This window comes from Solimonas marina (genome assembly GCF_012241385.1).
GTDB lineage: Bacteria > Pseudomonadota > Gammaproteobacteria > Nevskiales > Nevskiaceae > Solimonas > Solimonas marina.
Window position 1 is genome coordinate 171,286 of sequence record NZ_JAAVXB010000001.1, and the last position, 57,671, is coordinate 228,956.

The 57,671-nt window shown below is 64.7% G+C and carries 48 protein-coding genes (2 of these 48 only partly in view); 28 read left to right on the forward strand and 20 right to left on the reverse strand.

Annotated features, from left to right (window positions below; genetic code table 11):
* From G7Y82_RS00795 to G7Y82_RS00805, 3 genes are all read right to left on the reverse strand, one after another.
* Positions 1–545: the 5' portion of a formylglycine-generating enzyme family protein gene (locus G7Y82_RS00795; protein ID WP_168146095.1), read on the reverse strand. Its footprint begins 442 nt before the window's first position; only the first 545 of its 987 coding nucleotides appear in the window; the start codon lies at positions 543–545; its stop codon lies off the left edge, out of view.
* The gene (locus G7Y82_RS00800; RefSeq protein ID WP_168146096.1) at positions 542–2,353 is read right to left on the reverse strand and encodes an arylsulfatase; all 1,812 of its coding nucleotides are present in this window, start codon (positions 2,351–2,353) and stop codon (positions 542–544) included. The genes G7Y82_RS00795 and G7Y82_RS00800 overlap by 4 nt, the downstream gene beginning before the upstream one ends.
* Positions 2,354–2,651: 298 nt before the next feature.
* Complete coding sequence (locus tag G7Y82_RS00805) at positions 2,652–3,416, reverse strand: SDR family oxidoreductase (protein WP_168146097.1); 765 nt, start codon at positions 3,414–3,416, stop codon at positions 2,652–2,654.
* Positions 3,417–3,556: 140 nt separating this feature from the next.
* Between G7Y82_RS00805 and G7Y82_RS00810 the strand changes: the two genes are divergently transcribed.
* From G7Y82_RS00810 to G7Y82_RS00835, 6 genes are all read left to right on the forward strand, one after another.
* Entirely contained in the window at positions 3,557–4,408 is an 852-nt protein-coding gene (locus G7Y82_RS00810; protein ID WP_168146098.1) for an alpha/beta fold hydrolase, read from the forward strand.
* Between the two features lie 4 nt (positions 4,409–4,412).
* Positions 4,413–5,210, forward strand: a complete 798-nt coding sequence (locus G7Y82_RS00815) for a fumarylacetoacetate hydrolase family protein (protein ID WP_168146099.1) — start codon at positions 4,413–4,415, stop codon at positions 5,208–5,210.
* A 5-nt stretch (positions 5,211–5,215) separates the two neighbouring features.
* Complete coding sequence (locus G7Y82_RS00820; protein WP_168146100.1) at positions 5,216–6,121, forward strand: acetaldehyde dehydrogenase (acetylating); 906 nt, start codon at positions 5,216–5,218, stop codon at positions 6,119–6,121.
* 98 nt (positions 6,122–6,219) lie between these two features.
* Entirely contained in the window at positions 6,220–6,546 is a 327-nt protein-coding gene (locus tag G7Y82_RS00825; protein WP_168146101.1) for a hypothetical protein, read from the forward strand.
* Positions 6,547–6,667: 121 nt separating this feature from the next.
* Positions 6,668–7,711, forward strand: a complete 1,044-nt coding sequence (gene dmpG, locus G7Y82_RS00830) for a 4-hydroxy-2-oxovalerate aldolase (RefSeq protein ID WP_168146102.1) — start codon at positions 6,668–6,670, stop codon at positions 7,709–7,711.
* 11 nt (positions 7,712–7,722) lie between these two features.
* On the forward strand, positions 7,723–8,664 hold the full coding sequence (locus G7Y82_RS00835) for an oxidoreductase (RefSeq protein ID WP_168146103.1): 942 nt from the start codon (positions 7,723–7,725) through the stop codon (positions 8,662–8,664).
* On the opposite strand, the gene G7Y82_RS00840 is transcribed toward G7Y82_RS00835, so the two are convergent.
* From G7Y82_RS00840 to G7Y82_RS00850, 3 genes are read right to left on the reverse strand one after another with little or no spacing between them, the layout of a single operon-like run.
* The gene (locus tag G7Y82_RS00840; RefSeq protein ID WP_206370188.1) at positions 8,646–9,557 is read right to left on the reverse strand and encodes an alpha/beta fold hydrolase; all 912 of its coding nucleotides are present in this window, start codon (positions 9,555–9,557) and stop codon (positions 8,646–8,648) included. The two genes, G7Y82_RS00835 and G7Y82_RS00840, sit on opposite strands and share 19 nt — an antisense overlap.
* A gap of 11 nt (positions 9,558–9,568) precedes the next feature.
* On the reverse strand, positions 9,569–10,798 hold the full coding sequence (locus G7Y82_RS00845) for an MFS transporter (RefSeq protein ID WP_168146104.1): 1,230 nt from the start codon (positions 10,796–10,798) through the stop codon (positions 9,569–9,571).
* A complete protein-coding gene (locus G7Y82_RS00850) occupies positions 10,795–11,733 on the reverse strand; it encodes a 2-hydroxyacid dehydrogenase (RefSeq protein ID WP_168146105.1) in 939 nt (312 codons plus the stop codon). The genes G7Y82_RS00845 and G7Y82_RS00850 overlap by 4 nt, the downstream gene beginning before the upstream one ends.
* 224 nt (positions 11,734–11,957) lie before the next feature.
* On the opposite strand from G7Y82_RS00850, the gene G7Y82_RS00855 reads away from it, so the two are divergent.
* On the forward strand, positions 11,958–13,052 hold the full coding sequence (locus G7Y82_RS00855; protein WP_168146106.1) for a serine hydrolase domain-containing protein: 1,095 nt from the start codon (positions 11,958–11,960) through the stop codon (positions 13,050–13,052).
* Between the two features lie 24 nt (positions 13,053–13,076).
* Here G7Y82_RS00855 and G7Y82_RS00860 read toward each other — a convergent pair whose 3' ends face one another.
* Positions 13,077–14,693: an ABC-F family ATP-binding cassette domain-containing protein gene (locus tag G7Y82_RS00860; RefSeq protein WP_168146107.1), complete on the reverse strand. Its 1,617-nt coding sequence runs from the start codon at positions 14,691–14,693 to the stop codon at positions 13,077–13,079.
* A gap of 120 nt (positions 14,694–14,813) precedes the next feature.
* Positions 14,814–15,842 carry an aldo/keto reductase gene (locus tag G7Y82_RS00865; protein WP_168146108.1) on the reverse strand — a complete coding sequence of 343 codons (1,029 nt, stop codon included), beginning with the start codon at positions 15,840–15,842 and terminating at the stop codon, positions 14,814–14,816.
* A 167-nt stretch (positions 15,843–16,009) separates the two neighbouring features.
* Here G7Y82_RS00865 and G7Y82_RS00870 point away from each other — a divergent pair, with 167 nt between their 5' ends.
* Positions 16,010–16,900, forward strand: coding sequence for a pseudouridine synthase (locus G7Y82_RS00870; RefSeq protein WP_168146109.1), 891 nt, complete (start codon positions 16,010–16,012; stop codon positions 16,898–16,900).
* Positions 16,901–16,907: 7 nt separating this feature from the next.
* Here the strand turns inward: G7Y82_RS00870 and G7Y82_RS00875 are convergent, their stop codons facing one another.
* The 4 genes from G7Y82_RS00875 to G7Y82_RS00890 form a co-directional block, all read right to left on the reverse strand.
* Positions 16,908–17,399, reverse strand: coding sequence for a TspO/MBR family protein (locus tag G7Y82_RS00875; RefSeq protein WP_168146110.1), 492 nt, complete (start codon positions 17,397–17,399; stop codon positions 16,908–16,910).
* An 88-nt stretch (positions 17,400–17,487) separates the two neighbouring features.
* Positions 17,488–17,907 carry a DUF1801 domain-containing protein gene (locus tag G7Y82_RS00880; protein ID WP_168146111.1) on the reverse strand — a complete coding sequence of 140 codons (420 nt, stop codon included), beginning with the start codon at positions 17,905–17,907 and terminating at the stop codon, positions 17,488–17,490.
* Between the two features lie 135 nt (positions 17,908–18,042).
* Positions 18,043–18,447, reverse strand: coding sequence for a GFA family protein (locus tag G7Y82_RS00885; protein WP_168146112.1), 405 nt, complete (start codon positions 18,445–18,447; stop codon positions 18,043–18,045).
* Positions 18,448–18,784: 337 nt separating this feature from the next.
* Entirely contained in the window at positions 18,785–21,826 is a 3,042-nt protein-coding gene (locus tag G7Y82_RS00890) for a parallel beta-helix domain-containing protein (protein ID WP_240954000.1), read from the reverse strand.
* A gap of 260 nt (positions 21,827–22,086) precedes the next feature.
* Here G7Y82_RS00890 and G7Y82_RS00895 point away from each other — a divergent pair, with 260 nt between their 5' ends.
* The 3 genes from G7Y82_RS00895 to G7Y82_RS00905 all read left to right on the forward strand — a co-directional run bounded on the left by G7Y82_RS00895 (position 22,087) and on the right by G7Y82_RS00905 (position 24,645).
* A complete protein-coding gene (locus G7Y82_RS00895) occupies positions 22,087–23,106 on the forward strand; it encodes a Rieske 2Fe-2S domain-containing protein (protein ID WP_168146114.1) in 1,020 nt (339 codons plus the stop codon).
* Between the two features lie 65 nt (positions 23,107–23,171).
* Complete coding sequence (locus G7Y82_RS00900; RefSeq protein ID WP_168146115.1) at positions 23,172–23,495, forward strand: 2Fe-2S iron-sulfur cluster-binding protein; 324 nt, start codon at positions 23,172–23,174, stop codon at positions 23,493–23,495.
* Positions 23,496–23,886: 391 nt separating this feature from the next.
* Positions 23,887–24,645, forward strand: coding sequence for a 2OG-Fe dioxygenase family protein (locus tag G7Y82_RS00905; protein WP_168146116.1), 759 nt, complete (start codon positions 23,887–23,889; stop codon positions 24,643–24,645).
* On the opposite strand, the gene G7Y82_RS00910 is transcribed toward G7Y82_RS00905, so the two are convergent.
* Positions 24,626–25,306, reverse strand: a complete 681-nt coding sequence (locus tag G7Y82_RS00910; protein ID WP_168146117.1) for an MgtC/SapB family protein — start codon at positions 25,304–25,306, stop codon at positions 24,626–24,628. The two genes, G7Y82_RS00905 and G7Y82_RS00910, sit on opposite strands and share 20 nt — an antisense overlap.
* Positions 25,307–25,415: 109 nt before the next feature.
* Here G7Y82_RS00910 and G7Y82_RS00915 point away from each other — a divergent pair, with 109 nt between their 5' ends.
* Complete coding sequence (locus G7Y82_RS00915; protein ID WP_168146118.1) at positions 25,416–26,645, forward strand: NADH:flavin oxidoreductase; 1,230 nt, start codon at positions 25,416–25,418, stop codon at positions 26,643–26,645.
* A 432-nt stretch (positions 26,646–27,077) separates the two neighbouring features.
* On the opposite strand, the gene G7Y82_RS00920 is transcribed toward G7Y82_RS00915, so the two are convergent.
* Both G7Y82_RS00920 and G7Y82_RS00925 read right to left on the reverse strand, forming a co-directional pair.
* Complete coding sequence (locus G7Y82_RS00920; protein WP_366515586.1) at positions 27,078–27,656, reverse strand: TIGR00645 family protein; 579 nt, start codon at positions 27,654–27,656, stop codon at positions 27,078–27,080.
* A 200-nt stretch (positions 27,657–27,856) separates the two neighbouring features.
* The gene (locus G7Y82_RS00925) at positions 27,857–29,743 is read right to left on the reverse strand and encodes a sigma-54-dependent Fis family transcriptional regulator (protein ID WP_168146119.1); all 1,887 of its coding nucleotides are present in this window, start codon (positions 29,741–29,743) and stop codon (positions 27,857–27,859) included.
* Between the two features lie 254 nt (positions 29,744–29,997).
* Here G7Y82_RS00925 and G7Y82_RS00930 point away from each other — a divergent pair, with 254 nt between their 5' ends.
* The 8 genes from G7Y82_RS00930 (at position 29,998) to G7Y82_RS00965 (ending at position 41,653) form a co-directional block, all read left to right on the forward strand.
* The gene (locus G7Y82_RS00930) at positions 29,998–30,903 is read left to right on the forward strand and encodes a transporter (protein ID WP_168146120.1); all 906 of its coding nucleotides are present in this window, start codon (positions 29,998–30,000) and stop codon (positions 30,901–30,903) included.
* A gap of 38 nt (positions 30,904–30,941) precedes the next feature.
* Positions 30,942–33,035, forward strand: coding sequence for a PQQ-dependent dehydrogenase, methanol/ethanol family (locus G7Y82_RS00935; RefSeq protein ID WP_206370189.1), 2,094 nt, complete (start codon positions 30,942–30,944; stop codon positions 33,033–33,035).
* Positions 33,036–33,137: 102 nt separating this feature from the next.
* Positions 33,138–34,652: an aldehyde dehydrogenase family protein gene (locus tag G7Y82_RS00940; RefSeq protein WP_168146122.1), complete on the forward strand. Its 1,515-nt coding sequence runs from the start codon at positions 33,138–33,140 to the stop codon at positions 34,650–34,652.
* A complete protein-coding gene (locus G7Y82_RS00945) occupies positions 34,649–36,409 on the forward strand; it encodes an AMP-binding protein (RefSeq protein ID WP_168146123.1) in 1,761 nt (586 codons plus the stop codon). The genes G7Y82_RS00940 and G7Y82_RS00945 overlap by 4 nt, the downstream gene beginning before the upstream one ends.
* Positions 36,406–38,088: an AMP-binding protein gene (locus tag G7Y82_RS00950; RefSeq protein WP_168146124.1), complete on the forward strand. Its 1,683-nt coding sequence runs from the start codon at positions 36,406–36,408 to the stop codon at positions 38,086–38,088. Before G7Y82_RS00945 ends, G7Y82_RS00950 begins: the two co-directional genes overlap by 4 nt.
* Before the next feature lie 187 nt (positions 38,089–38,275).
* A complete protein-coding gene (locus G7Y82_RS00955; RefSeq protein ID WP_168146125.1) occupies positions 38,276–39,388 on the forward strand; it encodes a DUF1214 domain-containing protein in 1,113 nt (370 codons plus the stop codon).
* On the forward strand, positions 39,385–40,587 hold the full coding sequence (locus tag G7Y82_RS00960; RefSeq protein WP_168146126.1) for a sulfotransferase family protein: 1,203 nt from the start codon (positions 39,385–39,387) through the stop codon (positions 40,585–40,587). The genes G7Y82_RS00955 and G7Y82_RS00960 overlap by 4 nt, the downstream gene beginning before the upstream one ends.
* A gap of 280 nt (positions 40,588–40,867) precedes the next feature.
* Positions 40,868–41,653, forward strand: a complete 786-nt coding sequence (locus G7Y82_RS00965; protein ID WP_168146127.1) for an SDR family oxidoreductase — start codon at positions 40,868–40,870, stop codon at positions 41,651–41,653.
* 427 nt (positions 41,654–42,080) lie between these two features.
* On the opposite strand, the gene G7Y82_RS00970 is transcribed toward G7Y82_RS00965, so the two are convergent.
* Positions 42,081–42,311: a helix-turn-helix domain-containing protein gene (locus G7Y82_RS00970; protein ID WP_168146128.1), complete on the reverse strand. Its 231-nt coding sequence runs from the start codon at positions 42,309–42,311 to the stop codon at positions 42,081–42,083.
* A 152-nt stretch (positions 42,312–42,463) separates the two neighbouring features.
* Between G7Y82_RS00970 and G7Y82_RS00975 the strand changes: the two genes are divergently transcribed.
* The 5 genes from G7Y82_RS00975 to G7Y82_RS00995 all read left to right on the forward strand — a co-directional run bounded on the left by G7Y82_RS00975 (position 42,464) and on the right by G7Y82_RS00995 (position 49,691).
* Entirely contained in the window at positions 42,464–42,904 is a 441-nt protein-coding gene (locus G7Y82_RS00975) for a hypothetical protein (protein ID WP_168146129.1), read from the forward strand.
* Positions 42,905–43,270: 366 nt separating this feature from the next.
* Positions 43,271–45,328, forward strand: a complete 2,058-nt coding sequence (locus tag G7Y82_RS00980; RefSeq protein ID WP_168146130.1) for a M13 family metallopeptidase — start codon at positions 43,271–43,273, stop codon at positions 45,326–45,328.
* 130 nt (positions 45,329–45,458) lie between these two features.
* Positions 45,459–46,331, forward strand: coding sequence for a hypothetical protein (locus G7Y82_RS00985; RefSeq protein ID WP_168146131.1), 873 nt, complete (start codon positions 45,459–45,461; stop codon positions 46,329–46,331).
* A gap of 93 nt (positions 46,332–46,424) precedes the next feature.
* Positions 46,425–48,152 carry an ATP-dependent nuclease gene (locus tag G7Y82_RS00990; RefSeq protein ID WP_168146132.1) on the forward strand — a complete coding sequence of 576 codons (1,728 nt, stop codon included), beginning with the start codon at positions 46,425–46,427 and terminating at the stop codon, positions 48,150–48,152.
* Positions 48,153–48,167: 15 nt separating this feature from the next.
* Positions 48,168–49,691 carry a hypothetical protein gene (locus G7Y82_RS00995; protein ID WP_168146133.1) on the forward strand — a complete coding sequence of 508 codons (1,524 nt, stop codon included), beginning with the start codon at positions 48,168–48,170 and terminating at the stop codon, positions 49,689–49,691.
* Positions 49,692–49,862: 171 nt separating this feature from the next.
* On the opposite strand, the gene G7Y82_RS01000 is transcribed toward G7Y82_RS00995, so the two are convergent.
* Positions 49,863–50,645 (reverse strand): hypothetical protein, encoded by a 783-nt coding sequence (locus tag G7Y82_RS01000; RefSeq protein WP_168146134.1) that lies wholly within the window; start codon positions 50,643–50,645, stop codon positions 49,863–49,865.
* Positions 50,646–50,872: 227 nt separating this feature from the next.
* Between G7Y82_RS01000 and G7Y82_RS01005 the strand changes: the two genes are divergently transcribed.
* A complete protein-coding gene (locus G7Y82_RS01005; protein WP_168146135.1) occupies positions 50,873–51,298 on the forward strand; it encodes an MAPEG family protein in 426 nt (141 codons plus the stop codon).
* A gap of 267 nt (positions 51,299–51,565) precedes the next feature.
* Positions 51,566–52,537 (forward strand): alpha/beta hydrolase, encoded by a 972-nt coding sequence (locus tag G7Y82_RS01010; RefSeq protein ID WP_168146136.1) that lies wholly within the window; start codon positions 51,566–51,568, stop codon positions 52,535–52,537.
* Between the two features lie 384 nt (positions 52,538–52,921).
* Here the strand turns inward: G7Y82_RS01010 and G7Y82_RS01015 are convergent, their stop codons facing one another.
* The 3 genes from G7Y82_RS01015 to G7Y82_RS01025 all read right to left on the reverse strand — a co-directional run bounded on the left by G7Y82_RS01015 (position 52,922) and on the right by G7Y82_RS01025 (position 57,287).
* On the reverse strand, positions 52,922–55,393 hold the full coding sequence (locus G7Y82_RS01015) for a S9 family peptidase (protein WP_168146137.1): 2,472 nt from the start codon (positions 55,391–55,393) through the stop codon (positions 52,922–52,924).
* Positions 55,394–55,458: 65 nt separating this feature from the next.
* Positions 55,459–56,133: a hypothetical protein gene (locus G7Y82_RS01020; protein ID WP_168146138.1), complete on the reverse strand. Its 675-nt coding sequence runs from the start codon at positions 56,131–56,133 to the stop codon at positions 55,459–55,461.
* 239 nt (positions 56,134–56,372) lie between these two features.
* Positions 56,373–57,287 (reverse strand): SDR family oxidoreductase, encoded by a 915-nt coding sequence (locus tag G7Y82_RS01025; protein WP_168146139.1) that lies wholly within the window; start codon positions 57,285–57,287, stop codon positions 56,373–56,375.
* Between the two features lie 205 nt (positions 57,288–57,492).
* On the opposite strand from G7Y82_RS01025, the gene G7Y82_RS01030 reads away from it, so the two are divergent.
* On the forward strand, positions 57,493–57,671 hold the start of the coding sequence (locus G7Y82_RS01030) for a helix-turn-helix domain-containing protein (RefSeq protein ID WP_168146140.1). It continues 301 nt past the right edge of the window; 179 of the gene's 480 nt are visible here — the first part of the coding sequence; its start codon is at positions 57,493–57,495; its stop codon lies beyond the right edge, outside the window.

The following is a 57,671-nucleotide window of genomic DNA, read 5'->3' on the forward strand; positions in this document are numbered from 1 at the left end:
GGCAGTTCCCGGCCCAGCCACCGCGCATACGCCAGAGCATCGGCGTAGGTGACATCGACGACCGGCTCGTTAGCCGCGGCCGCGGCCGCGCCATCCGGCTTTCGCCAGTTCGCATCGTGCCGCAGGTGCCACCAGCGGCCAGCCGCCAGATCGGCAGTGTCGTTGGCGTCGGGAACGGAGAATACGACCGCGCCGTCGTGCCGCTCGGCGTCGCTGACATATCCCGTGGCGGCGACGAAGCGCGCGAACTGCGCGTTCGTCACCTCGGTGCGATCGATCCAGAACGGCGCCAGGTCTGTGCTCACCAGCGGCCGTTCCTCGGCGTAGCCGCGCAGGCTGCCGAGTTCGAAGCGGCCTCCGGCAATGTACTGCATGCCGGCATGCCGTCCGCTGCCGGGCGGCAGGCCGTCATAGGCGGCGCATCGCTGCGGCGTGCCGAGTACCGCCGTCGGTGAGGCAGGCGGCAGCGCCTCGTGCCTGGCGCACAGAACCGCGACAGCGGCGAACATCACGGCGGCGCTTGCCGCCAGCACCCGCCATTTCATTGGTCGATCGGCACGAGCTGTGGCGGAATGGTCGGGTTGATCGCGTCGACGCGCTCGACGTACTGCGCCCAGGCCTGCGTCAGCTTTTCTACCTGCTCGGGATTCTCTGCGGCAACGTCGGTGGTCTCGCCACGATCGCTATCGATGTTGTAGAGCTGCCATTGCCGCGGCAACAGCAGCGCGGCGCTCGGGAAGAAGGCATTGGCGATCCGCGTCATCTTCCACGGCCCCTGCCGCACGTAGCGTTGCGCCCCGACTTCATCGGCAAACACCGCATCGTCTGCGTGCACGGCGCTCGCTTGACCCGTCAGCACGGGCAACAGCGAAGTGCCCTCGATCGGCGACACGCTGCGCCCTTCGTATTCGGTACCCGGCGGCGCCACACCCGTGAGTGCCAGCACGGTCGGCACGATGTCCGTCAACTGCGCATAAGCACCGCTCGGCGACAACGATTCACCGCCGGGCATCTTGACGATGGTCGGCACGGAGATGCCACCTTCGGAGGGAAAGGACTTGAAAAGACGAAATGGCGCGGTGCCGGCTTCCGCCCAGCGCGTCGAGCGGAAGATGAAAGAACCCGGTCGACCATAATTGGCCAGCGAGTTGTCGATGTCGAGGTTCAGATTGCTGTCGATGAACGGGATGAACCCGTAGCCCATGCCGTCGGCGCCGTTGTCGGAGAAGAACACGATCATCGTGTTGTCGTATTCGCCGATCGACTTCAGGTAATCGATGACGCGACCGACGTTGTCATCGAGATTGGTCAGCATCGCAGCATAGACCTCCATGAGGCGCGCCTCACTGGCCTTCTGCGTTGCCGTCAGTGCTGACCACGGCGGGTTGGTCAGCACGCCCGGCTGGCCAAAGCGGGTCATCGTCACTTCATCACCCGGGCTGGGTTTGAAGTCCTGCGGGATGATGCCGAGATCCTTCATGCGCTGGATGCGCGCGTCACGGATGGCTGCATATCCAACGTCGTAAACGCCCTTGTAGCACTTGGGCGTGCCCTGGGTGCAATCGAGATACCGGGCCGGCGCCTGCAGTGGAAAGTGCGTCGCCTGAAACGGCAGGTAGGCGAAAAACGGCTTGCCGTCGCCATGCGCTGAACCGATGTACTGCATCAGTTTGTCGGCGTACTCATCGCTGGAGAAAAAGTCGTCGGGCACGCTGACTTCTTCGCCGTCTTCGAAATGAGGCTCGTACATCGGATAAGGCGGATTGGTCGCAAGGCCCGGCTGATAACCGGCCGGCGGCGCGAAATTGCTGGCGTAATCGGCATCCGGATCGAGATAGAAGGCGTGCTCGAATCCCTCGCCTTGCGGGCCGACGCCGCCGATGCCCCACTTGCCCGCCATATAGGTGTGGTAGCCGGCGTCCTTGAGTATTTGCGCGATCGACAAGCCGCGCGAATCGATCTCGCCCGCATAGTTCGCGTTGTTCGTGCCCGTGTACAGCAACTTCATGCTGCCCATCTCGCCCATCCCTACCAGGTGGTGATCGGCGCCGGTCAGCAGTTCGACGCGCGAGGTCGCACACAGCGGCGTGGTGTGGAAATTGGTCAGGATCTGGCCGGCGCGCGCCAGCGCATCGAGATGGGGGGTCTGGATCTCGCTGCCGAAGGCGCTGATATCGGAATACCCGACATCGTCGGCGAGGATGATGAGGATATTGGGCCTGCCCGCGTCCCCCGCAGCGCCGCCGCCGTCCGTCGCCGAGCCGGACTGGCCACATCCGGACAACAGCGAGAGCAGCGCCACCGCCTGCATCGCCCGCCACAGCCGCCCCAATCGCGATGGTTTCGCCGCCATTATCATTGCGCTCCCCCTCTTTATAGATTCGCGCCCGCATCACCCGACGCAGCGGATGCACGGCCGGGCAAGACGTTCCCGCCGGCACTCGTCGGCGCCGTCCGTGCGGGCTGAAGCGGCAAAAGGCGGGCATCTCGGCCACGGTCTTGGCGCCGCCCGGGGACGATCAACGGCCGATCCCGCGCCATCAGCATCTCGGCGCCGCGCTGGACTTGCCAGGTCCAGCGCCAGTACGAGCGCCAGTCCGTACGGCGCCGTTCGCGCGCGCGCTGCAGCCGAGCCTGCCGGCCACGGCCTCTCAGGTCTTGTTGACGGTCGCGGCGTCGAGAAACGCCGGCCGTTCGCCGCCGCCATGCAGCAGCAGGTTGGTCCCGGTCGCATACGCCGCGGCCGACGACGCCAGCCAGACGCAGGCTGCGCCGACATCGTCGGGCTGCGCCAGGCGCTGCATCGGAATGGTCCTGGCGACGGCGGCGAGGCCGGCGGCGTCGCCGTAATGCAGATGGCTTTGCTCGGTCTGCACCGGCCCCGGACTAACGGCGACGACGCGCACCTTCGGCGCCCATTCGACCGCCAGCGTCTGCGTCAGATTGAGGATCGCCGCTTTCGCCGCGCCGTAAGCGGCGGTACCCGGCGACGGCCGCAGACCGCTGACGCTGCCGATGAAGATGATGGTGCCGCCGTCGCCGGCCTGCATCAGGCGATTGGCCTGCTGCGCCAGATGAAACGGCGCCAGCAGGTTCAGCGCGAAGATCTTTTCGTGCAGACGCGGCGAAGCCTGATCGGCGAGTGTGAACGGCGCGCCGCCGGCATTGTTGACGAGCACGTCGAGCCGTCCATAGCGCTCGGCGATGGTCGCGAACAGCTGCTCCACCGCCGCCGTATCGCGTACGTCGACGGCGAGGAACTCGGCGGCATTGTCGCCAACGACCGGTAGCGTGTCGGGCGCCGAACGCCCGCAGACCAGCACCCGGTCGCCGCGCTTCAGAAAACTTTCGCTGATGCCGCGGCCGACGCCCTTGGCGCCGCCGGTGACGAGGGTGATGCGGGATGGCGTGGACATGAGGGCAATTTTCAGCCGGAAACGGCGCTGAGGGTGACCTTAAGTCATCGCGCCTGCGCACCACTCACTCAAAAGGACGAAGAGTGGCACCCCGCGACTGCAGGACCATGCCGGACGCCCATGTCGCACAGGCCAAAACGATGAACGCTCCCGCCACGAACACGCCGACCAAACCGGTCCCCGAGGGACAGTACGCGCAGCTGCCGAACGGCTACCGCATGCACTATCTCGATGAGGGCAGCGGCCCGGTCGTCGTGTTCCTGCACGGCTCCGGTTCCGGCGCCTGCGGCTATTCCAACTTCAAGGGCAACTACAAAGCGCTGGTGAACGCCGGCTACCGCGTGATCCTGCCGGACCTGATCGGTTACGGCTATTCGGACAAGCCGGACGACATCGAATATCCGCTGTCGCTGTTCATCGAATGCGTGAAGCAGACGCTCGACGTGATCGGCGTGCAGCGCTGCACGCTGATCGGCAACTCGCTCGGCGGCGCGATCGCGATCGGCTATGCGCTCGAACATCCACAGCAGATCGAGAAACTGGTGCTGATGGCGCCGGGCGGCGTCGAGGATCAGCCGGACTATTTCAAGATGCCGGCCATGGCGTTCATGAAGGAAGTCTTCATGTCGCCGGAACCAGTGACGGCCGAGCGCCTGCGCTATTTCATGGAAAACGCGCTGGTGCACGACAAATCGCACATCGACGACGAGCTGGTCGCCGAGCGACATGCGCTGATGCGCCTGCAGAACCCGCAGGTCGTGAAGACCATGAGCGTGCCGAACATGACGGCGCATCTCGGCCAGATCCGCTGCCCGGCGCTCGGCTTCTGGGGCATCAACGAAAAGATGATGCCGGAGACCGGCATCCTCAAACTCGCCAAGGGCATTCCGAATCTGCGCATGATCACCGTGCCGCAGTGCGGACACTGGGTGATGGTCGAGCACCGCGATTTCTTCAATCGCACGGTCGTCGATTTCCTGGCCAACGGCTGACGCGATGGCGCTCCCGCAAACCCGCATCGTCTCGCTCGGCGATGAGCTCTACGAGGCGTTGCGCGCCCGGCGCACGATCGCGCCGCTGTCCGATCGCATCGACGGCATCGACATCGACGACGCCTACAACATTTCGCTGCACTTTTTGCACCGGCGCACCGCCAGCGGCGAAAAGCTGATCGGCAAGAAGATCGGCGTCACGTCCAAGCCCGTGCAGGACATGCTCGGCGTCCATCAGCCGGACTTCGGCTTTCTCACCGACCGCATGCAGGTCAAAGACGGCGCGGTGATCAGCATCACGGGCAGCGGCCTGATACAGCCGCGTGCCGAGGGCGAGATCGCCTTCGTGCTGAAGAAAGATCTCAAGGGCACGACCGTGACCGAGGATCAGGTGCTCGACGCCACCGACTACGTCGCGCCGTGCTTCGAGATCGTCGACTCGCGCATCGACGATTGGAAGATCAGGATTCAGGACACCGTCGCCGACAACGCGTCCTGCGGCGTGTTCGTGGTCGGCGGCGACCGCGTGGCGCCGCATGCGCTGGACCTGGCCGCGGTGCAGATGCAGATCACCCAGAACGGCGCGCACGTCGCGTCCGGCACCGGCGCCGCCGTGCAGGGCCATCCGGCCACCGCCGTCGCCTGGCTCGCCAATACGCTCGGCCGCTACGGCATTCCATTCCTGAAGGGCGACATCATCCTGTCCGGGTCGCTGGCACCGCTGCTGCCGGCCATACCGGGCGACCGCTTCCACATGACGCTGGCCGGCATCGGCGACGCGTCGATCGGCTTCGAGGCTTGAGTCTTATGCAGAAGATCAAATGCGCCATCATCGGTCCCGGCAACATCGGCACCGATCTGCTCTACAAGCTGCGCCGCTCCGAGGTGCTCGAACCGGTGTGGATGGTCGGCGTCGACCCGACGTCCGAAGGTCTGGCGCGCGCCCGCGAATACGGGTTGAAGACCACCGACCAGGGCGTCGACGGCCTGCTGCCGCACGTCAAGGCCGACGGCGTGCAAATCGCTTTCGACGCGACCAGCGCCTACGTGCACAAGGACAACTCCGACAAGCTCAACGCGCTCGGCGTGATGATGATCGACCTGACGCCGGCCGCGATCGGCCCGTACTGCGTGCCGCCGATCAATTTGAAGCAGCATGCCGGCAAGCGCGAGATGAACGTCAACATGGTCACCTGCGGCGGCCAGGCGACGATCCCGATGGTCTATGCCGTGTCGCGCGTGCAGAAGGTCCAGTACGCCGAGATCATCGCCACGGTTTCATCAAAATCGGTCGGCCCCGGCACGCGCAAGAACATCGACGAATTCACGCGCACCACCGCCGGCGCGGTCGCGAAGATCGGCGGCGCCGACGAAGGCAAGGCGATCATCGTCATCAATCCGGCTGATCCGCCAATGATCATGCGCGACACCATCCACTGCCTGACGGCCGAAGCGCCGAAGCAGAAGGAGATCGAGCAATCGGTGCGCGAGATGGTCGCCGAGGTGCAGAAGTACGTGCCGGGCTACAAGCTGGTCAACGGCCCGGTGTTCGACGGCAAGCGCGTGACCAACTTCATGCAGGTCGAAGGTCTCGGCGACTTCCTGCCGAAGTACGCTGGCAACCTCGACATCATGACCGCCAGCGCCACCCGCACCGCCGAGATGTTCGCCGAGGAAATCCTCGCCGGGCGGCTCGATCTGGCGGCAGCCTGAAAAGCCTTTTAACCACAGATTTCACAGATGACACAGATAAAAGCGGAAATTTCTGTGAAATCTGTGAAATCTGTGGTGAAGGTCTTGAGATCGAACGGATGAACGTACCGCTAGAACAACGGATGCTGGAGGCCGACCGGCTTTGGCGGCGGGGCGATGCGTTCGTCGAGGCCGGCGACGGCGCGGCGGCGTATCGGCTCTATACCGAAGCGCATGATCTGATCATGGACTGCCCGTCGCTGCACGAACGTGCGCATCGCAAGCTGGCGCGCGTCTCGGCACGGCACGGGCATCGCGGCGAGATCGTCGTCGACAAGCTGCTGGCCTGGCTCGCACCGCTCGGCGTCTTCGAAGCCATCGCCATGGCGCAGCGCTCCAGCGTCACCTTCGCCGCCGCCTGCCGCCGCCGGCTCGCGGCACACTGAAACAACAAAAGACTTTTAACCGCAGATTACGCAGATTTCACAGATTGAAAAGAAAGCCTTCTTAATTTTTTCTGCGTGAATCTGCGAAATCTGCGGCTCAACGCTTTTATCGGAGGCACCGATGAACCTCAAGGGCATCAAGATCAAAGTGCATGACATGTCGCTGCGCGACGGCATGCATCCAAAGCGGCATCAGATCACCATCGAGCAGATGAAGGCGATCGCCAAGGGGCTCGACGACGCCGGCTGTCCGCTGATCGAGGTCACGCACGGGGACGGCCTGGGCGGCGCGTCGGTCAATTACGGATTTCCGGCGGCGACCGACGAGGAATATCTGCGCGCGGTGATTCCGCTGTTGAAGCGCTCGACGGTCTCGGCGCTGCTGTTGCCGGGCATCGGCACCGTCGACCATCTGCGCATGGCCGCCGACTGCGGCGTGAAGACGATCCGCGTCGCCACGCATTGCACGGAAGCCGACGTCTCCGAACAGCACATCAGTCTCGGCCGCAAGATGGAACTGGACACCGTCGGCTTTCTGATGATGGCGCACATGATCGAGCCGGCGCAGCTGGTCGAGCAGGCGAAGCTGATGGAAAGCTATGGCGCCAACTGCATTTACGCCACCGACTCCGCCGGTTACATGCTGCCGGACGACGTCACGGCGCGCATCGGCGCGCTGCGCGAGGCGCTGAAGCCGGATACCGAAATCGGCTTTCACGGCCATCACAATCTATCGATGGGCGTCGCCAATTCGATCGCTGCGGTCGCCGCCGGCGCGCGGCGCATCGACTGCGCCTGCGGCGGCATGGGCGCCGGCGCCGGCAACACGCCGATGGAAGTGTTCGTCGCCGTCTGCGAACGCATGGGCATCGAAACCGGCGTCGACATCTTCAAGATCAGCGACGTCGCCGAAGACCTGGTCACGCCGATCATGGACTTCCCGGTGCGCATCGACCGCAATTCGCTGACGCTGGGCTATGCCGGCGTCTATTCGAGCTTCCTGCTGTTCGCGCGCCGCGCCGAACAGAAATACGGCGTGCCGGCACGCGAGATCCTGCTCGAACTGGGCCGGCAGAAGATGGTCGGCGGCCAGGAAGACATGATCGAGGACACCGCGCTGACGATGGCGCGTGAGCGCGGCCTGCTCAAGGCTGACGCCGCCTGACCGCGCCGCGCGTGGCCGCCTGGTCGCTCGCGGATCTGCCGTCGCTGCACGGCCGGCGCGCACTCGTCACCGGCGCGGCGGCCGGACTCGGCCGCGAGGTCGCCACCGCGCTGGCGGGCGCCGGCGCCGAGGTCTTGCTGGTCGACCGGGACATCGAGCGCGGCACGCAAACGGCCGGGCACATCGTCGCCGCTGGCGGACGCGCCCGTTTCGCGGCGCTCGATCTTGGCGATCAGGCGGCGATTCGCGCATTCGCCGCCGCGCACTGTGCCGAGCATGCGCCGCTCGACATTCTCGTCAACAACGCCGGCCTGCTGCCGCGCCTCGACCGTGCGACGACGCGTGACGGCTTCGAGCTGAAGTTCGGCGTCAGCCACCTTGGCCATTTCGCGCTGACCGGTTTGCTGTTGCCGGCACTGCGGCGCAGTGCCGCGGCGCGCGTCGTCAGCGTGTCGAGCATCGTCCATCGTCAGGGAAGGATCGACTTCGACGACCTGCAGGCCGAGCGCCGCTACCAGGGCCAGCGCGCGTACAGCCAGACCAAGCTCGCCTGCCTGCTGTTCGCGCTCGAGTTGCACGAGCGCGCGCAGGCCGCCGGCTGGGCGCTGCGCAGCGTCGCCGCGCATCCGGGCGTGGCCCGCACGGGAATCGGCGACGCGCGCATGACACAAAACAGCCGCCGCTTGCGCGACCGCGTCGAGGTGCTGGCGTTTCGCAGCATCATGCGCTGGGGTGGACAGTCCGCAGCCGACGGCGCCCTGCCCTTGCTGCGCGCTGCTACCGATCCGCATGTTCGCGGCGGCGACTTCTACGGCCCGGCCGGCTTCGGCGAGTGGCGCGGGCCACCCGTGCTCGTGCGTCCGGCGCGGCATGCGCAGGACCGCGAGCTACGGCAACGCCTCTGGCAGGCGTCCGAAGCCCTGACCGGCGTGCGCTACTCGTCGAGTCGCTGAACGGCGCCGGGCTCGCCGAGCGTCGAGCGCACCGACGTGATGAAGCGCGCCAGCTCGCGGTTGAACACCGCCGAGTGCGTGCCGGTCATGCCATGCGAAGCGCCGCGCACCGTGTAGCGTTCGGCGTTCGGCAGCCAACGCGCCAGCGCCTCGGCGTTGCGGCGGTAGCGCATCGGGCTGCGCTCACCGTCGACCAGCAGCACCGGCCGACGCATGCCGCGTGCGTCGATTTCGTAGAGCGGCTTGAGCGGATCGGCGATCTGCGGGCCCAGCGTCAGCGCGTTGTCGCGCGCCATGTCGCGGAACGCCGGCGTGCTGCGGTCCCAGAAGCCGGGACGGCTGACCGAGTCGACGAACATGCGCAGGCCCTCGTCGACATCGCCACCTTCGATCAGGTCGACAGCGTACTGGCGCAGCGCCACCGTCGCATCGTCGATCTCCTCGTCCGGATCGCCACCTTGGCGCGGCCCCGACGGATCCACGAGCGTCAGGCTGTCGATCAGATCGGCGTGGCGGATCGCCAGCTGCCAGGCGACGTTGGCGCCGCGTGAATGGCCCACCAGATGCACACGCGGCGCCTGCAGCTTGGCGATGAACGCCGCCAATTGCTCGGTGTGCTGGATGATGCTGAACGGCATGCCCAGCGACGACGGCAGCCGCGGCCAGTGGTGCGCCAGACTCGGCGCGACGACCTCGAAGCGGTCGGACAAGCCTTTGATCTGCGGCGTCCAGTAGCGGTAGTCGCACAGCGAGCCGTGCACGAACAGCACGACCTCGCCGGCGCCGGCCTCGACATAGGCCATGCCATGCCAGCGGTCGAGAAACTTGACCTTGGCCTTGCCGATATCGGCGCGCGCTGCGCCGCTCCCTGATCCAGACGTCGTACCAGACATCGATTTCCCCATTACGGCATCGCCGCCGCCGGCCCCTGCCGACGTGCGAATTCGCGATGCAGTCGATATGCCACACCCAGGCCGAGCCCCGACATCACCCCGGCACAGACGAATACTGCGCCGAAATCGGCCAGCGACGCGACGATGCCGAACAGCGGCCCGCCGAGACCCATCGCCAGATCGAGGCACAGCGAGAACGCACCGAGCGCCGAGCTGCGGCTCGACGCCGGCACCCGCGCCACGACTTCGACACCGAGCGCCGGATAGATCAGCGACATGCCAATGCCGGCCAGTGCCGCACCGACCATCGCCATGCCCGCCGCCGGCGCGAAGCCCATCATCAACAGGCCGAGCGCCTCGACGGCGAAACTGGCGATGGCCACGGCGGTGCCGCCGTAGCGTGAAATCACATTGCCGCAGACCACGCGCAGGCCGATGTACGACAGGCCGAAGGCGGTGATCGCCCAGGCCGCGTGATCCCAGCCGCGGGCGTTGAAATAGAGCGTGGCAAAGGTGGCGATCGCGGCCAGACCGGCGGCGCCGAGGCCCAATGCGAAACCCATCGGCGCGATGCGCCGCAGTACGTGCAGGAACGACAACGCCGCGCCCGGCACGACCGCAACACGCGGCAGCCGTCGCGACCACGCCAGGGCCGCCAGATTGAGCAGCAGCACGATGGCGCCGATCGTCCACAGACCGCCGGCCTTGGCCAGCAGCATGCCCAGCGGCGGGGTCAGCGCCAGAGCGCCATAAGCCAGAATGCCGTTGTACGAAATCACGCGCGCGGCTTCTGGCACACCGGCCTTGGCGATCGCCCAGCTCAGCGCGCCGGTATTGGTCAGGCCCATGCCGACGCCGAGCACCAGCCGCGCCAGCAGCAGCACCGCGACGCTGGTCAAGGGATAGGCCGGCAGGCTGGTGGCGACCAGCGTCAGCAGGCCGCTGACCGCACTGAGGGTCAGCCCCAGCGCCGTCGCGCGGTGCACGCCGGCACGGTCGCCGATGCGCCCAGCCAGCGGTCGCGACGCCAGCATGCTGAAGGCGTGCGCGCTGAGCACCGCGCCGGTGATCAGGGCGTTCTGCCCCAGATCACCATGCAGGAACAGCGGCAGCACCGCCAGCGGAATGCCCAGCGAGCAGCCGGAAACACCGGTCAGGACGACGATCGCCAGGATCTGCCGCGCACGCGCCGCCGGCGGCAACGCAGCATCGGGGCCCAGCGAAGACGCGGCGGCGCTCAAGGAACGGCGGTCAGCGCCTGACCGTGCTGCACGTAGTGCTGGAGATTGGCGAACACCAGCTCGGCCATCGCCCGACGCGTCTCATGGGTGGCGCTGGCGATGTGCGGCATCAGCACCACGTTGTCGAGCGACCACAGTGCCGCCGGCACGTTCGGCTCATCAGCGAAGACGTCGAGCGCGGCGCCGGCAATCGTGCCGGCCTGCAGCGCGGCGACCAGCGCCGGCTCGTCGACCAGTGCGCCGCGCGCGATATTGACCAGCCAACCGTCGGCGCCGAGTGCCGTCAGCACCTCGGCATTGATCGTCGGCGGCGCCCCCGGCGTTGCCGCGGCGGCGACCATCAGCACGTCGCTGCGGCGCGCCAGGTCGAGCAGGTCCGGCACGTATTCGTACGGGCAATCCGGACGCGGGCGGCGGTTGTGGTAGCACACCGTCATGTCGAAACCGGAGGCGCGACGGGCGATCGCCTCGCCGATGCGGCCGAGACCGACGATGCCCAACTGCTTGCCGCTGACACGCGTCGCCAGCGGGAAATTGCGCTGCGGCCAGCGGCCGGCGCGCACGTGACGGTCCGACGCGCTGATGCCGCGCAACAGATCGATCAAGGCCCCGACCGCCAGATCGGCGACGCAGTCGTTGAGCACGTCGGGGGTATTGCTGACGACGATGCCCCGAGCACGCGTCGCGTCGAGATCGACGGTTTCATAGCCGACACCGAACACCGCGATCATCTTCAGCTGCGGCAAACGCTCGATCAGCGCCGCGTCGGCACCGGTGCGCACCGAGGTCGCCATCAGCGTGAACTCGCCGCCGTGCGTGGCGAGGTAGGCATCGGGGTCGGCCTGTGCCTCAAGCATCGTGCAGTCGTAGTGCGCAGCCAGCTCGGCTTCGAGCCAGGGCAGCAGGCGGCCATGCTGCAGCAGACGGGGTCTCATGCGGCCACGCCATCCCGCACGCCAGCGGCGTGATGCGGGCAGGAAAACGGGAGGGGAATCATCGCGGCGGCGATTCTACGCTCCGCAGCGCCGGGAACAAGTCAAAACGTGAATCGCAGCATGACGATCCTGTCATCGTCGCGACGGTCACACGCACGCTGCCGGCTACGTTCAGTTAACAGCCATTAGAGTGCAATGCCGTACATCGGATAAGAGTGGATCCCATGCACAGCACAACGGCGGCATCGCGCCGACACCTGCCGCTGGCCCTGGCGGCGGCGCTGGCCGCCAGCCTCGCGCTCGCCGGCTGCGGCGGCGACGGCGACAAAGGCGCCGACGACGTCCAGCACGACTGGACCGGACTGACCACCGCACTGGACAGCTTCCTTGGCGCTGGCAGCGGTCAGGTGCTCGGTTACAGCTTCGCGCTCAAGCTCGACGGCAAGACCGTCTACACCGGCGCCAACGGCACGATGTCGGTCGACAGCGTCATTCCGATCGCCTCGGCCAGCAAGGCGCCGTCGGCGACCATCATCCTGTCGCTGGTCAAGGATGGCCTGATCGATCTCGACACGCCGGTCTACGACTACATCGGCAGCGTCGTCGACTGGCCGATCGCCAAGCGCAGCATCACCATGCGCATGCTGCTCAATCACACGTCCGGCATCCAGTTCGATTCGTCGTGCATGAACGACGACAACACCACGCTGGTCGACTGCGTGCAGGAGATCGCCGACACCACGCTGAACTTCGTGCCGGGTACGGCGTTCGGCTACAGCGGCGCCGGCTATCAGGTCGCCGGGCTGGTCGCCGAGGAAGTCTCGGGCGAAACCTGGAGCCAACTCGTCGACGAGCGCCTCAACACGCCGCTGGGCATGACCACCTTCACCTACGGCGACACCGACAATCCGCGCATCGCCGGCGGCGCGTCGTGCAGCGCCGAGGACTATTTGAAGTTCACCCAGCTTTATCTCAACGGCGGCAAGGTCGGCTCGACGCAGATCATCACCGCCGACCAGGCCGCACAGGCCACCGAGAACCAGGTCGCCGATCTACCCGTCTATTACACCCCGGTGCCGGACGGCAGCGGCCTCAACGGCTACAGCTTCGGCTTCTGGATTTCGGACGCGGCCAATTATCCGGGCAGCAACGGCCCGGAAATCAGCGACCCGGGCCTGCTCGGCACCACGCCGTGGCTGGACTTCGACAAGTCGTACACCGCCGTCGTGTTGATCACCAGTGATACCGACACCGGCATCGCCATGTGGAACGCGGCGCGCACGCAAATTCTCGATCAGCTCAACGGCACGCAGCAGTAAGACGGTATTCGCCGCCGGCGTCGCTCAGACGCCGGCGCGCTGCGCCTTGCGCCGCTCGGTGCGCAGCCAGCTGGCGTAATCGTCGAGATCGCCGTCGAACACCGCGCAGCTACCGTCGGCCACGCGCCACAGCGTGTCGCAGACACTCTGCACCAGGTGGCGATCATGGCTGACCAGCACCACCGCACCGGCGTAGTCGTTGATCGCCATCTCCAGCGCGTGGCGCATTTCCAGGTCGAGATGGTTGGTCGGCTCATCGAGCAGCAGCAGGTTCGGCCGCTGGTAGGCAACCAGCGCCAGCGCCAGCCGCGCTTTCTCGCCGCCGGAAAACGGCGCGATCGCCTCCATCTGCCGATCGCCGTGAAATGAGAAACGGCCCAGGTAGTCGCGCAGGCTCTGCTCGGCGGCGCGGCGATCGAGGCGGCGCAGATGCAGGAACGGGCTGGCCTCCGGGTCGAGCTGTTCGAGCTGGTGCTGCGCGTAGTAGCCGACCTTGAGATCCGACGCGCGAATCACGTCGCCGCCGATGAAATCCTGCGCACCGGCCAGGCTCTTCATCAGCGTCGACTTGCCGACACCGTTGGCGCCGAGCAGCGCCACACGCTCGCCCGGCTGCAGTGACAGCTTGAGCCGCGTCAGCAGCGCCTTGCCGGTGTAGCCAACCTCGCCGTCGGTGATGTGAATCAGCGGGCTCGGCACCTTCTCCGGCTGGCGGAAGCGGAAGCTGAATTCGTTCTCGGCCAGCACCGGCGCCACCAGCTCCATGCGCTCCAGCGCCTTGATGCGGCTCTGCGCCTGGCGTGCCTTGCTGGCGTGGGTCTTGAAGCGGTCGATGAACGACTTCAGGTGCGCCGCTTTCTCCTGCTGCTTTTCGTGCGCGATCTGTTGCTGCGTCAGGCGCTCGGCGCGCTGCCGCTCGAATTGCGAATAGCCGCCGACGTAGAGCGTTGCGTTCTGCCGTTCCAGGTGCAGGGTGTGCGTGCACACCGCGTCGAGGAATTCACGGTCGTGCGACACCAGCAGCAGCGTGCCGGGGAACACCGCCAGCTCCTCCTGCAGCCACAGTGCGGCGTCCATATCGAGATGGTTGGTCGGCTCGTCGAGCAGCAGCAGATCGCAGCGCCGCATCAGTGCGCGGGCGATGTTGAGGCGCATGCGCCAACCACCGGAAAAACTCGCGACCGGGTTGGTCTGCGTGTTCGGCACGAAGCCCAGACCGTGCAGCAGCTGCGCGGCGCGCGCCTTGGCCGCGTAACCGTCGATGGTGGTCAGCCGCTCATGCAGCGCCACTAGGCGATTGATGTCGTCGTCCGTGGTCTCCGCTTCGAGACGCTGCTCGACCTGCGCCAGCTCCGCCTGCAGTTCGCGCAACTCGATGTCGCCGTCCAGCGCATAGTCGATCGCCGCCTGTTCGAGCGGCGGCGTGTCCTGCGACACGGCGGCGACGACGACGTTCTTCGACAGATCGACGTTGCCGCTCTCGGGGATCAGCTCGCGGCGGATGGCGGCGAACAGCGTCGACTTGCCGACACCGTTCTTGCCGACCACGCCGACCCGCTGGCCGGCATGAATGGTCGCGGAGACGTTTTCGAGCAGCGCCCGCGTACCGCGGCGCAGCGTGAGGTTCTGGAGGGAGAGCATGGGGCGCGCAGTTTACGCACATCGCGCCCGCTCCGAGCGGTGCCCGTGCGGCGCACCCCGGCGGCGGCCCGGATTCCGTCAAACCGGACCGGGCCGCCGCCGTCGATCAGCGCCGCGCGGTTACCAGACCGTCGGCTTCGGATTGCGGTCGTTGAAATCCATCTGGTGCCAGTACGGATAGGTCGGCGTGCGGCGGCTCGCCGCATCGAGCTTGGCGATCTGCTCGGCGCTCAGCGACCAGCCCAAGGCGCCGAGGTTTTGCCGCAGTTGTTCCTCGTTACGCGCGCCGACCACGATGTTATTCACGCTCGGCCGCTGCAGCAGCCAGTTCAGCGCGATCTGCGGAATCGTCTTGCCGGTTTCCTGGGCGACCTCATCCAGCGCATCGACCACCGTGTACAGGTACTCGTCGTCGACCGGCGGACCGCCGACCGCGCCGCCCTGCGCAATACGACCGGACTGGTTCTCGCCGCGACGGATCTTGCCGGTCAGGCGGCCCCAGCCGAGCGGACTCCAGACCATGGTGCCGACACCCTGATCGAGCGCCAGCGGCATCAGCTCCCACTCGTAGTCGCGGCCGATCAGCGAGTAATAGCCCTGGTAGCTGACGTAGCGCGCCAGACCGTAGCGCTCCGACGTCGCCAGCGACTTCATCAGATGCCAGCCGGAGAAATTCGAGCAGCCGATGTAACGGATCTTGCCGGCGGTGATCAGATCGTCGAGCGCGCGCAGCGTCTCCTCGACCGGCGTCAGCGCATCGAAGCCGTGCATGAAGTACAGGTCGATGTGATCGGTGCCGAGGCGGCGCAGGCTGTCCTCGCAGGCCTTGATCAGATGAAAGCGCGAGGTGCCCTTGTCGTTCGGCCCCTGGCCCATGGTGAAGGCCGCTTTGGTCGACACCAGCACGTCGTTACGACGGCCCTTTATCGCCTGCCCCAGCACCTCTTCGGACGCACCGCCCGAATACATGTTGGCCGTATCGAAGAAATTGAGGCCGGACTCCAGGCAGATATCGACCAGCCGCGTCGCCTCGGCGATATCGGTCGAGCCCCATTTCTTGAACATGTCGCCGACGCCGCCGAACGTACCGGTGCCGAGGCTCAGCACCGGCACCTTGAGGCCGGAGCGGCCGAGTTGTCTGTATTCCATCGCGTTTCCTTTCTGCATCGGGGGATGTGAGCGACCGCCTGTTAACGGTCGGTAACGTGGGCCGCATTGTACGCAAGCCTCGACACCGGATCGGCAGATCCGCGATGCATACAATGCAAGACTTTCATGACTCAAACGCACGAACCGTGTCGATGCGATCATGTGTCATGCCTGCCGCTCCGCTACCGCCGCGCGACGGCGTCGGCGCCAGCTCCGTGCAGCTGCCCGACGGTCCGTGGCCGCGCGTGCTCGACTTCCTCGTCGATCGCTTCGCCGCGATTGACGTCGCCACCTGGCGCGCGCGCATGGCGCGCGGCCTGGTCGTCGACGAGCACGGCGCGCCGATCGACGAACACACGCCGTACCGCGCCGGTGTCAGCGTGTCCTACTACCGCGAACTCCCGAGCGAAGCGGAAATCCCGTTCGTCGCGCAGATTCTGTATCGCGATGCGCACCTGCTGATCGCCGACAAACCGCACTTTCTGCCGGTCATTCCGGCCGGCCGCTATGTGCAGCAGAGCCTGCTGGTGCGCCTCAAGCGCGAGACCGGTCTCGCCGAACTGACGCCGCTGCACCGCATCGACCGCGGCACCGCCGGCCTCGTCGCGTTCTCGACGAACGCGCAGACGCGCGGCCGCTATCAAGCGCTGTTCGCGACCCGCGCAATCGACAAGCGCTACGACGCCATCGCACCGCAGGTCGACGGGCTGCGCTTTCCGTTTGCGCGACGCAGCCGCCTCGTCGCCGGCACGCCGTTCTTCCGCATGCAGGAAGCCGACGGAACCCCGAACAGCGAAACGATCTTCGAATCGGCCGAGCCGCACGGCGCGCTGGCCCGCTATCGCCTGCAACTGTTGAGCGGCAAGAAGCACCAGCTACGCGTGCACCTCGCCGCGATCGGCGCGCCGATCGAAAACGATCCGTTCTACCCGACGCTGCGCGACGCCGCCGACGAAGACGACTTCGACAAGCCCCTGAAGCTGCTCGCTCGCCGGCTCGCGTTCGTCGACCCACTGAACGGCGAAACTCGCGTGTTCACGAGCCAACGCGAGCTATAGACCTTCGCTATCCGAGCAGCGCCGGATTGCGCTGCCACACCGCATAGGTCAGCGCCACCGCGAACGACACCCAGGCGAAGTAGGGCAACAGCAGTACCGCCGCCAAGCGCTGCACGCGCCAGAAGCTGAAGATCGTCGCCGCAACCAGCGCCCACAACAGCAACACCTCGGCGAACGCCAAGCCGCCCTGCCGCCAGCGAAAGAAAAACCACGTCCACAAGACATTGGCGAGCAGTTGCAGCGCATAAAGCACCAGCGCCGGCCCGGTGTCGCGCCCGACGCGGCGGCGCCAGGCCCGCCACAGCGCCACGCCCATCATCACGTAGAGCAGTGTCCACACCGGCCCGAATACCGACCCCGGCGGCGCCCAGGGCGGTCGCGCCAGTTCGGCATAAAACGACCCCGCATTGATCGAACCCAGCGCACCGATGGCGGCGCCGACGAACACAATCAAAAGACAGCACAACAACGAAACCAGCGAGCGGAAACCCTTACGCATCGGTCAGCGAAAATCGGAGGAAGTTGGGGGTAACCGTTCAGAATACGACAATCCGATTGGCACTTCCTGCATCGATCCGCCGGTGGCTTCAGGCCCCCTTGCCGCCGCGCCCGATCCGCGCCGCGGGCTTGGCCGCGTTCAAGGCCGCAGCCGCCTGCACCAGATGCTTGAACGCGGCGGCATCGAACCTTGCCCCTTCGTACAGGTCGATCGCCCGTCGCGCATTGCCGTCCAGGCTGGCATTGAACAGCCCGGCCGGATCGGCCAGCGACGCGCCCTTGGCGAACGTCAGCTTAAGCTTGTCCCGGTAGGACTCGCCGGTGCAGATGATCCCGCCGTGCTCCCACACCGGCGTACCGCGCCACTTCCAGGTCTCGAACACCCCCGGCACCGCCTCGCGGATCAACGCACGCACCCTGGCCAGCATCGCCCCGCGCCAATCGCCGAGTTCGGCAATGCGCCGGTCGATCAACACCGACGCGGATTCCAAAGATTCGTTCGCGCTCATTCGTGCACTCCCAACGTGGTCACGATCAGAAAATCGGCGACCGGCTCCCCACCTCGTAGGGCGGGATTCATCCCGCCGGTCGCGTGGCAAATACGCGCGAAAGGCGGGGCAAGCCCCGCCCTACGAAGAAACCGTTCACTTCGGCAGGCCGTCGAAAACCGCGACATCGGTGAAGCCATCGTCCCACGCCGCACGGCTCGCCGCGAACAAGTGCGCGTCGGGTTTGAGATCGACATCGTCATCCAGACTGCCGGCCGGCACCACCAGCAGCTTGCCGTCCATTTGCACACTCGGCAGCGCCGATCCGCACACGCCGCAGAAACTGCGCGCGTGCCGCGTCGCCGACAGTGCGAAGTGCCGAAGCTGCTCCTCACCCGCCACCCACGTCAGACTCGCGGACTGCGAGAACAGATTCGCACCATGCGCCGATCCCGTGTCCTTGCGGCAACGGGAGCAATGACACAGAAAGAATCGCTCGAAGCGCCCCTGCACCTCATATCGCACAGCACCACAAAGACAGGCGCCACGGTAAATCGTCATCCGGTCTCCTCAGGCTCGCGGAGTCTGTAGGGCGGGGCTCGCCCCGCCTGTCGCGCCCGTCGATTTCAACTCCGAACCCGGCGCGATCAATCTCACCCTACACGTCTCAACACCCAAACTGTTCGCTCAACTGACCGCTTTCGGCAATCTCGACTGGACCTTTGAGCGCCAAGAATTTAACCGAATAGTTCCGTAGGGCGGGATTCATCCCGCCGCTCGCCGCGACGTGTTCGAACAGCCCTGGCCGGCGAGGCGTACATCGGCCCGCGACTCGTCCACCCAAAAGAAAACCCCGGCGGCGCGTTCATCACGCACCGCCGGGGTCGATGACCTCACGCTACTGTGCGCAGCTGGTCGAGCCGGGGTACGCAGCCTCGTCGGCTTTGACGACGTTCTGGATCCACTGCTGGATCAGTGCGTGGCCTTCCTCGTCGACGACGCTGCGCGCCAGCGGCGGCATGCGCGCGGCCGGGGTCGTGGCGCTGGCGCTGATGCGGAACTCCATGATGGAGTCGGCCGAGTCGCCCGGATGGATGTCGTAGGTGCGGCCGCCGTTGCCTTCTTCGCCGGTCGCGGTCGGGCGCTTGCAGACACCGTAGGTGGTGTCGACGGCGCGCAGCGAATCCAGATAGAAGCCGGTGCTCGCGGCGTAGCCGCTGACGTTGTGGCAATGCTGGCAGTTGGCCTCCAGCCACGAACGCGCACGCGCTTCGACGTCCTGCGCGCTACCGGCGGCAAAGCCGCTGTCGCCCGGCTTGTTGAACGTCGGCACGCGCTCGATCTTGGCCGCGATCTGCGTGCTCGGATCAACGCCGAGATCGGACGGGCAACCCATCATCAAGCCGTGCGTGCACCAATAGGCAATCTGGTTGACGCCGGCCACCGCATGCTGGCTCTGCTCGGTGATCCGCGTCGACTCGGTGTGGTAAGCCTTGTTCATGTTGCGGATGCGCGGGCCGATCGGCGCCGCGCCGGCTTCCTGGTCGGCGCGCGAATGGCAGGTCAGACACTGGTTGGCGTTCGGCACCAGGTAAGCGTCGGTCGAGCCGGTGTGGACGATGCCGGAATCGACGTCCGTCGTTTGCCAGTGCACCGGCGTAGTGCCGCCGGACAGCGCCAGCTTGGCGACCTGCTTGCCGTTCTCGGTGGTCCACATATAGGCCGCACCGTCCCAGCGCGCCACGCCTTTGCTGTTGACGCGCTTGATCAGCAGGCGCGTCTCGACCGGCGTTTCGGTGTCGTTGCCTTCATCGCGGAACGAGAACGTCTTGGCGATGATCGTGCCGCTCGGGAACACGATGACGGCATTGGTGCCATCGGTCTTGGCATCGCGGTAGACGGCCTGGGTGCCGGTCGGCAGATAGACGACACGGTATTTGACGGCGTAGTCGGAGAACAGTTTGGTGTTCAGCGAATACGGCGTGCCGGTGCCGTTCGGTGCGCTGGTCGGATCTTCCGGATCGCGGAACAGGTGGTACTGATCCAGCGTCGGGCAGTTGACCTTGGCCGCGGCGTAGTTGACCTCGCCGTCCTTGACGCTGGCCTCGCACAGTTGCGCCACCTGCTCTTCGGTCGGCGCCGGATCGTAGTCGCCACTGCGCTCGAACGGCGGAATCGTCACTTCAGGCAAACGGTCGAGGTTCTTGCCGTATTGCGCCTCGCACTTGTGCGACGAGATGTCGAAGCTCGACGGGAACTGCGCGATCGCCGCCGGATCGAGCTTGCTGGAAATGATCAGCTCCAGACCCTTGGTGCCGTGGAAGTTGGCGTAGGTGATGCTGTCGGTGCTGAAGGTGTTGTCGTCGTCGATGCACGAATACCAGTCCGGCATGATGCGGTCGTGCGGTTCGGCGCTGGCGAACTTGTACTGGTTGTAATGGCAGCCCGGGTCCGGCACCTCGTTGGTGAGGATGGGCTTGCCGCGCTCGTCGTGCGGCACGTCCTCGCCGTTGGCGTCCTTCGGATACGCGCAGTCGGCATCGTAGGTGTCGAGCAGGCCATCCCAGAGAATGTGCGCGCCGCGGATATTGAGCAGCGCGGTCGGGCTGACCTGCAACAGCGGCGCCGGACACTTCAGCAGGTTCTGCGGCAGCAGACAGCCGGCCTGGTTCTTGAGGCCGACGATGGCCGGCAGCAGCTTGGCCACGTCTTCGCTGGCAATGTTCTGCAGCGTCGGCAACGGCAGCTGGTTGCCGTTGTTCTTGAAGGTATTGCGGAAGATGTGCAGGCCTTCGGTGTACCAGTCGATGCGGTGCTCGCTGGGCCGGCCGGCGCCCTGCGGGAAGATCTCGTAGCTGGTGTGAATGATGCCGGCGGTGTTGTTGTCTTCGAAGGTGTTGTCGTAGATGTCGATGCGATCGTAGGCCAGCGTGATCATGCCGCTGCCAGACGGCACATTGCCGACGATGCCGCCGGACGTGAAGTTGTAGGTGTTGTTCATGCGCGCGGTGTTGCCGTGCATGACCGAGCGATCGCCGTACTGACGCAGATTGTCGAGGTCGTAGATCAGAAAACCGCCGGTATTGCACTCAGCGATGTTGGAGTCGTACTCGCCGCCGCGCACATTCTCGATCTCGAAGCCGAACACGTTGTACAGCGCGTGGCTGTTGCGGATGATCGCGGTGTTGGTCTGGCCGACGTAGATGCCGGCGTCCGACGCGCCGATCGACACCGAATCCTCGATCAGGATGTTCTCCGACGACACCGGATAGATGCCGTAGCGACCCGACAGTTTGCTGACCGTGTAGTCCGGCGAACTGGTGTCGCCCAGGATGTTCTGCGGATCGTCCGGATCCTGCGTGGCCGGATCGGTGCACGCCACATTGAGCACCGCCGCGTTGTTGGCGAAGGCATTGTCGGCGGTGATCGGCGTCGCGCTTTCGCGGCCGCCGCCCGACGACCACATGGTGCGCACGCGCTGGATGGTGCCGTGATCGACACCGCGGAATTCGATGCCGTTGCCGCCGGTGTCGAGCACCGTCAGATCCTGCACCGTCACGCCGTGCACGCTGACCGCGAGAATGCCTTCCGGCGCGTTGTTGTTCTTGAACGACAACACCGTCTTGTCGCGGCCACAGCCACGAATCAGCACGTCTTCGGTATTGGTCAGCTGCAGCGACGAATTCAGCTCGAAATAGCCACAGCCGAACTCGATGACATCGCCCGGCGCGGCCTGCACCATCGCCGCGACCATTTCGCTGGTCGCGTCCGGGCCGGCCGCGATCTGAAACACGCGTCCATCGCCGGTGCTGCCGCCGCCGTCACTGCCGCCATCGCCGCTGCCCCCGCCGCCGGTTGCCGGCGTGGTCGCCTTGCTGCTCGAATTGCACGCGGACAGCCCCAAAGCCGCCGCGCACAGCACGACGGATCCCAAACGCATCCATGACCCCATGATCCCCATCTCCCCGGGCGCATCCGCCGTGCGGCGCCGCGCCTGATATGTGTCCCCACGGTCGAGTATATCGGTGCATCGCGGCGCTGGCGGCCGGTCGGCGACGGGTAAATTCTGCCCATGCGCGGATGCTGCGCATCGCTCACCTGAATGGACTAAGACGAAGACGCGAACGCGAGTGACCATGTGTTCCGCGTCGTGGCCGTCTGGCCCGCGCGCAGGCCAAACGTCCGCACGGAGCCGTTGCAATGGGTGACAACATCAATCTGAAGATCTTGCTCGAATCACAGGGCCTGGAACGCTGCCCGTTCCCGATCCCGACCGGCTGGTACTTCGTCGACTATTCCGACACGCTCAAGCCCACCGAGATGCGCAACATCACGCTGTTCGGTCAGGAATGGGTGCTGTTCCGCACCGAATCCGGCAAACCCGGCATGTCGGACCCTTACTGCCCGCACCTCGGCGCGCACATGGGCCACGGCGGCAAGGTCTGCGGCGAGCATCTGCGCTGCCCCTTCCACCACTGGGAATACGACACGTCCGGCTGGTGCAAGAACATTCCGTACGGAAAAGTCACGCCGCCGATCGTCAAGAAGCAGGCCATCCTGCGCACGCTGCCGATGGTCGAGAAGTACGGAATGATGTGGGCGTGGTATCACCCGCTGTGCGCCGAACCGACCTTCGAGCTGCCGTACATCCCGGAGATCGAGGACGCCACCGGCTACACCGGCTCGCGCCGCGGCTCGTGGACCGCCGACACCTGCATCCAGGAAATCGCCGAGAACGGCGTCGACGTCGCGCACCTCAAGTTCCTGCACGGCGCGCCGGGCATCCCGCCGGTCAGCGCCACCTACGAAGGCCCGATCATGAAGCTCGACATCGGTCAGGGCTACATCGTCGGCACCGCCTACGGTCCGGGCCTTAACGTGATGCGCTTCAACCAGCACGGCATCACCGCGACGATGATTTCGTACACGCAGCCAATCACCGCCGAGAAGAGCACGATGAACATGAGCTTCCGGCACGTCGACTACGCCGAAGGCACGCCCGAGCTGCACGCGTCGAAGAAAGTCATCGACCACATGATCGGCGCCGCCGAGGGCGAGGAAAGCGCCGGCTTCGAGAGCGTCGACTTCATCGTCTGGAACAACAAGAAGTACCGCCCCAACCCGCTGCTCTGCGACGGCGACGGCCCGGTGCTGCAGTTCCGCAAGTGGTTCAAGCAGTTCTACAGCGGCGCCGACGCGGAAACACTCGCTAAGATTTAGCACTTCCGGGCAACCATCATCGATGCCCCGGTCGCACGACCGGGGCATTTTTTTCGGAGACGCTTATGACCGCGGTACGAGTCAAAGATCGCGACGGCAGCGAACAGACGCTGGACGCCGCAGAAACCACGCCCCTGATGGAAACGCTGCGCGACGACGGCTACGGCATCGAAGGCACCTGCGGCGGCGCCATGTCCTGCGGCACCTGCCACGTCTACGTCAGCGAGGCCTGGGCAGCCAAGCTGCCGCCGCCGAGCGAGGACGAAAAGGCCATGCTCGAAGCGATCAGCGACTTCGCCGAAGTGCGCCCGACCTCGCGCCTGTCCTGCCAGATCCTGCCCGACATCATCTACGACGGCCTCGAAGTGGAGATCGCGCCGCAGGCGTGATCGCGGCGGCGACGCTCCCATGTCGTCGCACAGCGAAAGACCTCGGCGCGAGCCGCAGCGCCCACCTCCCCCAGCCCCTCCCCCCGCGAGCGGGCGGAGGGGAGCTGAAGCGGCGCAGGGCACAGGGCATCCCGTACGCCTCGACGCGCACATCCCTGAGCCCTGTCCGCCGGCAGAGCGCAGGGGAGACGAAGCAGTGCGCACCGTGAGTTCAGGTCACCGCCCGAACGCGTCGACGCCGACGCCTTGAGCCCTCTCCGCCAGCGGGGCGGAGAGGCTTGGGTGAGGTGGGGTGCTCGCAATCCACGCAAGCCCGGAAGCGGTGGCGCACCATTCCACCAGCGCTGCCGATTGCAACGCGGCGCGGACTCAGCTCCAATACGCGCCGCCGATGTCCGTCTCCCCCGACGCTGTGGTTCCCGCCGATCTGGTCGCCGCGCTGCGACGGGATGGTCACGTCTTCGTTCACGCCGCCGAACTGCAGCCACGCCTGGCCAGCGATGTCGGCCTGAGCGACTGGCCGCAGGTCGCGCAAAGCTGGGACGACATGCCGCTCGACGCCTACATGGCCGACGGCGGCCGCTACCGGCGGCGGCGCTACGGCGTGTTCAGCGCCGGCCGCGACGGGGCCATCGCCCGCGAATCACACCAGCCGCACTGGCAAAGCACCGACTACAACCGCCTGAACGGCGGCATCGCCCGCTGGTTCGAGCCGATCGCCGACGACATCGGCGCCAGTGCCAGCATCCAGGCCGTCCTGCAGTGCTGTCGCGGCGCGTTCAACGCGCTGGCGCCGGACACGCCGCACTGGCACATCGAGATGCACCAGTTCCGCATCGAAGCCGCCCTCGACGAAGCCGGCCAGCCAACGCCCGAAGGCATACACCGCGACGGCGTCGACTACGTCATGGTGCTGCTGGTGCGGCGCGAAAACATCGCCTGCGGCACCACCACCATTCACGCGCCGGACGGCGCCTTGCTCGGCAGCTTCACGCTGACCGACACCTTCGACGCGACCTTGCTCGACGACCACCGCGTGTTCCACGGCGTGACGCCGGTCGTGCCGATCGACGCCCGCGCGCCGGCATTTCGCGACGTGCTGGTCGTCACCTTCCGTGGCGCCGACGCCCCTACAGATCCCCTTCCTTGACGTCGCGTACGCCGGGGTGGCGCACCAGCGCCGCCAGAATCTGCGCGTAGTCCACCTCGTTGAGGCGTCCGAGCACGATGGTGACCTGATCGTCGCCGCTCGACTCCGGGCTCTGGCGCACCACGAACTGCTTGATCCGCGCCGTGTGCTGGCCGAGGAGTCCGCGCAGATCGTCGTAGCTCAGCGCATCGTGCGCTACGTGCAGACGCAGCTGGTGGTGGCGCTGCGGCTGGAAGATGCGCCTCTCCAGCGGCTTGAGCACCGCCAGGATGAACAGCACGATCAGCGTCGCCGCCGCCGCCTCGACGTACATACCGGCACCGGCCGCCAGGCCCAAGGCCGCGGTCGCCCACAGGCTGGCCGCCGTCGTCAGACCGCGGATCACCTCGCCGCGCAGCAGAATCGAACCGGCGCCAAGAAAGCCGATGCCCGACACCACCAGCGACGCCATGCGCGACGGGTCGTAGGACACGTGATCGGCATTGCGCACTTCCTCGAAGCCGTGCGCGGACACGATCATGATCAGCGCCGAGCCGACGCAGACCAGCATGTGCGTGCGCAACCCGGCCGCCCACGACAAGCGCTCGCGCTCGAAGCCGATCAGGCTGCCGAGCAGCGCCGCCAGCAACAGACGCAACACCAGCTCCATCTCGAAACTCATCGCCGCTCCTCACGCGCCGGCCCCGGCCCCGCCATTCGGACGAGGTCGCATCGGGGCGATGCCGTCAGCGTATCGCGATCCGGGCGCCGGCCCAATCGACGAGCACGCCATGACCGCCAACGATGCCGCGCGCGCGTTCACGCCTTTGCAGATCGGGCCGCTGACGCTGCGCAACCGCTTCATCAAATCTGCCACCAACGAAGGCATGGCCAAGGGCGGCGTGCCGTCGAAGATGCTGGTCGAGCACCACCGTCGCATCGCCGCCGGCGGCGTCGGCATGACCACCGTCGCCTACTGCGCCGTCAGCCCCGACGGCCGCACCTTCGTCGATCAGGTGTCGCTGAACCGCGAAAGCCTGCCGCACCTGCGCGCGCTGACCGACGCCGTGCATCGCGAAGGCGCAGCGATCTGCGCGCAGATCACCCACGGCGGCGCGTTCACCTTCCTGCCGGAACTGTCGACGAAATATCCGAAGTCCGCGTCCGGCGGCTTCAACGCCGCCGGCGTGCTCAGCGGCCGCCTGTTCCGCACGGCGATGACGCGCGACGACATGCAGCGCGTGATCGGCGAGTTCGTCGCCGGCGCCCAGCTTGCGCGTGAAGCCGGCTTCGACGCCGTCGAAATCCACATGGGCCACGGCTATCTGCTCAGCCAGTTCCTCTCGCCGATCTACAACAAGCGCCGCGACGGCTACGGCGGCCATGCCGAACAGCGCGCCCGCTTCCCGGCCGAAGTGCTGCGCGCGGTGCTCGACGCGGTCGGCAACGACCTCGCCGTGACCTGCAAGATCTGCGTCACCGAAGGCGTGAAGAAGGGCGCCAATGCCGCCGACGCCGCGGCCGTCGCGCGCGTGCTCGAACGCAGCGGCGCGCACCTGCTGGTGCTCAGCGGCGGCATGAACGTCGAAGCACCGTGGGCCATCTTCGGCAGCCCGATGCCGGCTGAAGCGGTATCGAGCATCCAGAACACCACCGTGCGCATCGCCACCAGGCTGATGCGCGTGTTCGAACCGAAGATCGCATTCCACGAACTGTATTTCCGCGAGCACTCGCAAAAAGTCCGCGCCGCCGTGCGCATGCCGCTCGCCTACCTGGGCGGCGCAAAATCCATGGCCGGCGTCGCCACCGTGATGAACGACGGCTTCGACGCCGTCGTCATGGGCCGCGCGCTGATCCACGACGCCGAACTCGTCAACAAATTCCGCGACGGCCGCGCCACCGAATCCGGCTGCACCGCCTGCAACCGCTGCGTGGTGATGATGTACACCGACGGCGGCACCAGCTGCGTGCTGTTCCCGCCCAACGATGCCGAGCTGAACCGCACGCCGGCCGCGGCCTGAGGCGCGCGCGGCCAGGAGCGCCGCACCAGCCGGGTGTGTCTCGATACGGCCCTGCGGGCCACTCGACATGAACGGGTCGGTGGAACATCGGGCCTCTGATCGCTCGCAACCCCGCAGGAGCTGCGCGTCGCGGCTTGCGCCGCTCCTGCAAAAAGAGGCCGGCATGGCGTCGATGTGGGAAATGTCCGAACGCGACGCATCGCCCCGACATCAACAGACGACCACCCCGAGGCTCGTTCACGCACTCCCTGTAGGAGCGGCGCAAGCCGCGACACCCCACAGCCCCAATAGAACCGCTCATGTCGAGCAGGCCCATGGGGCCGTATCGAGACACGCGGGGCTCGCACGGCGTGAGCCGCAAGCGACGTGTGCTCGATCAGACAGGAGGCCGCAGCTCGCGCCGCACCTGCAAAAGCACCAAAACGCCGCCGCTCAGTGCGCCTCGTGCTCGTCCCTCACCCCGCCGTACATCAGCCGATCCGTCCAGGCGATGCCGATGGCGGAGAGAATGAACACGCAGTGGATGATGGTCTGCCACATCACGCCGGTGGTCGTGGAATTGGTGCAGGACACACCCGCCTCGACGCTGCCGCACAACGGCAGGCCCAGCGCGCCGGCTTCGATGAAGGTCTTCAGCAGGTGGATGGACGAGATACCGATGATCGCCATCGCCAGCTTCACCTTCAGCACCGAGGCGTTGACGTGGTTGAGCCATTCCGGCTGGTCCGGATGCCCTTCGAGGCGCAGACGCGAAACGAAGGTTTCGTAACCGCCGACGATCACCATCACCAGCAGGTTGGAAATCATCACCACGTCGATCAGCCCGAGGACGATCAGCATCACCTCTTGCTCGCGCAACTCGAAAGCGCCATGGATCAGATGCCACAGCTCCTTGACGAAGAGGATGACGTAGACACCCTGGGCGACGATCAGGCCGAGGTACAGCGGCAGCTGCAGCCAACGTGACGAGAAGATCAGTGACGGCAGCGGGTTCAGCGGTTTGGTGCTCACGACAACGATTCATCGACGAAGAGGGGCATCGATTCTAGGGGCGGGCACGGCCGATCGCGCCGTCGGACAGCTGCTGGCATCAAGCTTCCGCAGAGACGGCAGCCGCCATCGCACCAAGCAGATGTCGGAGGCCTGACGCCTTCGTCAGGAACTGCGGAACTGAGCATGTCCGGCATGACTGCACCGGCTGGCGCAAGCAGCTAATGCGTAAGTCCGTCTGGCTGCGTCAACAGGTCGAATTGGCGCAATTTTCGGTAAAGCGTCGCTCGCGCGATGCCGAGGCTGCGCGCTGCGGCCGAAACGTTGCCGCCATGCTGTCGCATCGCCGCTCGTACGGCTTCGACTTCGGCACGCTCCAACAGCCCCATCCCCACCTGCGCAGCACCACATTGTCCGATCTCGACCGGCAAGTGCGGCAGATCGATTTCGCCGTTCTCGGCCAGCGCCACGCCGAGCCGCAGTGCCTGCTGCAACTCACGGATGTTGCCGGGCCACGGGTAGCGCAGGAGTGCGCTTCGCGCCGCCGCGCTCAAGCGCGGAGCGGCGAGCGCGCCGCTTTCGTCGGTCAACAGCTGACCGATCAGCTCGTCGATGTCCTTACGCTCACGCAGCGGCGGCAAGATCACGCGCAGACCGTTGATCCGATAATAGAGGTCACTGCGGAATTGCTGGCGTGCCACCATCGCCACGAGGTCGCTGTGCGTGGCACAGATCAGGGAGAAGTCGAGCTTCACCAGGCTTCCGCCGCCGAGCCGCGTCAGTTCATGCTCCTGCAGGACGCGCAACAGCCGTGTCTGCAACTCCAGCGGCATATCGCCGATCTCGTCGAGGAACAACGTCCCGCCGTTGGCCTGCTCGAACTTCCCGACCATCCCGCCACGCCGGGCGCCGGTGAACGCACCGGCTTCGTAACCGAACAGTTCCGACTCGATCAGGCTCGCCGGCATCGCCGAACAGTTGATCGCGATGAACGGCCCGTCGCGGCGCGGACCGTTCTCGTGCAGGCGTCGCGCCAGAACTTCCTTGCCGGTGCCGGTTTCGCCACCGATCAGGACCGGCACGTCGCGATCGAACGCCCGCTGTGCAATGTCGGCACTGCTGGCCCGAGACGGCAGCCTGTCAGTGGACGCCGCCGCACGCGCAGCCGCCGGAACCCCTGCAGCCGGGCGAAGCGCGTCGACGTCGAAGCGCGCATGGACACGCACACCACCAGCCGTTTCGAGCAACACGGCCGTGTTGCCGTTACGACGCAGAGTATCCATGAGTCCCGCAAATGGGCGGCCGAACAAACTGTCGAAATCCATACGCCGACCGACATCGAATTCGAGCAGCTGCCGCGCGAAGGGATTGGCGCCGAGCAGCTCGCCGTCAGCAGAAAAAGCAAGAATGCCGCGCATCTGCGACGCTGCCAGCTCGGGGACGTAATGCACGGCGATGCGCAACGCACCGGGCAATGCGGCGACCATGCCGTTCTCGATCGAGCGAACGGCAAGCGCCAACGGTTCAAGAATGCCGCTGCGGCGTCCGTCGTGGTGTCGCGACGCATCGAGTGCGCCAACCACGGCGCCGGCCGGATCGAGGATCGGCACCGCCACGCACGAATAGCGGCGCGCCTCATCGAGAAAGTGCTCGGGGCCACTGATGACCACGGGGCGCGCCTCGATCAGCGCACAGCTCGGCCCGGTGGTTCCCGCAATGTCCTCGCTCAGGTCGACACCGGTACGTAGCGCCGGGCCGATGTCGCGGCAGGTGGGACGCTCCGCGCCCAATGAGCGCACCACCATCCCCTGCGCGTTGACGCAGGCGACAATCCAGTCGGCCTGACCGAGCGCAGCGTACAGACGCTGCAACTCCGGCTCGACGTGCGCGATCAACGCGCGGTTGGCATCTGCCACGCGGCGCTGATCGCTGTATGAGACATGGTTGAAGAGCACTTTATCGCTCGCCGCGAGGCCACGCCGACGTGATCGTTCCCACGAACGCACGACGACCGCGTCAATCAACCGGTCCGGCACTTCGCAGCCGCCGAGGAACAGCTGACGCGCCCGCACGATGTGGCGATCGAATTCGGAATCGATCAACGACATGAGTTCTCCTCCCGATTGACTCGTTATGAGCCGGCGACTGCGCCGAGCTGTCTCGAAACGATACAGCCAGCCCTGTTCAGGGATCTGCAATCCAGCTTTAACTCCATGATGGAGCTATTGATTTCGCTGTCTTCTGCCTTTTTTTGAGCATGGCACAGAGCCTGCCTCATCTCAAACGGCGGCACCGATAAAACAGGCCGCTAGCGCACGGATGCCCGCGAAGCACCCGGCACCGATAACGAATGGAGGATTACATGACGATGCAAAAATCGTCGTCCGCGCGGTGCGGACGAGCGGCGCTGACCGCGGCACTTTTCTGTCTCGGCGGACTGCTGACGCCCGATGCATGGGCGGTCGACGTCGACGCCGGCGACTACACCGCGCTGCCCGGCGGCACCAACCTTGGCCTGCTGTACTACCAGTACGCGACACGCGACAAGCTGTACGCCGATGGCGACAAACAGCCGATTGATCCGAAGCTCGACTCGAACATCGGCATCGCCCGCTACGTGCATTTCGTAAACGTCGGCGGCTACATCATCGATCCGCAGTTTCTGTTGCCGTTCGGCAAGCTCAAGGCCGAGGACGATATCTCGTCGCTGGGCGATGCCAGCGGCGTCGGTGACCTGATCCTTGCGGCGACGGTCTGGCTCGTGAACCAGCCCAAGACCAACACGTATTTCGGCATCACACCGTTTCTCTACGTACCGACCGGCAACTACGACAAGGACGATTCACTCAACATCGGCGAGAACCGCTGGAAATTCGCACTGCAGGCGGGATACATCACCGGACTCACCGACAAACTGGCGCTCGACCTGGCCGGAGACGTCACGCTCTACGGCAAGAACGACAAGTACGGGTCGAGCGAGGCGACGCTCAAGCAGGATGCCAGCGTGCAGTTGCAGGGTTTCCTGCGCTATCAGCTCCTGCAGAACTGGGACCTGCGCGGCGGCCTGTCGTACACCTTCGGCGGCGAAACGAAGATCGACGGCGTGAGCCAGGACGACAGGACGAAAACGCTGAAGATGCAGGTCGGCACCGCCTGGTTCCTGCTGCCGACGCTACAGCTGATGGCCAATTACGGTCGTGACCTGGACGTCGAGAACGGGTTCAAGGAAGCCAATCGCGTCAACCTGCGCGTATTGACCGTGTTCTGATGTTCCCGACACAACAAGCAATCGAGAGAGGAGAGACCATGAAACCCATCCATCGCAGCGCGTGCTGCGCGCTCGTGGCCGCAGCGTTGCTGACAAGTGCCGCGGCGCGTGCTGCCACGGCGGCCGTCGAGGTCGATCAGGCCTTCGTGATCGCCAACGCAAGCACCGGCAAGAACTGGCCGGCCAACGGCTTCGACTACGGCGGCACCCGCTTCAGTCCGCTCGAACAGATCAACACCGACAACGTAAAACAGCTTGGTCCGGCCTGGACATACGACCTGCAGTCCGAGCGCGGCATCGAGGCGACGCCGATCGTCGTCGACGGCGTGATGTATGTCACCGCGTCATGGAGCGTCGTTCATGCGCTGGACGCGCGCACCGGCAAGAAGCTGTGGAGCTACGATCCGCACGTGCCGCGCCGAATGGCGTACAAGGCCTGCTGCGATGTGGTCAATCGCGGCGTCGCTGTCTACAAGGGCAAGGTCTACGTCGGTTCGCTCGACGGCCGCCTGATTGCGCTCGACGCCGGCACCGGCAAGAAAGTCTGGGAACAGGACACCGTCTCCGACCACTCGCGCTCCTACACGATCACCGGCGCGCCACGGGTCGTGAAGGGCAAGGTCATCATCGGCAACGGCGGCGCCGAGTTCGGCGTACGCGGTTACGTCACCGCCTACGATGCCGAAACCGGCAAACAGGCCTGGCGCTGGTTCGTCGTCCCCGGAGATCCATCGAAGCCGTACGAGGACGAGTCGATGGCGAAAGCCGCGAAGACCTGGGACCCGGCCGGCAAGTACTGGGAGGCCGGCGGCGGCGGCACCGTCTGGAACTCGATGGTCTACGACCCCGAGCTCAACCTGCTTTACATCGGCACCGGCAACGCCTCGCCGTGGTCACAGCACCAACGCAGCCCGGCCGGCGGCGACAATCTCTATGTCGCTTCGATCGTCGCGCTCAACCCCGATACCGGCAAGTACGTCTGGCACTACCAGGAAACGCCGGGAGACAGCTGGGACTACACGTCGGTCCAGGACCTGATACTGGCCGACCTCAAGCTCGACGGAAAAACGCGCAAGGTCATCCTCCACGCTCCCAAAAACGGCTTCTTCTTCGTCATCGACCGCACCAACGGCCGGTTCATCTCGGCAAAGAACTTCGTCGACGTGAACTGGGCGACCGGCTACGACAAGAACGGGCGTCCGATCGAAGTGGCCAACGTGCGCTCGCCCGACAAGCCGTTCGACATCATTCCGGGCCCGTTCGGCGGCCACAACTGGCACTCGATGTCATACAGCCCGCTGACCGGCCTCGCCTACTTCCCGGCGCAGAACGTGCCGCTGAATCTCGCCAATGACAAGCGCTGGTCCGGCCAAGGCAGCAACAAGCCGGGCCAACCGATGAGCGGCATCGGCTGGAACACGGCGATGCTGATCAATTCGCAGACGCCGAAGAGCAAACCGTTCGGCCGCTTGATCGCCTGGGACCCGGTCAACCAGCGTGAAGCCTGGCGTCACGAATATGTCTCGCCGTGGAATGGCGGCACGCTGGCAACCGCCGGCAACCTGGTCTTCGAAGGCACCGCGGATGCACGCATCATCGCCTTCAACGCGCGCACCGGCCAGCAACTTTGGGATTCGCCGACCGGCACCGGCGTCATCGCCGCACCGATCAGCTACGAAATCGACGGCAAGCAATACATCTCGGTCGCGGCCGGCTGGGGCGGCGTCTATGGCGAATCGCAGCGCGCCAGCGAAGGCAATACGCCCGGCACCGTCTACACCTTCGTGCTGGGCGGCAAGGCGCCGCTACCGAAGTTCACCGAGTATCAGCGTGGTGCGCTGCTGTCCGGCGTCAAATACGACCCGAAGGACGTCGAAGCCGGCACGGCGCTGTACGTCAGCAATTGTGTGTTCTGTCACGGCGTTCCCGGCGTCGACAAGGGCGGCAACCTGCCGAATCTCGGCTATGTCGACAAAACCTTCATCGAACACCTCGATCAGTTCGTGTTCAACGGTCCGTTCGTCAGCAAGGGCATGCCGGATTTCACCGGCAAGCTGACACCGGACGACGTCGAGAAGATCAAGGCCTTCATTCAAGGCACCGCCGACGCGGTCCGCCCCTCGACGCCTTGAGTGCGTAACCGGCCACGGCCGGCTCTCCCCTGGGCCCCTCGATTCCACGACGAGGGGCCCCTTCTTTTGCCACTGCGCGCACGTACGCAGGAGTCCTGACCCATGAACATGATGTCCGATGTCTCCGCCCTGCTCAGCGAGGGCACCCGCAACTTCCTCTCGATTCGCAATCACCGCATGCTGATCGATGGCCGCTGGACCGACGCACGCGACGGTGCACGATTCGACGTCGTCAACCCGGCCGACGAGACCGTCATCGCGACCGCTCCGGCCGCTGGCCCCGGCGATGTCGATCTCGCCGTGCAGGCGGCGCGTACCGCGTTCGAAAAAGGCCCGTGGTCGCGGCTGCGCCCCGCGCAGCGTCAGCAGCTGTTGCTGAAACTCGCCGGGCTGATCGAGCGCGATGCCCAGGTGATCGCCGAGATCGAATCGCTCGACAACGGCAAATCGGCGGCGGTCGCGCGCGCCGTCGACATCGCACTGACCGTCGAGTTCTTCCGCTACATGGCGGGTTTCGCAACCAAGATTCACGGCGAAACCATCGACGTGTCGGTACCGTTCGCGCCACCCGACGCCGAGTTCTTCGCATATACGCGTCGCGAGCCGGTCGGCGTGGTCGCCGCCGTCGTACCGTGGAACTTCCCGCTCCTGGTCGCCACCTGGAAGCTCGCGCCGGCGCTGGCCGCCGGCTGCACGGTCGTGCTCAAACCGGCCGAGCAGACGCCGCTGTCGGCGCTGTATCTGGGGCGCCTCATCGAAGAGGCGGGACTGCCGCCGGGCGTCGTCAACATCATCACCGGCGACGGCCTCGGCGCCGGCGCGCCACTGGTCGCTCACAGCGGCATCAACAAGATCAGCTTCACCGGCTCGACCGAGGTCGGCAAGCTGATCGGCAAGGCGGCGATGGACAACATGAGCCGCGTGACGCTCGAACTCGGCGGCAAGTCGCCGATGATCGTTCTCGACGACTGCGATCCGGAGACCGCCGCGCAGGGCGCCGCCAACGCCATCTTCTTCAACCATGGACAGGTCTGCTGCGCCGGTTCGCGCCTGTATGTGCCGAAGAAGATGTTCGAGCGCGTCACCGAAGCACTCGCCGGACATGCTGACGCACTGCCGATGGGTCACGGCCTCGATCCACAGACGCAGCTCGGCCCGCTGGTCTCGCAGGAACAGCTCGATCGCGTCTGCCGCTACATCGAGCTCGGCCGCCAGCAGGGCGCCCGCCTGCTCAGCGGCGGCGGTCGCGCCGACCGCGGCGGCTATTTCGTCAAACCGACGGTCTTCACCAGCGAAGACGAGTCGCTGCGCGTGGTGCGTGAGGAGATCTTCGGGCCGGTCGTCGTCGCGATGCCATACGACGATCTCGACGAAGTCGCCGCGCGGGCCAATGACACACCGTACGGCCTCGGCGCCAGCATCTGGTCGAAAGACCTGTCGCGCGTACAGCGGCTGGTCCCGAAGATCAAGGCCGGCACGGTCTGGGTCAACTGCCACAGCATGCTCGACTGTGCGGTGCCGTTCGGTGGCTACAAGCTGTCGGGCTTCGGCCGCGACATGGGACGCACCTCGCTCGACGCCTACCTCGAAACCAAATCGGTGTTCATGGCGATATGACGACAGCCGATCCTCATCCGCAAGCGAACAGCGGGGCCAGCAGCGTCGTGGGCCGCCGCGATGTGCCGCTGCTCGACATGACGATCGGCGCGGCACTCGATGCCGCCGTCGCCCGTCATGGCTCGCGCGACGCACTCATCGTCCGCCACCAGCAGATCCGCTGGAGCTGGACGGAATTGCGTGAGCAGGTCGACAGGGTCGCCGCACAGCTGCTGGCGCTGGGGCTGACGCCGGGAGACCGCGTCGGCATCTGGTCGCCGAACAGCGTCGAGTGGGTCCTCGCACAGTTCGCGACCGCACGCGCCGGCCTGATTCTCGTCAGCCTCAACCCGGCCTATCGTCTGCACGAGATCGAGTATGCGCTGAACAAGGTCGGCTGCCGCGCACTGATCCTGGCCCACGCGTTCAAGTCCAGCGACTACACCGGGATGATGGCCACGCTGGCACCGGAGCTGAAGCGTTGCGCGCCGGGTGCCCTTCAGGCGGCACGGCTGCCGGCGCTGCGCGCCGTGATCTGCACCGGCCAGCCGCCTCCGCCACCCGGCGTGATCGCGTTCCACGAACTGCAGCTCGCACCCGACGATGCAGCCCGCCGCCGGCTCGCCGAAGCCTCGGCCGCCGTCGAGCCGCGCGACGCCATCAACATCCAGTTCACGTCCGGCACGACCGGGTCGCCGAAAGGCGCGACACTCAGCCATCGCAATATCCTCAACAACGGCTATTTCGTCGCGCGGGCCATGCGTTTCTCCGAGCGCGACCGCCTTTGCATTCCGGTCCCGCTCTATCACTGCTTCGGCATGGTGATGGGCAATCTGGCCTGCATGACGCACGGGGCCTGCATGGTATTTCCATCCGAAGGCTTCGATCCGTTGGCAACACTGCAGACCGTGCAGGACGAGCGTTGCACCGCACTGCATGGCGTCCCGACGATGTTCATCGCCGAGCTCGACCATCCACGCTTCGCGGAATTCGATCTGTCGAGCCTGCGCACCGGCATCATGGCCGGCGCACCGTGCCCGATCGAAGTGATGAGCAAGGTGATCGAGCAGATGCACCTGCCCGAAATCACCATCGCCTACGGCATGACGGAAACTTCACCGGTCAGCTTCCAGGGCGCCGTCGACGATCCGATCGAGCGCCGGGTATCGACCGTCGGCCGCATCCAGCCGCACCTCGAAGCGAAAGTCGTCGACAGTGGCGCCACCGTTCCGCGTGGCAAAAAGGGCGAACTGCTGGTCCGCGGCTATTCGGTGATGCGCGGCTACTGGGACGACGAAGCGCGCACGCACGAAGCGATCGACGACGACGGCTGGATGCATACCGGCGATCTCGCCGTCATCGACGACGACGGCTACTGCAGCATCGTCGGCCGCGCCAAGGACATGGTGATTCGCGGCGGCGAGAACATCTATCCACGCGAGATCGAGGAATTCCTCTACGGGCATCCAGCGATCCGTGACGTGCAGGTCGTCGGCGTGCCGGACGCGCGCTTCGGCGAGGAGCTATGCGCCTGCATCACCTTGCGCGCCGATGCCCGTCTCGATGCCGAAGCCGTGCGCGCGTTCTGCCGCGACCAGATCGCGCAGTACAAAATTCCACGCCATGTCATCTTCCTCGAAGTCTTTCCGATGACAGTGACCGGCAAGATCCAGAAATTCCTGCTGAGGCAGGCGGCCAGGGAGCAGCTGGGACTCGATGAGTCGGGCTCCACGGACGGTAACCGCCACAGGAGCGACAGCACGGGAGCGAACCGATGAGCGGGGGAGAACGCTTCGTCGCCGCACGCAACAGGCTGCTGGCGCAGCGCACCGACCTTGAAGCCGCAGCACATGAGTTCCGCTGGCCGGAGCTGCCGGATTTCAACTGGGCCATCGACTATTTCGACGTCGCGGCGCGCGGCAACGACACCCCGGCTCTGTGGCTGGTCGAAGCGGACGGCAGCGAGCAAATCCTTTCATGGCAGCAGATGTCCGAACGCTCGAACCAGGTCGCCAACCATCTGCGCGTACTCGGCGTCCGCCGAGGCGATCACATACTGGTGATGCTGCCGAACCATGTCGCACTATGGGAAACGATGCTCGCCGGCATGAAACTCGGCGCCGTGCTGATTCCGACCACGCTGCTGCTGTCGAGCGACGACCTCGCCGACCGCTTGCAGCGCGGCAATGCGCGTTTCGTCGTCGCCGGCACCGCCGAGACCGCCAAGTTCGCACCGTACGCCGGCCAGTTCACCGGTATTGCCGTTGGCGGTGGCGTCGACGGCTGGCAAGCGTATGAACAAGCGTACGCGGCCTCGAAGACGTTCGTTGCCGACGTCGGGACGCGGGCGGACGACCCGTTGCTGCTGTATTTCACCTCGGGCACGACCTCGAAACCAAAGCTGGTCCTGCACACGCACCGCAGCTATCCGGTCGGGCATCTGTCGACGATGTACTGGCTGGGCCTGCAGCCTGGCGATCTGCACTACAACATCAGCTCGCCGGGCTGGGCCAAGCACGCGTGGAGCTGCTTCTTCTCGCCATGGAGCGCCGGCGCGACGATCTTCGTTTACAACTACCACCGCTTCGACGCCCGCGCCGTGCTCGATGAGCTGGTGCGCTGCGGTGTCAGCTCGCTGTGCGCCCCGCCCACCGTCTGGCGCATGCTGGTGCAGCAGGACCTCGGCACCTGGCCGGTACGCCTGCGCGAAATCATCGGCGCCGGCGAGCCGCTGAACCCGCAAATCATCGAACACGTACGCCGAGCCTGGGGCCTGACGATCCGTGACGGCTACGGCCAGACCGAGACGACGGCACAGATCGGCAACACGCCCGGGCAGGTACTCAAGAGCGGCTCGATGGGCCGGCCGCTGCCCGGCTACCGGATCGCCCTGCTCGACGCCGACGGCCAGCCGGCCGACGAGGGCGAAATTGCCATCGCACTCGAACCGCGGCCGGCTTCGCTGATGCGGGGCTACATCGACGACGCGGACAAGACCGCCGCCGTGATGCGCGACGGCTGGTATCGCACCGGCGACGTGGCGCTACGCGATGCCGACGGCTACTACAGCTATGTCGGTCGCGCCGACGACGTCTTCAAGGCATCCGATTACCGCATCAGTCCATTCGAACTCGAAAGTGCCCTGATCGAGCACAACGCCGTTGCCGAAGCCGCCGTCGTGCCGAGCCCCGACCCGCTGCGCCTCGCCGTGCCCAAGGCGTTCATCGTGTTGCGTGACGGCCACACGCCAAGCCGCGATCTGGCCGCCGACATCCTGCGCTTCGCGCGGCAACGGCTGGCGCCGTACCAGCGTATCCGGCGCATCGAATTCTGCGACCTGCCGAAAACGATCTCCGGCAAGATCCGGCGCATCGAACTGCGTCGCCTCGAAGTCGGCCGTGGCGAACAGCGCCGGCCGGAGGAATATTGGGAGCAGGACTTCCCCACCTCGGACTGAACGCGCGCCGTCGACGTGGCGGGGCATGCGGGCCTTGACGGCCTGTACGGCAGCGGCAGGGCCGCCCGTCGCGCGAATACGGCCCTATCTGGATGTCATGTCGCCTGACTCATTCGAACAGATGAAGTTGGCGCCGGCCGACGGACCTACTGTCGAACGCTGAATCGGCCTTGAGGAGGACGAGGCGATGAACGCGCACGACGACGTCGTCATCAGCGGCGCGGTTTGGGACGAGTTCTGCGACACGCTCAAGCGTGCCGGACGCCAGGTGCTGCGCCCGGAAACGCCAGCGACGCCGCTGGACCGCGCCGAGGGCTGGCGCTACCTGACCCGCCTGCTGCGCATCGGCCTGGAAATGCATCTGGAATTCGCCGATCCGGACGCGCCCGGCTTTTTTCTTCCGTCGCACGAAACCGGCAAGATCGGCGCCGACAATCCGGACAACCGCTACGCCTTCGCGCGCATCAGCGGCGACCGCGAATACGTGTTGCACGGCCAGCGCGGCACGGTGTCGTATTTGTCGGTCGGCACGCAAAAGGGCGGCTACGAAACCGACGGCAAGATGGAGCAGACCGGCTTCGTCGACGCCAAGGACTTGCAGATCGACGCCGACGGCAGCTTCGAGATCGTGCTGTCGCAGCAAAAGCCCGCACACGGCAACTGGCTGCGTATCGAACCGGCCAGCAACGCCGTGATCGTGCGCCAGACCTTCCTCGACCGCGCCCGCGAAAAGCCGGCGACGCTGACGATCGCGCCGCGCGGCCACGCCCGGCCGCCGCAGCCGCTGTCGTCCGAAGCCCTGCAACGCGGCCTGAAGAACGCCGCCGGCTTCGTCGAAGGCACGGCCACGGTGTTCGCCAATTGGGCGGCAAGCTATCTGCCGCACGAAAACGCCCTGCCGCCGGCCGATCAGGCCGTCTGCCAGCGCGCCGGCGGCGACCCCAACATCCACTACTACCACTCGGCCTGGGCACTGCAGCCGGACGAAGCGCTGATCGTGCACGTGCCGCGCATTCCCGAATGCCGCTTCTGGAATCTGCAGATCAACAACTGGTGGATGGAATCGCTGGATTACCGCTACCACCGCATCCACCTCAACCAGCACACGGCGCGGCTCGACGCCGACGGCGGCTGCACCATGGTGCTCGCACACCGCGACCCCGGCGTGCCGAACTGGCTGGAAACCGCCGGCCACACGCGCGGCACCCTGTGCATGCGCTGGGTCGGCGCGCGCGAACACGTCGACCCGACGACGCGCTGCGTCAAACTCGATCAACTCAAGCGGGAACTCGCCGCATGAATACCGCTGTGAATCTACAAAACGGCTTTGACATCGACGCGATGCTCGCCGAAGCCTTCAAGATCACCGGCGGCCTGCGTGACTTCGGCACGCCGGACGTGCGCCCCGGACTCGTCGCGCTGTGCACGTCACTGGATGCCGACGCCAAGCTGAGCGACACCGGCCGCTACCTGATGCGGCAGAAGCTGGTCACGCAGCTCGCCAATCGCCTGCGCATCGAGGACTACTTCGCGAAGTATCCGGAGATCGCCGACGAGGTCATCGCCGCGCCCATCGTCATCGTCGGCCTGCCGCGCACCGGCACCACCAAACTGCATCGCCTGCTGTCGCGCGATCCGCGCTTCCACACCATGGCGTTCTGGGAATCGCAGTTCCCGGTGCCGTTCGACGGCGAATCGCTGAACGATCCGGCGCCGCGCATCCGCGAAGGCCACGGCCTGTGCGAAATGATGACCACGGCGATGCCCAAGCTCGCCGCCATCCACCCGATGTTCGCCGAGGAAGCCGACGAGGAAGTGATGCTCACCGAGCACACTTTCATGTCGTCGTTCAACGCCTACGCCGACGTGCCGTCGTACATGCAATGGCTGGACGCGCAGAACCAGCTGGTCGTCTACCAGTTCCTGCGCCGCGGCCTGCAGTTCCTGCAGTGGCAGAAACGCCAGCGCGGCATCACCGCCGAGCGCTGGGTGCTCAAGGCGCCGCATCATCTGCTGCGCATGGACCTGCTGCTCGAAGCCTTCCCCGGCGCGCGCGTGATCCTCACGCACCGCGACCCGCTGCAAAGCATTCCGTCCATCGCCAGCTTCATCCACACGCTGTGGGGCATCTACAGCAGCGACGCCAGCGCCGAACGCGCCGGCCACGAATGGAGCGCACTGATGAAACGCGCGCTCGCACACACCGGGAAAATCCGCCGCGCCGCGCCGGATCAGTTTCTCGACGTGCAGTTCCGCGACACCGTCAAAGAGCCGATGGACGTGGTCCACACCATCTACCGCTGGCTCGGTCTGCAAATGCCGCCCGCGTCGGAAGCCGCAATGCGCGAATGGCTGGCCGCCGATGCCAAGACCCACCAGGGCGGCCACGACTACAGCGCCGCAACCTTCGGCCTCAGCGACGACCAACTGCAACGCGACTTCGCCGACTACCGCGCCCGTCACGTCGCAACGGCAACGGCAACGGCAACGCCGAGCTGAGCTGAGCTGAGCTGAACCATATCGCGCCCTCGCCCCCGGACACGGGGCAGAGGGCTGGGGTGAGAGGGCACCCACTAAACCAAACGCCCCAACCGCGCGACTCCAAACCCGGAGGGCGCCGCCCCCTACCAATCCCCTCGCAGGAGAGGGCCAGGAAGAAGGGAAGGCAGGGCTTTCGAGCCGCGAAGCGGAGAACCCGCGAACGCGCGCCGGGAAAGATCCCGCAGCCCGCCCTTCCCGGCGTGAAGCGGAACCCACAAGACAAACCGAGGAGAACCCCATGCTGCTGAAGGACAAAGTCGTCGTCGTCTCGGGCATCGGCCCGGGCCTGGGCGTGAAGCTCGCCATCGAAGCCGCGCGTGAAGGCGCCAAAGTCGTCGTCGTCGCCGCGCGCAGCGCCGACAAGCTCGACGACGCCGAACAACGCATTCGCGCGCTCGGCACCCATACCGCCGTGCTCAAGCAGACCTGCGACATCACCCAACGCGAGCAGTGCGACGCGCTGGCCGCCGCCGCGGCACGCGAATTCGGCCGCATCGACGCGCTGGTCAACAGCGCCTTCGTGCACGGCGACATGGACTACGCGTCCACCGCCGACCTCGACAGCTGGCGCGCCACGCTCGACACCAACCTGCTCGGCACACTGCGCCTCACGCAGGCCTGCATCCCGCACCTGCCGCGCGGCAGCGCCGTGGTCATGATCAACACCATGGCCGCGCGCAAGATCCCGCCGCTCGGCGAAGCCGGTTACGCCGCCTCCAAGGCCGCGCTCGCCAACTCGGTGAAATGGCTGGCCAAGGAACTCGGCCCCAAGGGCATCCGCGTCAACTCCGTGCACATGGGCTGGATGTGGGGCGCACCGGTCGAGGGCTACGTGAACTGGCAGGCGCAGGAAAGCAAAGTGCCGGTCGAAACGCTCAAGGCACAGATCGCCGCCGACATCCCGCTCGGCCACATCCCCACCGACGACGACTGCGCCAAGGCCGCACTGTTCATGGTCTCCGACTACGCCGCCGCCGTCACCGGCGCCGCCCTCGACGCCAACGGCGGCGCGTACATGCCATAGCCCGCGCCCGCCGCCCTGTAGGAGTGGCGCAAGCCGCCACCTCGGCAGGCTCGCCACGCGGGGTGTCGCGGCTTGCGCCACTCCTACAAAGCACCCGCACACAGCCTGTCCGCAGGGCGGGATTCATCCCGCCAGTCGCGCAGGCTTTATTGCGCCCCAAGTGAATGTATCCCCCGCAACGCCAAACGCCCGACAATCCCCGTAGGAGCGGCGCAAGCCGCGACCTCCGCAGGCTCGTCACGCGGGGTGTCGCGGCTGGCGCCACTCCTACAACGCACCCGCACACAGCCTGTCCGTAGGGCGGGATTCATCCCGCCGATCGCGCTGGGGACGTGTCGACATCTCTGCCCCATGCGCATTCGACGATATTTGTGGCCGTACGCGACGAGCGAACACAGCCCCGCCTCTTATTGGACAGCGCGAGCAATCACCGAGAAGTCAGCAATACCGGCGGCGCCACGCCGAGCGCGGCGGCAAGCCGCTCGATGTTGTAGATCGTCACGTTCTTCTCGCAGCGTTCAAGCATGCCGATGTAGGTGCGATGCACACCTGCCAGCTCGGCCAGCGCTTCCTGAGACAGACCGCGCTCCATCCGCAGCCGCCGCACGTTCTGCGCGAAGACTTCGACCAGCGGGGTTTCCTTGGGCTTTCGTGCCATCCCTTGATGGTCATCGCCCGCATACCACGATTCGACATACTACGATTAGCGTTGCATACTGTAATTAGCGTTCCGATTTCGCCGATCGGATGAACCCCAGCGGCAAGCCGCTGGCGCTGAATCCAGTGACAGGAAGGGAGGCGCAGAGCGCCATGAACTCCACGACCATACCCGCTCTCAGCGCCCCGAAAGACGGCGCAGACTCCGATTCGCTCGACGCGCTCTTGAATCACCTGCAGGGCAACGGACCGGACGTGCAAGCCGACGCGGCGCTGGCTCGCTTTTCCGAAGCACGCCTGCGTGCGATCGAATTCGGAGCACGCGCCCGCGCGGAAGACTGCCTGCACAACGTACAGTCGTTGGCCCGCCTTCTGACACAAGCCTTGCGGAGTGACGAGCAAGCACCCGTATCGGACACGTTGGCGGCCGTGCAGCACCTCGAACAGCTGGCACGAGACAGCGAACGCTGGGCACTGATCGCGGAACATGCCGTGATGTATCGCAAACAAAGGCCCGTGGCCGAGGAAGTGGCACAGCGGTGGATGCATTGGGCGCGGCACCTCGGGGAATGGCCCGACGCAAAGCGCGGATAGCCTCATATGCCGTAGGTCACACCACGCCCCACTATCCACAGCCCTTGTAGGAGCGGCGCAAGCCGCGACACCCATCTCGATCAAACCCACGCAGGTCGCGGCTCGCGCCACTCCTACAAAACACCCGCACACAGCCTGTCCGTAGGGCGGGATTCATCCCGCCTGCCGCGTGCGTTTACACGAGGCGCGATCAATCCCGCCGACCGCGTCCGGAACCTCCCCACCATGCCTCAAAATCCACCCCACACACACCACACCCACAACCCCAAGTCCGCCCCGCCGACGAGAACTACGTCACAAAACCATCTTGTCGCGGCACGGTTTTAGCAGCTACCGTCAGAAGCAGACACGCTCCGGGGGGAGTTCATGTTCGTTCGCCATGTCCTGGCCGTCGCGCTCGGCGTCTTCACCGTGGGCGCCGAGGCGGCGCCGGCGGATGTGCCGACCCAGGGTCCGCTGCAATCGCTGCCGTACACGCCCAGCCTGGACGTCAGCGCCATGGATACCCGCGCGCAGGCCTGCGACAACTTCTACCAATACGCCTGCGGCGGCTGGCAGAAACACAACCCCATTCCGTCCGACCAGGCCAGTTGGAGCGTCTACGGCAAGGTCTACGCGGAGAACCAGCGCTTCCTCTGGGGCATCCTCGCCGGCCTGAGCCAGAAGACCACCGGCCTGACGGCCGATCAGCAAAAGCTCGGCGACTACTTCAGCGCCTGCATGAACGAAGCCGCCGTCCAAAAAGCCGGCCTGACGCCGATCAACGGCGACCTCGCGCGCATCGCCTCGCTCAAGGACAAGGCCGCCCTGCCCGGCCTGATCGCCGCCCTGCAGGAGCGCACTCTCGATCGCGGCTTTCTGTTCGCGTTCGGCTCCGCACAATCGCTGAGCGACGCCACGCAGGTCATCGCCGACGTCGACCGCGGCGGCCTCGGCCTGCCGGACCGCGACTACTACTTCCGCGACGACGCCAAGTCCAAAAAGCTGCGCGCCCAATACGTGGCCCACGTCCAAGCCATGTTTGGCCTGCTCGGCGACGCGCCGGCCGTGGCCAAACAGCACGCCGCCACCGTGATGAAGATCGAAACAGCGCTGGCCAAGACCCAGCTCACGCCGGTCGAGCGCCGCGATCCGCATTCGCTCGATCACCCCGTGGATCTCGAAGGCCTGCAGGCGCTGACGCCGCACTTCGACTGGAGCGCGTATCTCAAGACGCTGGGCACGCAGCCCGCCACGTTCAATGTCGAAGAACCGGCCTACCTCACGGCAATGGACGCCGAACTGGCGACGCTGAGCCTGGCCGACTGGCAGACCTATCTGCGCTGGCACGTCGCCCATGCCAACGCTGACGTGCTGCCCAAACCCTTCGTCACCGCCAACTTCGACTTCTACCGCAAGACCCTGCGCGGCGTGCCCGAGCAACAGCCGCGCTGGAAACGCTGCGTGACCATGACCGACGAGCAGCTCGGCGACGCGCTGGGCCGCGAGTTCGTCGCGCGCACCTTCAGCGCCAAGACCAAGGCCGACGTGCAACGCATGACCGAACAGATCGAAGCGGCCATGAAGTCGGAGATCGAAACGCTGGACTGGATGAGCGACGCCACCAAGAAAAAGGCGCTCGAAAAGCTCGCCGCCATCGTCAACAAGATCGGCTACCCCGACCACTGGCGCGACTACAGCACGCTGACCATCGCCCGTGACGACTTCGCCGGCAACGTCGCGCGCGGCAATGTCTATGAAGCGCGCCGCGATCTCGCCAAGATCGGCAAGCCGGTGGACCGCAGCGAATGGGGCATGACGCCGCCCACCGTCAACGCCTATTACGACCCGCAGAAGAACGACATCAACTTTCCGGCCGGCGTGCTGCAACCGCCGCTCTACGATCCGAAGATGGATGCCGCGCCCAACTACGGCAACACCGGCGGCACCATCGGCCACGAACTGACGCACGCCTTCGACGACGAAGGCCGCCAGTTCGACGCGCAAGGCAACCTCAAGGACTGGTGGACGCCGGCCGACGCCAAGGCCTTCGAAAAGCAGGCCAGTTGCGTCGTCGACCAATACGCGCAATACACCGTCGTCGACGACATCAAGATCAACAGCAAACTCACCGAAGGCGAAGACCTCGCCGACCTCGGCGGCCTGGTCCTCGCGTGGATCGCCTGGAAGACCGAAACCGAAGGCCAGAAGCTGCAGCCCGTCGCCGGCCTGACGCCGGAACAGCGCTTCTTCATCGGCAACGCCCAATGGGCCTGCGCCAACGAACGCCCCGAACAACTCCGCGCCGGCGCGCTCACCGACCCCCACTCACCCCCCGAATACCGCGTCAACGGCCTCGTCGTGAACATGCCGCAGTTCAAGGAGGCGTTTCACTGCAAGGACGGGGACAAGATGGTGAAGGAGCAGCAGTGCCGGGTTTGGTGAGCCCCCCAGAGAAGCTACGTATGAATTTCCGCATTCCGCTCCGCATAACTCTGAAGAAGATCATGGAATATTCACGAATTTAAAGGGTTACTTTCCTCTCTAAGTTCTTAGACAGAATACCGGAGGCGGCATGCATCATCAGGGGGAATCAGTGGAAGTAAATAAAGAAAAAGCCGCGCTATGGGACTATGTGAAGGCATTTTGTGCAATAGCCATCACAGCAGTATTTGCCGTGAAGATCTATCTAACGCCGATATCGCTAACCGTAGATTTTCCTACATTGCTGTCGCTTCTTTTAGCATTGTTCTCGGTCGCTCTTGCTGCAATGTTTTATTTTAAAGCAACAGAGACAAGCAATACTTTTTATGACAATACGTATAAGTTCACTCGCGATATTGCACAACTTCTCGTAAAAATAGAAAGCGGGTTCGGCGAACGTCTTAGACATCTTGATGAAGGCTACTCGTCCATGCGTAGCTACATACAGAACCTTCCAGGTAAATCGAACGAGGATGTAGAAAAGACCAAGAGGAAGATTGAGACAGAACAGCAAGAGGTTGAAAAGGTCGTTGCCGAGCGCAACGAGATCATTCGGCACCTTGTAGAGCGCTCTCAGCTTCATGAAGAAGAGAAAGAAACGGTTCTTCATCAACTTAAGGCGAAAGAGGAAGAGGTCCTGGAAGCACAGAAAGAGGTAGAGAAGCTCAACAAGCACCTCCTCCTTGAGCGCCTTAAGCGGCGTCGAGATGCGCGCGAGCGTATGGTCCTCGACGACGGATTAGCTAACTTTACCCTCAGACACGTCGTGAGGAAGATAGGCTCGGAACAAATCAGAAACGGCAGCGATAGCTTTTTGAGAAGGAATTTTGGACGCCTCGTTAACGACCTGCCTGGCGGTTACATAGAAGACCTGGAAAAACATGGTTACTTTGAATCAGGCCTTACGCCATCAGGTGTCAGGTATCTTCGCGCTGTAGCATCATCTGAAGGCAATGATGCATAACCATGCCGCCTACCCGACGTATTTTCCGTCGCTTCGCGCCGTCAAATCCGCGGCTGAAGGCAAGCGTTGAGCATTTCATGAGGAGAGCTGTCGATGCGTTTGAAATCGATAACCACAAAAAACTATCGGACGTTACACGATCTTACGCTTACGTTTGCAAATAACTACTGCACAATCTCCGGCAGGAACAACGCCGGCAAGTCTTGCGTTATCCGACTCTTGTCGGCTCTGTTTCGAGCGCACGCCCGCTATCCATGGCAAATCGATGAAAGTGGACTCGACTACAAGGACGACAAAACGCAATGGGTCAAGGACACGGCGCCAATAGTCGCTTCGTTCGGTCTCGATATTACGCGCCATGATGATCCCGCCCTCATTTCCTTCATCGAAAAAATTGCTTCAAAGAAAATTGAAGAGCAGACCGCAAATCTTACCGTCGAATACGCTGTCTCCGATAGCGACGAGATAACAGTCTCCATCTGCGTTAATGGTGAAAGGGTTGACGACAAAGCTGCCAAGGAGATCGACAAGAGGATTAAGGACTCGAATCTACTTTTTCTGTACAACTCCACGACGCGACATGATGACTTTATCTTCGGTCGCGGACGCCGGCGCATGTTCTATGAGTTCGTCATGTCTACCGATGAACGAAAAGCACTTGAGGAAGCCGGAAAACATATAGAACGGCGGTTGCGGAAACTCGCGAAAGATCATACTGAAGGGCTGAGCAAGATTCTCGGGAGGCTTACCGAGAAGTACGACGTCGAGGTGTCGCCTTTGGAAGGATTCGCTGCTCGCGAAATGCCGCTGGGGATCAACTTAAAAGACAAGAATGTTGAAGTTCCCCTGAGCGACTGGGGAAGCGGCACGCAGAATCGCACGCACATATTGATGGCAGTGCTTCAAGCAAACCGCATCAAGACTACAGGGTCGCCAGACGACAAAATTACTCCTGTGGTCGTAATAGAAGAGCCGGAGAGCTTCCTGCATCCTTCGGCACAGGCGGAGTTTGGGCGAATGCTGCGCCATCTGTCCGAGGAGTTTGGCATTCAGATACTCGTAACCACACACAGTCCCCACATGCTTAATCAGGAGGACGGCGAATCCAACATCCTGTTGACACGCGAGACCAAACGAGGAAGGGCTTATGAGTCGGTGAGAGTTGATACGTCCGGGGAGAACTGGATGGCCCCGTTTGCGGACCACCTCGGAATCAGCTCGGAGGACTTCTCATGTCTGAAGCCACTATTCTCGGCAGACAAATCAAAGGTCCTGTTAGTTGAGGGGCCTATAGACCAAGAGTACTTCCGTTTTTTTCAAGAGCACTCGTTGGCATGTGATCGATTGTCCGGCAGTATTGAGGTCGTCCCGTACGGGGGAAAGGACACACTGAAGAATACGTTGCTGATCCAATTCGTTTTGAGGAAGTTTGATCGGGTCTTCGTAACGTACGACTTGGACGCAGCCGCCGATGTTCGTGCCGCGCTTGGTCGCGTAGGACTCAAGGAGAGTACGGATTACATCGGCTTGGGCGTCAGCCAGGCCGGAAAGGACTGCATTGAAGGGCTTCTTCCGCAGAGTGTCCTATCGGCGGTGAATGGCCGAGAAACAGATCTTATTATGAAGCTCGGCAGCAAAGACAACTCCGAGCGACGCAAGGCTAAGGACGCGCTCAAGAAGCTGTATCTTGCGGAATTCAAGGCAAAAACCGACCACACAAAAGAGGACTTAAAGGAGCTCGCCAAAGTCGTTCGCCTAGTGAATACGAGGCTTAATGCCCAACAAGGGGTTCCAGCCGACGCGGCAGCACCGCGGCGTTAGATTTCGGAGTAAGACATGCGAAAGGTTGCCGGGTACTCGTTTGAGCAAAGCTTCACGACTCCTGAAGATGGCGAGGCCCGCGTCGCTTTGGCCACGACCGCAGTTGAAGCTTGGCTTGACGAGAAGGGCACCGTAGACCAATCAACTGGAGCTTTTGCGCTTCGGGACGGTCGCAAGGGACACTACCGAAAGACCGAAATCGCGATTGACGGTGCGAAGCTGACGGAGCATTCCTTTCAGGAGCCTACCGACGGCGGCCCAATACAGACTGATATCAAGATTGGAGTCACAGGAGGAAAAATCCTCACCTACGTCGAACTCAGGGCAGGCGCCCCATTGAATTGGGTAGGCCCGATCAATCTCGATATACGGTGTCCACGAGTGGTTCGCGCCATCCTCGGCGGGAGTATGGAGTGGAAGTTGGGCGAAACGCCGCTGGGAACCAAGCCAATCAACTTTCTGGGTACATCCGGGGCCAGCAAACTCGATGCAGTGATTTGGCACACCGAACGCAATTTACCGGTTGTCTGTATTTCCGAGGATGATGACGGCCCTCTGACTGAGGGTATTTCGGATCGAATGGCAGCGGACCTCAGTGGCCTTGCTATTGTGGCCCACATAGATTCCGCAGCCGCTTGGAACATTACTAATCTACGTGGCAAAGAATGGTCCTGTTTTGGCGGTGCGATTCGACTCTACTGGCCCAGGGTGAGTGGGTCGAATCCGTTGCAGCACCCATTGTGGACTAAATTATCTTTGCTTAGAGACGCCGGCTCGGCAGACGGAGCTTCGCGCAAGATTCGGCACCAGATCAGGCGGCGAATCCTTGGACTCTCCGCATTCTCGATAAGCGAACCAAGTGACCTAAGGCAAATTCGGGACAAGCATGCCGCGGCAGTCACTGCAAAGGAACGCGCGAAACTTCAAAGCAAGTCCGAATGGGAAAAACTTGCCGATAGTTACTCGGAAGAGAATGACGATCTCAAAATCCGTCTGAATGCTTCGGAGACCGAAATCAATGATCTCCGTGTGCAGCTAGCTAATCTACAAGGCGCGTTGCAGTGGAAGGAAACGACGGAGTCTGAGGTCGCGCCGCGGCAGGAATTGCCACCAACCACTGTCACAGAGGCGGTAGATCGAGCACGCAAGTCACTTTCTCGTTTGTATTTCGGTGCAGATGTAGACACTGGTGTTGCTGCCCTTTCAGGCGATGCAGGGCCTCCTGAAAAGGTGCTCGACTATCTTGAGGCCTTGCAGGAAATGGCCGAGGAGCAGGCAAAAGGACCACTCGGCGTCACGCAAATCCAATGGCTGAAAGACCGAGGCATTCATGGATCAGGAGAGTCCGAGACGATCCTCAACTCAAATAAGGAAATGAAGAAGCGGACGTGGGCTGGACCGAATGGGCAGCAACGCTTCGAGAAGCACCTGAAGCCAAACGACAATATTGCACCCGACAAGTGTGTGCGCATCTACTTCGAGGCGGAGCCGGAAAGGGACCGCATAGTCGTGGGGTGGATCGGCAGACATCCGGGATGAAATCTAACTACGTACATGGACTCCTCCCGCAAGGCCGCAGGTGAAGTGAAACGCTGATCAAGAGAAAAAGGGTCGGAGTAAATATTTCCACCCGCAGCGACCGACCCGCGGCAGGCGGGATAAATCCCGCCCTACGTCTGCGGTGACGTGACGCGCATCGCGCAGGTCGTACTAGCCCAGCTCCGCAATCCGCTGCTGTACGCGCGGCGCCCACGCGGAGTTTCTGTATAGCGTCTGGAAGTACATATTCCAGGCCTTCTTTTCTTCGGCGGCGCTGTGGACGATGGTGACGTCGCCGGGGGCGGCTTGTTCGTCGTCGTCGAGGGATGGGCCTATGGAAAATAGCTCGGCGTGTTCCGGCGGGATCATGATGAGGCCGTGGTAGACCGGTGTGCCGGCGCGGACGGTGATGATGGTTTTCCAGGCGTTGCCGCGGTGATAGTCGTAGTGCTGGCGGTGCAGCTCACGCTTCTTGGGTTTCTTGTAGTAATCGGATTTCGGGAAGGTGTTGCGGGTGACGCTTTTCTCCATGACGAAGCGATAGTCGCCGGGCGGTACGTTTGAGAAGAGGGCGCGGCTGCCGCGCTGGTCGATGAAGTCGATGCGCGCACCATCCGAGACGCGTTCGAGATAGGCACCGACGTCGGAGAGGCCGTAGTCCATGTCGATCATCTCGCCGGGCGGCGGCGTGAGATCGACATCGACCAGAACCAGGCCGGTGGTTTGCGGGTCGCCTTGCAGCGGTGGCGGGCCGCCGGACAGCAGATCGCCGATCGAATAATTGGGGACGACGCCACCCGCGCAGCCGCTGATGACGGCGAGCGCCGCGAGGCTGAGCGCCAGGCGCGCGCGTTGCCCCCAGGTGCGGGCGCGCGAACGGCTCGCCATGTATTGGCGTCCGGCGCGCGGGGTCTGCGCACCGATGTCCCCACTCCACTCCTTCAATCCCTGCACGTCGTTGTCCCTTGAACCGTGTTGATCACTCGCTGCGCGACGCAGCTTGTGACGTGGATGGTGCGACGGCGAAAGAGAACGGCTCAACCCCAGGATGAGGTGTCGAAGATGACCGCGAGGTCAGTGTCGACTGCAGCACTCGCGCGGCACAGGCCGGCCGGGGAATAATGCGGCTGGGGAAACGGGCCGGTTCACGGCGCCCGTCGGGATCTTGCGAGGGGGACGCAATGCATCAAACCGCGATCTTTTATCCGGTGCTGGCGCTGGTGATGTGGACGATGCTGGTGCTGTTGTTGATGCCGTACCGGCGCTTCAAGGCGGCGTTTTCAGGCACGGTAACGCCAGCGGATTTTCGCTACGGGGAATCCGCCAAGGTGCCGCCGGAGGTGAGCCTGCCGAACCGCGCGTACATGAATCTGCTGGAAGCGCCGATGTTGTTCTACGTGGTCTGCGTGGTGCTGTTCGAGCTGAAGGCGGTGAGCCCGCTGGCCTTGAAGCTGGCGTGGGCTTATGTGGTGCTCCGCGTGCTGCACAGCCTGATCCATCTGATCTACAACAACGTCTTCCATCGGCTCACGGCATTTGCTGCGAGCAGCGGCGTGTTGGTGGCACTGTGGGTTTGCGCGCTGATGGGCTTGCAGCAGGCGGGGTAAGCGTCGACTGCTGGGGGCGGAAGCGCGGCTCGCGCGGCGGGATGAATCCCGCCCTGCGGCTGTGGTACGGCGGAATTGATTCCGCCTTGCGAGCTGTGACGAAGCCTGCGCGACAGGCGGGATGAATCCCGCCCAACGGAACGGTGGGTCTGCGCGGGGGTCGGGCCGCTGCGTTCGGCGTGACGGAATGGCGGTCCGCGGGGCTTTTGTATCGTGGCGGCTTGGGGGGATGATGTGGGTTCGCCCCCCATCACGCTCATCGCCCTCATGCGCCACCTGATCTTCACCGCCCTGCTGCTGGCCCTCGCCTGCGGCAACGCGGCTCATGCCGCCGTCTGGCAACCGTCCGCCGGCCACACGCAGATTCCGATCTGGCCGGGCAAGGTGCCGGACGCGGTGACGGACCCGGAGCCGGAAACGGTCGTGGTGGGTTCGGAGTGGACGAAGATCACGAACGTCAGCGTGCCGACGATGACGGTGTATGCGCCGAAGGCTCACAACACCGGCGCGGCGGTGGTGGTGTTTCCGGGCGGCGGTTATCAGATTCTGGCCATCGACATCGAAGGCACGGAAATCTGCGACTGGCTGACCTCGCGCGGCATCACCTGCGTGCTGCTCAAGTATCGCGTGCCGAATTCGGGGCCGACGTGGGTCAAAGACCACCGCTACTACCCCGAGGTGCAGACGGCCTTGCAGGACGCGCAGCGCACGATGGGGCTGGTGCGCCAGCATGCGGCGCAGTGGCACATTGATCCGCACAAGATCGGCGTCATTGGCTTTTCCGCCGGCGGTCATCTGGTGGCGGCGGTCAGCACGCACTTCGACCAGCGGACGTACCCGGCGGTGGACGCGGCGGATCAGTTGAGCAGCCGCCCGGATTTTGCGATTGCGATCTACCCCGGCCACCTGTGGGCGCACGAGGACGAGCCGCGCGCGACGCGCGACGAGACCGATCTGAAACTGCGCGCCGACATCCACGTCACCGCGCAGACGCCGCCGACCTTTCTGTTGCAGGCCGAGGACGATCACGTCGATGGCGTCGAGCAGTCGTTGGCGTATTACGTGGCGCTGCAAAAGGCCGGCGTGCCGACGGAAATGCATCTGTACGCGCAGGGCGGCCACGCCTTCGGCCTGCGGCCGAGCAAGCTGCCGATCAGCCACTGGCCGGCACTGGTCGACCAGTGGCTGCAGACCATTGGCATGACGGGTGACACGGCGGCCGCGCCGGGAGCGCGGTAGTCAAAGTGGGGCAGAATTTATTTCGCCTTCCGCATACCGGAAGAAGCCCCGAACGGCGGAATAAATCCCGCCCTACGTTCGAGAGGACTGCCGTGTTTTGTAGGCACGGCGCGAGCCGCGACCTGGGTGGGTTTGGCTGCGCGGGGTGTCGCGGCTTGCGCCGCTCCTACAGGGGCTTTGGTAGGGGTTGATGTGGCCTGGGGGTGCGGCAGGCGGGGCGAATCCCGCCCTACGTTCGCGAGGACCGCTGGTGTTTTGTAGGAGCGGCGCGAGCCGCGACCTGGGTGGGTTTGGTTGCGCGGGGTGTCGCGGCTTGCGCCGCTCTTACGGGGGCTTTGGTGGGTGCGACAGGGCGGGATGAATCCCGCCCTGCTCGCGGCGAGCTTATGGCGCCTTGGCTACCGGCACGCCGGTGCTGTAGCGGTCCTTGACGTAGCGCGTCATCAGCTCGTGCACACGGCGGTATTCGTCGTACCAGTCGTCGGCGTGTTCGAACGCGTGACGGTCCATCGGGTACAGCGACAGCCAGAAGTTGTCCTTGTGCAGTTCGATGAAGCGCTGATAGAGGCGGATCGAGTCGCTGGCCATGACGTTGTCGTCGATCAGGCCGTGGCAGATCAGCAGCGGGTCTTGCAACTGGTCGGCGTATTCGATCGGCGACGAGATCCGGTAGGCCTCGGGGTCGATCTGCGGATCGTTGAGGATGTCGGAGGTGTAGTCGTCGTTGTAGCTGGTCCAGTCCGACGGCGGGCGCAGGGCGGCACCGGCGGCGAACTCGCCCGGCGCGCGCAGCAGCGCGATTTCGGTCATGAAGCCACCGTAGCTGCCGCCGTAGATACCGACGCGGTTGGGATCGACGTTCTGGTTCTTGACCAGCCAGGCCTTGCCGTCGAGCAGGTCTTCGAGCTCCGGATGGCCCATCTGCCGGTAGATGGCGGTGCGCCAGTCGCGGCCGTAGCCGGCCGACGCACGGTAGTCCATGTCCATCACCACATAGCCTTCCTGCGCCAGCATGTTGTTGAACATCTGCTCGCGGAAGTAGTAGCTCCAACTATTGGTGACGTCCTGCAGATAGCCGGCGCCGTGCACGAAGAACACCGCCGGGTGCGGCTGGCTCGGCTCATCGTCGGCGGACTTGTAGACCTTGGCGTAGATCACGCCGGCGCCGTGGCTGGACGGCACCTGGACGATCTGCGGCGGGATCCACTGCATGGCCTTGTACTGCGCGGTGCGGGTGTCGGTCAGTTCCTGGGCGCCGCTGCCGTCGACGTTGATCACCGCGAGCTGCGGCGGCACGTAGGCGGACGAGTGCACGACGGCGAGCTTGCCGCCGTCCGGCGACAGCACGTACGAGGCGCCGCCTTCGGCGTTGTTCAAGCCCTGGTAGCGGGTGACGCGCTGCAGGTCACCACCGGCGACGGGCACGCGGTAGACGTCGTAGTCGGCCGGCGACTGCTGATTGGTCAGCATGTAGAACCAGTCGCCCTGCGGCGACGGCGTGACCTCGCTGACCTCGAAGTGGCCGGAGGTGAGCTGCTGCGCGCGGCCGCCCAGCGTCTGCGTGTAAAGCTGCGAATAGCCGCTGGCCTCGCTCAGGTACCACAGCGTGTGGCTGTGCGGCACGAAGCCGAAATCGTTGAAGCTCCAGTTGATCCAGGCCGGATCGTGCAGATGGTTCTGCGTGACCAGCTTGTGGTCCTTCAGGTCGACGGAGGCGATCCAGCGATCCTTGTGGTCGTTGGCGCTGAGCTGGATGGCGACGGCCTGACCGTCGTCGCTCCAGGCCATCGGCTGCCGGACGAAACCGGTCAGCGAGACGCCGCGAATCTTCGGCGCATCGAGCGCCTTAGCTTCGTCGTCGTGGCCGTCCTTGCGCAGCACCTTCTGGGTCTGCTTGCGCAGTTTGGCCAGCGGATCGCTGTCGATGCCGGGCAGCTTGTCGAGCGACAGCTCGTACTTCTCGTGGCTGGCCAGATCGAGCAGCCAGACGGTCTGCGGCGCGGGCGGGTTGCGGCCGACGTAGGTGCGCGCGTCCTCCGGCTCGGGATAACCGGAGTCAGTGACGTAATGATTGACCGCCGGCTGCTTGGCCTTGTCCTTGTCGCTGACCGCCGGCTGCGTCACCGCCAGCATCCATTGCCCGGACGGCGACAGCGAGGTGCCGACGATCTCCACGTCCTTGCCCAGCCAGAACGGACGCGGCGCGCGCGTATCGTCGGCCTGATCCAGCGCCAGGTCGTTCTGCCGCTCGGCGTCGTGCTCGGCCTTGTCGTGGCGCAGGCTCTTGAACAGGTGCAGCTGCAGGCGGCCGAGCGCGTCGGGCTTGTCGTCGTCCGGGTCGTCCTTGGCGTTGACGATCGCCACCGGCACGGCGGCGCCGCCGCCCAGGCGATAGCTGAACCACTGTTGGTCGTCGCGGTATTGCACGGCCGAGCCGTCGGCGCTCCACTGCAGGTCGCTTTCATTCTGCGGCGTGCGCGTCACCTGGATCGCCGGACCGCCGGCAAGGTCGCGCACGAACACGTCGCCGTGGCGCAGCCAGGCCACGTGTCGATGCGCAGCATCGAACACCGGCGGACCACCGGCGCTGGCGCGTTGATCGTCACTGAGCTTGACGCTGTCGCCGCCGACCGCGGCGACGCGGTAGAGGTCGTGAATCTCGCTGCCGTCGCGCTTGAGTTCGTAGTAGATGGACTGGCTGTCCGCACTCCAGTACGGCGCCTCGACCGGCTGACCGATCCAGTCCGGATTGGCCATGATCTGTTCCATCGTCAGCGGCTGCGGTGCGGACTGGGCGGCGGCAAAGGCGGGTGCGGCCACCAGCGCGACGGCGGCAGCAAGTGCGATACGACGCATGAGGTTCCCCATAGCGGAAAACGGGCAGCATAACGCCGCGCGGCGGTATCGGCAGCGCCAATCCCTCACTTGACGTATCGCGCAGCTTCCGGCGTCAGGAAGAGCGGGCTGTGCAACTGCATCGGGTCGGGCGTTTCGTCTTCTGTATCCGTCGGCAGAGAACTGTCCTTACGACGCGCGATCTCCAGCTCGGTGGCGCGCCGGTCCTCCACGGCGAACACAGCGCCGAAGTACATCGGCAGGCCCAGCAGGTTTCTGCCATGCAGGCCGTGCGCCGTGTAATTGCCGAGATAAGTGACTTCGTGAGGCCGAATCGTGAACGGTATCGAGATCGGCTTGGGCGAAAAGTATTTCGTCTGCCCCGGTCCCTCGACTTTCACGATTTCAAAGTTGTAGATCTCGTACTGCCCCGGCGGTAGTTGCCGAACCACGACATAGCAGCTCTCGGTCTCGGTCCCGTAATCAGGATCGTCGCCGAGCATCATGAATTTCGGGATGTACGCGAATTGACCATGCGGCTCGTCCGCTGTGGTCACACTCGCATTGGAGGAGAGAACGTGAAAGAGCAACGAATAGCTGTTGTAACTCGTCTTGGACGTATTTCCGATACCCAGAACCACTACTCCGGCATCGGCGCTCTGGTAATCCGGCCGGATAAATCCCTTGTCGACGCACCCGACGAGAAGGAATAACGCCGCCAGCACAGCACCAAACAGTGCCCGAGCACACACCCGTCCCATGACCACCCCCGATATCGATCCGCTGCGGAGGCTAGCAGTTCTGCTTGAGGGGCATCATGCGACCGTCATGGCTTCGGCTTCGTCGGGCGGAACTCATTCCGCCTGTCGCGAAAGGCGGGATGAATCCCGCCCTACAGGCCATTCAGCTCGTATCACGTGGAGTTGATTCCGCCGTCCGCGACCGGCGGGGTAAACCCCGCGCTACCGTCGCAGAGCAGGGTTGATCTCGCCGGGTGCAACTACGGATACGCCGGTTTGCTCGCGGCGGCGGCGTAGTCCATGTGCTTGAGGTCTTCGATCATGGTCGGGCCTGTGGGCGTCCAGCCCAGGGTCTTGCGCGTCCAGTCGCTGGTCGCGGCCAGATCCATGCCGGCGAAGCCGGCGAACCAGCCGTAATGCTCCATCGCCTGTTCGGCGGAGATGGAGATCACCGGAACCTGCAGGCCGGCGCCGACGACCTGCGCGATATCGCGGATCGCGATGCCTTCCTCGCCCACTGCGTGATAGCGGGCGCCGGCTTCGTTGCGCTCCAGCGCCAGCCGATACAGATGCGCCACGTCCAGCACGTGCCCCGCCGGCCAGCGGTTCCGCCCTTCGCCGATGTAGGCGCAGACGCGCTTTTCGCTGGCGACCTGCACGAGGATGGACACGAAGCCCTGCTTCACGGTGTCGTGAACCTGCGGCAGGCGCACGACGGAAACCGACACGCCGGCGTCCAGCAGTTCCTGCGCCGCTTCTTCCGACGCCTTGCGCGGATTGGGGTGCGCAAAGTTGGCGATATCCTCGCGCGCCGGCTCGCCGTTGCCCGGATCGCCCAGGCCGGTGCCGGAGGTGATCAGCAGCGGTCGCCTAGAACCGGCCAAAGCGGCGCCCATCGCGCGAATGACCTGACGGTCCTTTTCACAGTTGGCGGCGAAGTTGGCGAAGTTGTGATCGAAGGCGGTATGGATCACGCCGTCGGCCTGCGCGGCGCCGGCCGCGACGCTGGCCGGATCTTCGAGCGTGCCGCGATGGACCTCGGCACCAGCCTTGAGAAGCGCCGCGGCGCCCGCGTCCGAGCGCGTCATGCCGAGCACCTGATGGCCCGCGCCGAGCAGCTCCTGGACGACGCGCGAGCCGATGAAGCCGGTGGCGCCGGTGACGAAAATGCGCATGCGATGTCTCCGATAAGTGAGACCGATACGATGGCGCCTTCGCGGCACGGCTTACAGCCGAGACGTTATCCCGGTATAGCGACTAACAGGCTGGGCATACTGCGTGCTGGGGCTCGAAGACGGTACGCGTTCGAGCCAAGCTTGAGGAGCAGACCGACGCGATCCGCGTTCGCGAATCGATAGAGTTGATCATGAGTCCGACGACATGACGAAGCGCATCTCAGCGCAGGAGCCCGAGCTTTTGCGTCGACTGCTGCGCGCGAAGGATCGCATGGATGCGGCCTCATACGAGGACTGGCCGGTCTCACGTCTGGCACAGATCAGCCACGTCTCCGCGGCGCACTTCGCGCGGTCGTTCCACGAGGCTTTCGGTGTCCCGCCGCA

Bases quoted from the DNA above. Each gene is read 5' to 3' on its own strand.
- G7Y82_RS00800 (WP_168146096.1), bottom strand. From the start codon at position 2,353: ATGGCGGCGAAACCATCGCGATTGGGGCGGCTGTGGCGGGCGATGCAG.
- G7Y82_RS00805 (WP_168146097.1), bottom strand. From the start codon at position 3,416: ATGTCCACGCCATCCCGCATCACCCTCGTCACCGGCGGCGCCAAGGGC.
- G7Y82_RS00810 (WP_168146098.1), top strand. From the start codon at position 3,557: ATGAACGCTCCCGCCACGAACACGCCGACCAAACCGGTCCCCGAGGGA.
- G7Y82_RS00815 (WP_168146099.1), top strand. From the start codon at position 4,413: ATGGCGCTCCCGCAAACCCGCATCGTCTCGCTCGGCGATGAGCTCTAC.
- G7Y82_RS00820 (WP_168146100.1), top strand. From the start codon at position 5,216: ATGCAGAAGATCAAATGCGCCATCATCGGTCCCGGCAACATCGGCACC.
- G7Y82_RS00825 (WP_168146101.1), top strand. From the start codon at position 6,220: ATGAACGTACCGCTAGAACAACGGATGCTGGAGGCCGACCGGCTTTGG.
- dmpG (WP_168146102.1), top strand. From the start codon at position 6,668: ATGAACCTCAAGGGCATCAAGATCAAAGTGCATGACATGTCGCTGCGC.
- G7Y82_RS00840 (WP_206370188.1), bottom strand. From the start codon at position 9,557: ATGTCTGGTACGACGTCTGGATCAGGGAGCGGCGCAGCGCGCGCCGAT.
- G7Y82_RS00850 (WP_168146105.1), bottom strand. From the start codon at position 11,733: ATGAGACCCCGTCTGCTGCAGCATGGCCGCCTGCTGCCCTGGCTCGAA.
- G7Y82_RS00855 (WP_168146106.1), top strand. From the start codon at position 11,958: ATGCACAGCACAACGGCGGCATCGCGCCGACACCTGCCGCTGGCCCTG.
- G7Y82_RS00860 (WP_168146107.1), bottom strand. From the start codon at position 14,693: ATGCTCTCCCTCCAGAACCTCACGCTGCGCCGCGGTACGCGGGCGCTG.
- G7Y82_RS00865 (WP_168146108.1), bottom strand. From the start codon at position 15,842: ATGGAATACAGACAACTCGGCCGCTCCGGCCTCAAGGTGCCGGTGCTG.
- G7Y82_RS00870 (WP_168146109.1), top strand. From the start codon at position 16,010: ATGCCTGCCGCTCCGCTACCGCCGCGCGACGGCGTCGGCGCCAGCTCC.
- G7Y82_RS00875 (WP_168146110.1), bottom strand. From the start codon at position 17,399: ATGCGTAAGGGTTTCCGCTCGCTGGTTTCGTTGTTGTGCTGTCTTTTG.
- G7Y82_RS00880 (WP_168146111.1), bottom strand. From the start codon at position 17,907: ATGAGCGCGAACGAATCTTTGGAATCCGCGTCGGTGTTGATCGACCGG.
- G7Y82_RS00885 (WP_168146112.1), bottom strand. From the start codon at position 18,447: ATGACGATTTACCGTGGCGCCTGTCTTTGTGGTGCTGTGCGATATGAG.
- G7Y82_RS00890 (WP_240954000.1), bottom strand. From the start codon at position 21,826: ATGCGTTTGGGATCCGTCGTGCTGTGCGCGGCGGCTTTGGGGCTGTCC.
- G7Y82_RS00895 (WP_168146114.1), top strand. From the start codon at position 22,087: ATGGGTGACAACATCAATCTGAAGATCTTGCTCGAATCACAGGGCCTG.
- G7Y82_RS00900 (WP_168146115.1), top strand. From the start codon at position 23,172: ATGACCGCGGTACGAGTCAAAGATCGCGACGGCAGCGAACAGACGCTG.
- G7Y82_RS00905 (WP_168146116.1), top strand. From the start codon at position 23,887: ATGTCCGTCTCCCCCGACGCTGTGGTTCCCGCCGATCTGGTCGCCGCG.
- G7Y82_RS00910 (WP_168146117.1), bottom strand. From the start codon at position 25,306: ATGAGTTTCGAGATGGAGCTGGTGTTGCGTCTGTTGCTGGCGGCGCTG.
- G7Y82_RS00915 (WP_168146118.1), top strand. From the start codon at position 25,416: ATGACCGCCAACGATGCCGCGCGCGCGTTCACGCCTTTGCAGATCGGG.
- G7Y82_RS00925 (WP_168146119.1), bottom strand. From the start codon at position 29,743: ATGTCGTTGATCGATTCCGAATTCGATCGCCACATCGTGCGGGCGCGT.
- G7Y82_RS00930 (WP_168146120.1), top strand. From the start codon at position 29,998: ATGACGATGCAAAAATCGTCGTCCGCGCGGTGCGGACGAGCGGCGCTG.
- G7Y82_RS00935 (WP_206370189.1), top strand. From the start codon at position 30,942: ATGAAACCCATCCATCGCAGCGCGTGCTGCGCGCTCGTGGCCGCAGCG.
- G7Y82_RS00940 (WP_168146122.1), top strand. From the start codon at position 33,138: ATGAACATGATGTCCGATGTCTCCGCCCTGCTCAGCGAGGGCACCCGC.
- G7Y82_RS00945 (WP_168146123.1), top strand. From the start codon at position 34,649: ATGACGACAGCCGATCCTCATCCGCAAGCGAACAGCGGGGCCAGCAGC.
- G7Y82_RS00950 (WP_168146124.1), top strand. From the start codon at position 36,406: ATGAGCGGGGGAGAACGCTTCGTCGCCGCACGCAACAGGCTGCTGGCG.
- G7Y82_RS00955 (WP_168146125.1), top strand. From the start codon at position 38,276: ATGAACGCGCACGACGACGTCGTCATCAGCGGCGCGGTTTGGGACGAG.
- G7Y82_RS00960 (WP_168146126.1), top strand. From the start codon at position 39,385: ATGAATACCGCTGTGAATCTACAAAACGGCTTTGACATCGACGCGATG.
- G7Y82_RS00965 (WP_168146127.1), top strand. From the start codon at position 40,868: ATGCTGCTGAAGGACAAAGTCGTCGTCGTCTCGGGCATCGGCCCGGGC.
- G7Y82_RS00970 (WP_168146128.1), bottom strand. From the start codon at position 42,311: ATGGCACGAAAGCCCAAGGAAACCCCGCTGGTCGAAGTCTTCGCGCAG.
- G7Y82_RS00975 (WP_168146129.1), top strand. From the start codon at position 42,464: ATGAACTCCACGACCATACCCGCTCTCAGCGCCCCGAAAGACGGCGCA.
- G7Y82_RS00980 (WP_168146130.1), top strand. From the start codon at position 43,271: ATGTTCGTTCGCCATGTCCTGGCCGTCGCGCTCGGCGTCTTCACCGTG.
- G7Y82_RS00985 (WP_168146131.1), top strand. From the start codon at position 45,459: ATGCATCATCAGGGGGAATCAGTGGAAGTAAATAAAGAAAAAGCCGCG.
- G7Y82_RS00990 (WP_168146132.1), top strand. From the start codon at position 46,425: ATGCGTTTGAAATCGATAACCACAAAAAACTATCGGACGTTACACGAT.
- G7Y82_RS00995 (WP_168146133.1), top strand. From the start codon at position 48,168: ATGCGAAAGGTTGCCGGGTACTCGTTTGAGCAAAGCTTCACGACTCCT.
- G7Y82_RS01005 (WP_168146135.1), top strand. From the start codon at position 50,873: ATGCATCAAACCGCGATCTTTTATCCGGTGCTGGCGCTGGTGATGTGG.
- G7Y82_RS01010 (WP_168146136.1), top strand. From the start codon at position 51,566: ATGCGCCACCTGATCTTCACCGCCCTGCTGCTGGCCCTCGCCTGCGGC.
- G7Y82_RS01015 (WP_168146137.1), bottom strand. From the start codon at position 55,393: ATGCGTCGTATCGCACTTGCTGCCGCCGTCGCGCTGGTGGCCGCACCC.
- G7Y82_RS01020 (WP_168146138.1), bottom strand. From the start codon at position 56,133: ATGGGACGGGTGTGTGCTCGGGCACTGTTTGGTGCTGTGCTGGCGGCG.
- G7Y82_RS01025 (WP_168146139.1), bottom strand. From the start codon at position 57,287: ATGCGCATTTTCGTCACCGGCGCCACCGGCTTCATCGGCTCGCGCGTC.